General features: G+C 62.3%; 53 protein-coding genes and 2 tRNA genes (1 of these 55 cut by a window edge). 26 read left to right on the top strand and 29 right to left on the bottom strand.

The genetic code is table 11. The features are described 5' to 3' along the window. Both B9A15_RS03735 and B9A15_RS03730 read right to left on the bottom strand, forming a co-directional pair. Positions 1-118, bottom strand: the beginning of a protein-coding gene (locus tag B9A15_RS03735; RefSeq protein WP_084408689.1) for an ABC transporter substrate-binding protein. 923 nt of this gene lie to the left of the window's left edge; only the first 118 of its 1041 coding nucleotides appear in the window; it begins with the start codon at positions 116-118; the stop codon falls past the left edge of the window. Between the two features lie 110 nt (positions 119-228). Further along, on the bottom strand, positions 229-1128 hold the full coding sequence (locus B9A15_RS03730; protein ID WP_244556778.1) for an N-formylglutamate amidohydrolase: 900 nt from the start codon (positions 1126-1128) through the stop codon (positions 229-231). Between the two features lie 340 nt (positions 1129-1468). On the opposite strand from B9A15_RS03730, the gene cpdR reads away from it, so the two are divergent. Both cpdR and B9A15_RS03720 read left to right on the top strand, forming a co-directional pair. Then, complete coding sequence (gene cpdR / locus B9A15_RS03725) at positions 1469-1834, top strand: cell cycle two-component system response regulator CpdR (RefSeq protein WP_084408687.1); 366 nt, start codon at positions 1469-1471, stop codon at positions 1832-1834. Between the two features lie 103 nt (positions 1835-1937). Then, positions 1938-2012: transfer RNA gene (locus B9A15_RS03720), tRNA-Val, on the top strand. A gap of 438 nt (positions 2013-2450) precedes the next feature. Here B9A15_RS03720 and B9A15_RS03715 read toward each other — a convergent pair. From B9A15_RS03715 to B9A15_RS03650, 14 genes are all read right to left on the bottom strand, one after another. Further along, on the bottom strand, positions 2451-4241 hold the full coding sequence (locus B9A15_RS03715) for a DUF4214 domain-containing protein (RefSeq protein WP_084408686.1): 1791 nt from the start codon (positions 4239-4241) through the stop codon (positions 2451-2453). Positions 4242-4532: 291 nt separating this feature from the next. Then, on the bottom strand, positions 4533-5249 hold the full coding sequence (locus tag B9A15_RS03710; protein WP_210190471.1) for a chromosome partitioning protein ParA: 717 nt from the start codon (positions 5247-5249) through the stop codon (positions 4533-4535). Positions 5250-5626: 377 nt separating this feature from the next. After that, positions 5627-6040 carry an arsenate reductase (glutaredoxin) gene (gene arsC / locus B9A15_RS03705; RefSeq protein WP_084408685.1) on the bottom strand — a complete coding sequence of 138 codons (414 nt, stop codon included), beginning with the start codon at positions 6038-6040 and terminating at the stop codon, positions 5627-5629. Positions 6041-6085: 45 nt separating this feature from the next. After that, positions 6086-6811: an aquaporin gene (locus tag B9A15_RS03700; protein ID WP_084408684.1), complete on the bottom strand. Its 726-nt coding sequence runs from the start codon at positions 6809-6811 to the stop codon at positions 6086-6088. 208 nt (positions 6812-7019) lie between these two features. After that, on the bottom strand, positions 7020-7838 hold the full coding sequence (locus tag B9A15_RS03695) for an ion channel (RefSeq protein WP_084408683.1): 819 nt from the start codon (positions 7836-7838) through the stop codon (positions 7020-7022). A 184-nt stretch (positions 7839-8022) separates the two neighbouring features. Continuing rightward, positions 8023-8901, bottom strand: a complete 879-nt coding sequence (locus B9A15_RS03690) for an aldose 1-epimerase family protein (RefSeq protein WP_084408682.1) — start codon at positions 8899-8901, stop codon at positions 8023-8025. Between the two features lie 35 nt (positions 8902-8936). Then, positions 8937-9437, bottom strand: coding sequence for a hypothetical protein (locus tag B9A15_RS03685; RefSeq protein ID WP_139798183.1), 501 nt, complete (start codon positions 9435-9437; stop codon positions 8937-8939). Between the two features lie 263 nt (positions 9438-9700). After that, positions 9701-10321 (bottom strand): LysE/ArgO family amino acid transporter, encoded by a 621-nt coding sequence (locus B9A15_RS03680; RefSeq protein WP_084408680.1) that lies wholly within the window; start codon positions 10319-10321, stop codon positions 9701-9703. Between the two features lie 83 nt (positions 10322-10404). After that, positions 10405-13407, bottom strand: a complete 3003-nt coding sequence (locus B9A15_RS03675; protein WP_084408827.1) for a bifunctional [glutamine synthetase] adenylyltransferase/[glutamine synthetase]-adenylyl-L-tyrosine phosphorylase — start codon at positions 13405-13407, stop codon at positions 10405-10407. Beyond that, positions 13388-14785, bottom strand: coding sequence for a sensor histidine kinase (locus B9A15_RS03670; protein WP_170923169.1), 1398 nt, complete (start codon positions 14783-14785; stop codon positions 13388-13390). Before B9A15_RS03670 ends, B9A15_RS03675 begins: the two co-directional genes overlap by 20 nt. Before the next feature lie 49 nt (positions 14786-14834). Beyond that, positions 14835-15242, bottom strand: coding sequence for a hypothetical protein (locus B9A15_RS03665; protein ID WP_084408678.1), 408 nt, complete (start codon positions 15240-15242; stop codon positions 14835-14837). Positions 15243-15303: 61 nt separating this feature from the next. After that, positions 15304-15594 carry a hypothetical protein gene (locus B9A15_RS03660; RefSeq protein WP_084408677.1) on the bottom strand — a complete coding sequence of 97 codons (291 nt, stop codon included), beginning with the start codon at positions 15592-15594 and terminating at the stop codon, positions 15304-15306. 17 nt (positions 15595-15611) lie between these two features. Next, positions 15612-16289, bottom strand: coding sequence for a response regulator transcription factor (locus tag B9A15_RS03655; RefSeq protein WP_084408676.1), 678 nt, complete (start codon positions 16287-16289; stop codon positions 15612-15614). Between the two features lie 323 nt (positions 16290-16612). After that, positions 16613-18139 (bottom strand): Do family serine endopeptidase, encoded by a 1527-nt coding sequence (locus tag B9A15_RS03650; protein ID WP_084408675.1) that lies wholly within the window; start codon positions 18137-18139, stop codon positions 16613-16615. A 372-nt stretch (positions 18140-18511) separates the two neighbouring features. On the opposite strand from B9A15_RS03650, the gene B9A15_RS03645 reads away from it, so the two are divergent. The 3 genes from B9A15_RS03645 (at position 18512) to B9A15_RS03635 (ending at position 21890) form a co-directional block, all read left to right on the top strand. Further along, a complete protein-coding gene (locus B9A15_RS03645) occupies positions 18512-19294 on the top strand; it encodes a ThuA domain-containing protein (protein ID WP_084408674.1) in 783 nt (260 codons plus the stop codon). Continuing rightward, positions 19291-20397, top strand: a complete 1107-nt coding sequence (locus tag B9A15_RS03640) for a Gfo/Idh/MocA family protein (RefSeq protein WP_084408673.1) — start codon at positions 19291-19293, stop codon at positions 20395-20397. Before B9A15_RS03645 ends, B9A15_RS03640 begins: the two co-directional genes overlap by 4 nt. Positions 20398-20639: 242 nt before the next feature. After that, on the top strand, positions 20640-21890 hold the full coding sequence (locus B9A15_RS03635) for a GGDEF domain-containing protein (RefSeq protein WP_084408672.1): 1251 nt from the start codon (positions 20640-20642) through the stop codon (positions 21888-21890). A gap of 192 nt (positions 21891-22082) precedes the next feature. Here the strand turns inward: B9A15_RS03635 and B9A15_RS03630 are convergent, their stop codons facing one another. After that, entirely contained in the window at positions 22083-23078 is a 996-nt protein-coding gene (locus B9A15_RS03630; protein WP_244556777.1) for a diacylglycerol/lipid kinase family protein, read from the bottom strand. 255 nt (positions 23079-23333) lie between these two features. On the opposite strand from B9A15_RS03630, the gene B9A15_RS03625 reads away from it, so the two are divergent. From B9A15_RS03625 to B9A15_RS03615, 3 genes are all read left to right on the top strand, one after another. Next, positions 23334-23498: a DUF1328 family protein gene (locus B9A15_RS03625; RefSeq protein WP_084408671.1), complete on the top strand. Its 165-nt coding sequence runs from the start codon at positions 23334-23336 to the stop codon at positions 23496-23498. Between the two features lie 386 nt (positions 23499-23884). Continuing rightward, positions 23885-25735, top strand: a complete 1851-nt coding sequence (locus B9A15_RS23310) for a PRC-barrel domain-containing protein (RefSeq protein WP_084408670.1) — start codon at positions 23885-23887, stop codon at positions 25733-25735. A gap of 182 nt (positions 25736-25917) precedes the next feature. Further along, positions 25918-26343: a GlcG/HbpS family heme-binding protein gene (locus B9A15_RS03615; protein ID WP_084408669.1), complete on the top strand. Its 426-nt coding sequence runs from the start codon at positions 25918-25920 to the stop codon at positions 26341-26343. Positions 26344-26681: 338 nt separating this feature from the next. Here B9A15_RS03615 and B9A15_RS03610 read toward each other — a convergent pair whose 3' ends face one another. Next, complete coding sequence (locus B9A15_RS03610) at positions 26682-27527, bottom strand: adenylate/guanylate cyclase domain-containing protein (protein WP_084408668.1); 846 nt, start codon at positions 27525-27527, stop codon at positions 26682-26684. Between the two features lie 462 nt (positions 27528-27989). On the opposite strand from B9A15_RS03610, the gene msrA reads away from it, so the two are divergent. Together msrA and B9A15_RS03600 are read left to right on the top strand one after the other, a co-directional pair. Beyond that, positions 27990-28601 (top strand): peptide-methionine (S)-S-oxide reductase MsrA, encoded by a 612-nt coding sequence (gene msrA / locus B9A15_RS03605; protein WP_084408667.1) that lies wholly within the window; start codon positions 27990-27992, stop codon positions 28599-28601. Positions 28602-28646: 45 nt separating this feature from the next. Beyond that, entirely contained in the window at positions 28647-29144 is a 498-nt protein-coding gene (locus B9A15_RS03600) for a DUF302 domain-containing protein (RefSeq protein WP_084408666.1), read from the top strand. Between the two features lie 37 nt (positions 29145-29181). Here B9A15_RS03600 and B9A15_RS03595 read toward each other — a convergent pair whose 3' ends face one another. Further along, complete coding sequence (locus B9A15_RS03595; protein ID WP_244556776.1) at positions 29182-30378, bottom strand: mechanosensitive ion channel family protein; 1197 nt, start codon at positions 30376-30378, stop codon at positions 29182-29184. A gap of 350 nt (positions 30379-30728) precedes the next feature. On the opposite strand from B9A15_RS03595, the gene B9A15_RS03590 reads away from it, so the two are divergent. The 4 genes from B9A15_RS03590 to B9A15_RS03575 all read left to right on the top strand — a co-directional run bounded on the left by B9A15_RS03590 (position 30729) and on the right by B9A15_RS03575 (position 35660). Continuing rightward, positions 30729-31619, top strand: coding sequence for a PRC-barrel domain-containing protein (locus B9A15_RS03590; RefSeq protein ID WP_084408664.1), 891 nt, complete (start codon positions 30729-30731; stop codon positions 31617-31619). A 131-nt stretch (positions 31620-31750) separates the two neighbouring features. Continuing rightward, on the top strand, positions 31751-34951 hold the full coding sequence (gene uvrB, locus B9A15_RS03585; RefSeq protein ID WP_084408663.1) for an excinuclease ABC subunit UvrB: 3201 nt from the start codon (positions 31751-31753) through the stop codon (positions 34949-34951). Next, positions 34948-35391, top strand: a complete 444-nt coding sequence (locus tag B9A15_RS03580; protein WP_084408662.1) for a hypothetical protein — start codon at positions 34948-34950, stop codon at positions 35389-35391. The genes uvrB and B9A15_RS03580 overlap by 4 nt, the downstream gene beginning before the upstream one ends. A gap of 29 nt (positions 35392-35420) precedes the next feature. After that, positions 35421-35660, top strand: coding sequence for a hypothetical protein (locus B9A15_RS03575; protein WP_084408661.1), 240 nt, complete (start codon positions 35421-35423; stop codon positions 35658-35660). Between the two features lie 157 nt (positions 35661-35817). On the opposite strand, the gene B9A15_RS03570 is transcribed toward B9A15_RS03575, so the two are convergent. Continuing rightward, complete coding sequence (locus B9A15_RS03570) at positions 35818-36096, bottom strand: CopG family antitoxin (protein ID WP_084408825.1); 279 nt, start codon at positions 36094-36096, stop codon at positions 35818-35820. A 2-nt stretch (positions 36097-36098) separates the two neighbouring features. Then, positions 36099-36350: a toxin gene (locus B9A15_RS03565; protein ID WP_244556775.1), complete on the bottom strand. Its 252-nt coding sequence runs from the start codon at positions 36348-36350 to the stop codon at positions 36099-36101. A gap of 227 nt (positions 36351-36577) precedes the next feature. Between B9A15_RS03565 and B9A15_RS03560 the strand changes: the two genes are divergently transcribed. Together B9A15_RS03560 and B9A15_RS03555 are read left to right on the top strand one after the other, a co-directional pair. Further along, positions 36578-38569: a PhoX family protein gene (locus B9A15_RS03560; protein WP_084408659.1), complete on the top strand. Its 1992-nt coding sequence runs from the start codon at positions 36578-36580 to the stop codon at positions 38567-38569. A 180-nt stretch (positions 38570-38749) separates the two neighbouring features. Next, the gene (locus B9A15_RS03555; RefSeq protein ID WP_084408658.1) at positions 38750-40072 is read left to right on the top strand and encodes a hemolysin family protein; all 1323 of its coding nucleotides are present in this window, start codon (positions 38750-38752) and stop codon (positions 40070-40072) included. A gap of 27 nt (positions 40073-40099) precedes the next feature. Here B9A15_RS03555 and B9A15_RS03550 read toward each other — a convergent pair whose 3' ends face one another. After that, the gene (locus tag B9A15_RS03550; protein ID WP_084408657.1) at positions 40100-40603 is read right to left on the bottom strand and encodes a MarR family winged helix-turn-helix transcriptional regulator; all 504 of its coding nucleotides are present in this window, start codon (positions 40601-40603) and stop codon (positions 40100-40102) included. Positions 40604-40982: 379 nt separating this feature from the next. Here B9A15_RS03550 and ectA point away from each other — a divergent pair, with 379 nt between their 5' ends. From ectA to B9A15_RS03525, 5 genes are all read left to right on the top strand, one after another. Beyond that, positions 40983-41588 carry a diaminobutyrate acetyltransferase gene (ectA, locus tag B9A15_RS03545; protein WP_084408656.1) on the top strand — a complete coding sequence of 202 codons (606 nt, stop codon included), beginning with the start codon at positions 40983-40985 and terminating at the stop codon, positions 41586-41588. 96 nt (positions 41589-41684) lie between these two features. Then, on the top strand, positions 41685-42992 hold the full coding sequence (gene ectB, locus B9A15_RS03540; protein ID WP_084408655.1) for a diaminobutyrate--2-oxoglutarate transaminase: 1308 nt from the start codon (positions 41685-41687) through the stop codon (positions 42990-42992). A gap of 73 nt (positions 42993-43065) precedes the next feature. Then, the gene (locus tag B9A15_RS03535; RefSeq protein WP_084408654.1) at positions 43066-43458 is read left to right on the top strand and encodes an ectoine synthase; all 393 of its coding nucleotides are present in this window, start codon (positions 43066-43068) and stop codon (positions 43456-43458) included. 94 nt (positions 43459-43552) lie between these two features. Further along, positions 43553-45073, top strand: coding sequence for an aspartate kinase (locus B9A15_RS03530; RefSeq protein ID WP_084408653.1), 1521 nt, complete (start codon positions 43553-43555; stop codon positions 45071-45073). A gap of 219 nt (positions 45074-45292) precedes the next feature. Then, a tRNA-Leu gene (locus tag B9A15_RS03525) sits at positions 45293-45377 on the top strand. Positions 45378-45698: 321 nt separating this feature from the next. Here B9A15_RS03525 and B9A15_RS03520 read toward each other — a convergent pair. The 4 genes from B9A15_RS03520 to acnA all read right to left on the bottom strand — a co-directional run bounded on the left by B9A15_RS03520 (position 45699) and on the right by acnA (position 50795). Further along, a complete protein-coding gene (locus B9A15_RS03520; RefSeq protein ID WP_084408652.1) occupies positions 45699-45917 on the bottom strand; it encodes a ribosome modulation factor in 219 nt (72 codons plus the stop codon). A 240-nt stretch (positions 45918-46157) separates the two neighbouring features. Beyond that, positions 46158-46529: a DUF2794 domain-containing protein gene (locus tag B9A15_RS03515; RefSeq protein ID WP_084408651.1), complete on the bottom strand. Its 372-nt coding sequence runs from the start codon at positions 46527-46529 to the stop codon at positions 46158-46160. A gap of 197 nt (positions 46530-46726) precedes the next feature. Beyond that, positions 46727-47527 (bottom strand): DUF1223 domain-containing protein, encoded by an 801-nt coding sequence (locus B9A15_RS03510; protein WP_170923158.1) that lies wholly within the window; start codon positions 47525-47527, stop codon positions 46727-46729. Between the two features lie 508 nt (positions 47528-48035). Beyond that, the gene (acnA, locus tag B9A15_RS03505) at positions 48036-50795 is read right to left on the bottom strand and encodes an aconitate hydratase AcnA (protein ID WP_084408649.1); all 2760 of its coding nucleotides are present in this window, start codon (positions 50793-50795) and stop codon (positions 48036-48038) included. A gap of 394 nt (positions 50796-51189) precedes the next feature. Between acnA and B9A15_RS03500 the strand changes: the two genes are divergently transcribed. The 3 genes from B9A15_RS03500 to ccmB are packed head-to-tail and all read left to right on the top strand — an operon-like array spanning position 51190 to position 53191. After that, on the top strand, positions 51190-51804 hold the full coding sequence (locus B9A15_RS03500; RefSeq protein ID WP_084408648.1) for a pyridoxamine 5'-phosphate oxidase family protein: 615 nt from the start codon (positions 51190-51192) through the stop codon (positions 51802-51804). Then, a complete protein-coding gene (ccmA, locus tag B9A15_RS03495) occupies positions 51804-52535 on the top strand; it encodes a heme ABC exporter ATP-binding protein CcmA (protein ID WP_084408647.1) in 732 nt (243 codons plus the stop codon). Before B9A15_RS03500 ends, ccmA begins: the two co-directional genes overlap by 1 nt. Next, positions 52532-53191 carry a heme exporter protein CcmB gene (ccmB, locus tag B9A15_RS03490; protein WP_084408646.1) on the top strand — a complete coding sequence of 220 codons (660 nt, stop codon included), beginning with the start codon at positions 52532-52534 and terminating at the stop codon, positions 53189-53191. The genes ccmA and ccmB overlap by 4 nt, the downstream gene beginning before the upstream one ends. 298 nt (positions 53192-53489) lie before the next feature. On the opposite strand, the gene B9A15_RS03485 is transcribed toward ccmB, so the two are convergent. Then, complete coding sequence (locus tag B9A15_RS03485; protein WP_139798180.1) at positions 53490-53930, bottom strand: hypothetical protein; 441 nt, start codon at positions 53928-53930, stop codon at positions 53490-53492. A 260-nt stretch (positions 53931-54190) separates the two neighbouring features. After that, the gene (locus B9A15_RS03480) at positions 54191-54472 is read right to left on the bottom strand and encodes a DUF6460 domain-containing protein (protein WP_084408644.1); all 282 of its coding nucleotides are present in this window, start codon (positions 54470-54472) and stop codon (positions 54191-54193) included. A 195-nt stretch (positions 54473-54667) separates the two neighbouring features. Here B9A15_RS03480 and B9A15_RS03475 point away from each other — a divergent pair, with 195 nt between their 5' ends. Together B9A15_RS03475 and B9A15_RS03470 are read left to right on the top strand one after the other, a co-directional pair. Then, positions 54668-55333, top strand: coding sequence for a septation protein A (locus tag B9A15_RS03475; RefSeq protein WP_084408643.1), 666 nt, complete (start codon positions 54668-54670; stop codon positions 55331-55333). A 102-nt stretch (positions 55334-55435) separates the two neighbouring features. Beyond that, positions 55436-56212, top strand: coding sequence for a tellurite resistance TerB family protein (locus B9A15_RS03470; protein ID WP_084408642.1), 777 nt, complete (start codon positions 55436-55438; stop codon positions 56210-56212). 319 nt (positions 56213-56531) lie between these two features. On the opposite strand, the gene B9A15_RS03465 is transcribed toward B9A15_RS03470, so the two are convergent. After that, on the bottom strand, positions 56532-57335 hold the full coding sequence (locus B9A15_RS03465) for an FAD binding domain-containing protein (RefSeq protein ID WP_084408641.1): 804 nt from the start codon (positions 57333-57335) through the stop codon (positions 56532-56534). Positions 57336-57378 lie beyond the last annotated feature (43 nt).

The following is a 57378-nucleotide window of genomic DNA, read 5'->3' as shown; positions in this document are numbered from 1 at the left end:
CGCGGCCGCAGTTCTCAATCGTCAAAGGATAGGATGTCGGCTCGGCCTGGACGGAGGTACAAAAGACCGCCGCCAACACGCTGCCAAGCGCCAAGAAGCTTCTGTTCAGTTTGATCATAGCAAGAGCCCCATCACACAGTTGGGCATGGCGTAATTTGCCGCGCCAAAGAAAACAAGAGTGTTTGGGTAGAGATTTACCGTCCCGCGTCGCGCCCGGCGGGCAACGGCCTATTCAGCCGCCAGCGGCCGCAGATATTCGCGCTCCACGTCGAAGGCCATCTGGGTGAAAATCTGACGCAGTTCGGAGCGGACGGTCGCAAAGCCCTGATGGGGTCGCAATTCGGCCTCGTCCGAATAAAGCGAACGTGAAATCTCGATCTGGATCGCATGCTGACCGATCGAGGGCTTACCGTATCGCTCGGTGATGAAGCCTCCGGCATAAGGCTTATTGCGCATCACATCATAGCCAAGGCCGGAAAAACCGGAGGTTGCCATGGCGACGAGCCGGGCCGCGGCGCTGGTTCCATAGCGATCCCCGATCACGACGTCGGGGCGCCGTCCGCTTGGAAGCGCGCGGACGGTGGAGGGCATGGAATGACAGTCGATGAGGATTGCCATGCCGAACGCCGCCTTGGTTCGGGCAATCAACGCGCCCAAGGCCTCGTGAAAGCTGCGATAGAACACTTCGACGCGCTCCAGCCCCTCCTCCACGTCGAGCCGCGCGCGATAGATCTCGGTGTCCTCGGCGACGATCTTCGGGATCGTGCCAAGACCGCCGGCGACCCGCAGAGAGCCGGTATTGGCGTAATCGGGCAGCCGTCCGGTGAACATCGCCTGATCGAGCTCATAGGGCTCGCGATTGACGTCGAGAAAGGCACGGGGAAAATTCGCCGCGATGAGCGGCGCCCCGATTTCGGGCGCAAAGCCGAACAGCTCGTCGACGAAGAGATCTTCCGAACGCCGGATCGTGCGCGCGTCGAGTTTCGAGAGATCGGTCAGGCTTCTCGGATAGTGACGACCGCTATGGGGCGAGCAGAAGACCAGGGGCGTTGTGGGGACCGCCGGCTCGAAAAGCTCGAAAGCGGGCGTCTCTCCATCACCAGTGATGACTGTCGGGACCGTCGCCAACCGAATCTCGTCTCCTTGCGTCGTCTCTTGGCCTGCCTTTGCGAACGCTCGGCCGCCTGCTCCGTGATCGCCCATATAGGCCGCTGCCGATCCGGGTGCTCCTGCGACCCATCACCACGCAACGGCGTTCTGCGTTTCGCTGGACCGGAACCGACCGACCGGCGAAGCGTAAACCATGGCGGAAAGTCCACGCTTGTCGCAAACCTTGAGCGAAGATAGCCGAAGCTCAGCGTGCGTCCATTCTCTTTAGGATTTGTTGGGCCGATCTGCTATAGGACAGAACGCACTTTTTGGAGTCCGGGCTGGGCCTGCCCGGCGGCAGAACGCGGAAAAAACGGGAATGACGAAAATCCTGCTCGCCGAAGACGACAACGATATGCGCCGGTTTCTGGCCAAGGCGCTCGAACGCGCCGGCTATGAGGTCGTCGCCTTCGACAATGGCGGCAGCGCCTATGAGCGCCTGCGCGAGGAGCCCTTCTCTCTGCTCCTGACCGATATCGTGATGCCGGAGATGGACGGTATCGAGCTGGCGCGACGCGCCACCGAGCTCGATCCCGATCTCAAGGTGATGTTCATCACCGGTTTTGCGGCCGTGGCGCTCAATCCGGATTCGAAGGCTCCGAAGGACGCCAAGATCCTGTCGAAGCCGTTCCATCTGCGCGATCTCGTGGACGAGGTGGGCAAGATGCTGGCGGACGCTGCGTAAGCGTTCGATGAGGGTTTCGCGCTTCGATGCCGGCATCGAAAAATTCCTCGCGAAACCCTATTGACGGCGGCGAGGCCCTATGGTCTATCCGCCGACGTCGGTTGGGCGTGTAGCTCAGCGGGAGAGCACTTCGTTGACATCGAAGGGGTCACAGGTTCAATCCCTGTCACGCCCACCATCCGACACCTCCATCTCATTTTGATGACAATGGCGCATCCGGGTCATGACCCGGGTAGTTTCGGCTGCTGATCCGATCAGCCTTGTCGCTCTCCGTGCCGTTCCGAGCGAAACGGCATACGGCGTAAACATCGTCGAGCTCCTCGAAGCGCCTGATACGAAATCCGCTTGATCGCTTCGCGATACGGATTTTTAAAGCTGCTCAAGCGCCACGCGGGCTTTGATACGGAGCCCGATTGAACCCGTCGGACACCTTATGCCTGACCTTGGCGGCACGGGACTGGCCGCCGCCTGCGCACTCTTCGTCAACGGCGTCGAATCGCGCCCCCCTTCACCGTGTCGGTCGTCAGCGTGACACGTGCTTCGTCGAGACGGTCGCAAAAAAGGCCGGCGCATGGTGCACCGGCCTTTGGATCGAATCAGAGAAGCTTAAGACAGATCAGGCGAAGACGTTGTCCGCGACAAGATCGTAGACCACGCCATTTGCGATGGCCGCCGCCGTCCGGTCGAGATTCTCGGAGGCTTCTGCGAAGGTGTAGAGCACCGTTTCCCGGGTCGCGCCCTCAGCGAGTTTGCCTTCCCAGAAGCTGATGCCGGCCTGTTCGCCTGCCCGGCCGAGAATGTTCTCGTAGAGCTTGGAGACATAGGTCTGGTTCGTCGGATCGTTGCCATAAGCCGTTGCGAATTCCGACGAGCGGATGAAGCCCGCCGCCACTTCGGCGAAGGACATCCCCTTGTCGGCCGCATTGATCCAGAAACCGAGGCCCGGTTCGTCGGGCGCGCGGTTATAGGCCGCCTGATAGGTGCGGAAGACGACGCCCGCCACTTCGCCGGCCCCGGTATCGTAGGCAACGCCTTCGTCGGTGAAAATCAATCGCTCCACGGACGCGAATGCGTCGGTGCCGGCAGCCGAGGTGACCGAACCATTGCCGGAACCGTTATAGGTTACCTGAGCGCTCGCCCTTGCAACGGCGATGATGGCCCCGTCGGTCTCGGTCCCGCCACGGAACTCGTCATTGCCGCCGCCGCCGATCATCACGTCCTTGCCGCCGCCGCCGATCAGCGTGTCGTCGCCGTCATTTCCGATCAGGCGATTGGCCGCGCCGTTGCCGATCAGGATGTCGTTGCCCGAGCCGCCGATCGCGTTCTCGATGGTTGCCCCCTTCGCGATCGAAAAGCCGCCCTGGATGCGGGTTCCGGCCTCGTTCAGAAGCGAAGAGAAGAAGCCGCCGGCCTGACCGGTCCCGCTCGCAATCTCGTTCTGGGCTTCAGCGGACAGCGTGGACCAACCCTTCGACGCCTGGACATCGGCAACGAGGGCGTTGACATCGGCGCCTGGTGCCGTGGTCAGCGTTGCCTCCGAGAGCTGGATGAGCGCCCGGCTCGTCCCTGAATATTGGATCGTGTCGTTACCGCCCGTATCCCAGATGCCGTAATAAGCGCGCCCGACAGAGATCGTGTCGCCCGACGTGTCGATAGCCGTCGTGCCGGCATCGGTCAGCGTATAGGTCGAGTTGCCCGCGCGGGTCGTCATGTTCGCGCCGTAGATCTGCTGAAGCGCAGCGATATCCAGCGCCATCGGCGTCAGGGCCCGGCCGAATTCAGACCCCGGACCGTCTTCGCCGAGGACGACATTGGGGGGCGGCGTGTAGGACATGATGGTCTGATGCCACTGATAGGGCGCGACCTGCTGATACTGATCGAGCCCGGTCGAGGTCGATCCCGAATCGGCACCATGCGGATGGTTGAGGTTCAGCGAATGACCGATCTCATGGAGGATCGTCTCGAGCCGGTCGCCACCACCACCGAGCTCAGGCGTCGCAAGGTGGTTCGGGGCATTGATATTCACCGCCCAGAAGCTCTGCGCGCCCGACGGATTGGTCGTCACGCCAAGACTGTTGGCGTTGTTATCCTGGCCCATCAAGTAATCGGCGTTGATGTCGTCGGTCAACGCGATACTGAGATTGATGAATTCCTGGAAAATCGCAATCGAATACTGAATATCGGTGACGAATGACGCCGGAAGATCGGCGTCCATCGGCTTCTGATCGGCATTGTTGGGATCAACGATGAGCGCGTTGAAACGCTCCAGTTCGGCAGCATTGCTGAGCTGAACGATATTGAAGGTGACATGCGGCGCGGCGCCGGAATTGTCCCACTTCATGTTGCCAACGATCGGACGCAGAACGTCAGGCGTCGTCGAAAGATCGTAAGAAAGCGCTTTCCCCATAAATGCCTCTGGAGGGTTCGCGGAGCGGATTCCCGGTCTGCTCCGCGCTTACCGTATCCTCCCCGAAGCGAAAGATTTATCCAAAGGTGTACGTAACGACAAGCTGGAAGCAACAACAATCAGCTTGCCTGAAATTCGCGATTTGCTAATGATTTTCTCCGGCCAACCGAACGTCAGCCAGCGCGTTTGAAGACCAGTATCCAGGCGATCGTTCGCCGACGCCTGGATGTGGCACATCGTTCGCGTACCGCGCGCTGGCACGACGCCTGCTGCCGCTTTTCCCTTAAGATTTTAAGCCGCGAGGGGACGGCGGAGAGGCCTGGCGGGTTCGCTCACCGGGTTGAGATTGACCTTCTTCGGGCCGAGGAGACCGACTTCATAAGCCAGCATCGCCGCTTCGGCGCGAGCGCGGTCAAGGCCGGGCGCTTCGTCGTCGCCCAGTGTGAACAGGCTACCGCCATTGAGGAAAGGCGCCTCGAAGGCCGCCCTTAAGGAAAGGCCGACCGGCAGACGCGGCGTCGGGCTCGCAAGGATCAGATCTTCGACAGCGCGGGCGACGCGGCTTGGGATCGGCGTCACGGCGCTCGCCACAAAGGCGCGGGTGCGGCCCGGACGCCCGTTCGTCTCGTCAGCGGCGAGCAGCCGGTCGGTCGCAACCGCCGCGAAGGCCGAGAGCGGCGAGAAGCGGACCGGAATGAGCGTTTGATCGGCAAGCCGGCTGGAGGACAGCAAAGTCTCGGGATCGGTGCCCGCATCAACGATCGCCGCCTCGCCGCGCCGGCGAGCACCGCGCACCAGACGTTCGATCTCGATCGGGTCACAGGCGCGCACGATCCGGAGGCGAGCGGAGAGTTGGCGCTTCTCGGCCCAGTCGGCAGCGTCGGGATCGCGCGCCGCATCGATGAGCGTCACCGGAATGTCGGCGCCGCAGACCACGGCGGCCAGAGTCATGGCAAGCGTCGTCGCGCCGGAGGCCTTTAGCGACCCAATCGTCAGAACAGGCACCATATCGAGCTCGTTTTCCTTGCGAAATCATTGGCTTGAGACGACGCTCAGCGCCCTCTCGTCAGCCAGCATTTCCGCCCGAGATGGTTAACGAATGGTTAACGCGCGCCCTCCAACGTCAGTCCGCCGCAAGCCTTAAGAAACCGTTACACTTGCTGCCATCTTTCAAATCAGGGCCTTGCGGATACTCCCGTGCTCGCAACCGCGAAAAGGAACATCGGAGGCGCGATGGATGGCGTTGCCGACCGGCAACGCCGGATGAGATGCAGAGCTACAACGGCCGGGCATCCGGCAACCGCACGCCCGAGGCCGAGCTTTGCCGATCCTGAGCGCTTGCCACTCGACAAGCGCATCGCGCGGCGGCTGGTGCGCCGAGAAGCTCAATCCTTCGACGCTGAACCGACGACCTCGCCATCCTCCTTGGTATAAAGGCCGACCGCGCCCTCCGGCAGCAGCGCCATCACGGCCTCGGACGGACGGCAGAGGGCGGCGCCTTTGTCGGTTACGACGATCGGCCGATTGATGAGGATCGGATGCTCCATCATCGCAGAGAGGAGTTCGTCGTCCGAGAGCTTCGGATCGCCGAGACCGAGCTCGTGATAGGGTGTTCCCTTCTCGCGCAGGATTTCGCGCGGCGTGAGACCCATCATGTCGAGAAGCTGCTGCAAGAGGTCCCGGCTCGGCGGGTTCTTCAAATATTCGATAACCTCAGGATCTTCGCCGGCCTGCCGCAGCATGGCGAGGACATTGCGCGAGGTGCCGCAATTCGGGTTGTGATAAATGGTGGTGGGCATGAAATCTCCCTGGGAAACGATAAGGCGTCGCTGGTTCTCAGCCGCTCAATCGACGGCTCGCTCATCGGTTTTCATCATCGCGCCGCGTATGGTGAGCTGCTGGCCCGGATTGAACAGCCATTCGAAAAGGAAGAAGGCGAGAAACGCACCGACGAATTGAGCTGCGACGAACGCCGGTACGTCGAGCGGCCGAATGCCGGAGAACGTATTGGTGAAGGCTCGGGCGATCGCGACCGCCGGATTGGCGAAGCTCGTCGAGGCGGTGAACCAATAGGCGCTCGTAATATAGAGGCCGACCAGCCAGGGGATCGAGCTCGGCGCAAAACGCAAACCGCCGAGAATGAAGCCAACGAGCCCGAACGTCGCGACGATCTCGGCCCACCATTGCGCGGCCCCCGTTCTGGCGTGAGCCGACAGATCGAGGATCGGTAGCTCGAACATGAGGTGAGCTGCGATCGTGCCCAACAGGCCGCCAACGATCTGGGCCGATCCATAGGCAAGCGCCGCGTCGCGGCCAATCGCACCGCGCAGGGCCATGACGAAGGTCACGGCCGGATTGAAATGTGCCCCCGATATCGGACCGAACACCGTTATCAGAACGACGAGGATCGCACCCGTCGGAATGGTGTTGGCCAGAAGCGCAAGTCCTGTATCCGACGTCAAGCGCTCAGCCATGATGCCCGAACCGACCACGGCCGCGACCAGGAAGGCCGTACCAAGACCCTCGGCTATCAGCCGGCGTCGAAGATCGAACGTCACGCTCTGGCCCATTCTGGCGACCTTCCCCCGGAGTCGTTCGCACCAACGGAACGCCATGCTTTCACCATGCGCGTTCGATCATGATGCGATAATACAAATATCCTTGGAAGATTGCAATGCGGTTGTGCCGGCGTCGTTACACCGGCGCCCGTCCCCATTCAAAAGCCGAAGAACAGCCAAAGGCGTGGGAAAGCCGACAGCCCGGAACGAGATCACGTGCCTAGCTGTCGTCGTCGGGAATGTTCAGCTGGTAGCCGCAAGCCTTGCAATGGACCGCGTCGGGATCATGCCGCTGAAGCCCGCATTGGGGGCATTGATGATGGACTTTCGGCGGTTTGAAAATCGCTTGGGCAAGCTGCACGAAGAGCGATATCCCGATGATCATGATCACGATGGAGGTCAGTTTGCCGCCTGGCCCGTCCAGCGTGATGTCGCCATAGCCGGTGGTGGTGACCGAGGCGACGGTGAAATAAAGGGCGTCGAGATAGCCCTCGATGCCCGAGCCTTCGCGAAAGAAGAAGGTGTAGATGAAGCCCGTAGCCAGAAAAAGGAAGGTGACGAGATTGACCACGGCTTTCAGGGCCAGCTCGTATTCGGCCCAATGGGAGCGGCGCAAGGGACGCCAGAGATTGCCGCTTTGCGACAGGGCCCAGAGCCGAACGATACGCAGAAACCCGAAATTGATGAAGGTATAGGGCCAGAGCAGCGTGATCAGAATGAAGATGTCGATGAGGACGAAGGGTTGTCGCAGCCATCTCAGAAACTCGCGCGCCGCAAAGGCGCGAGCCAGGAGATCGATGCTCAATATGGCCGCGACCGTATAGTCGATCGTCAGATAATAGTCCGTGTCGCGGATGACCGGCGTCACTACGAACAGCGCAATGATGGCGAGATCGACGAACAGGACGACGATTTGAAACCGTAAGGCCTTGGGGCGATTGCCATGGTAAAGGCGGCGGAGACGAAAGCTCAATCGCGCGACCGTGGAGCGATGCCGACGCTCTTTCGCCTTCGAATGCCCCTCGTCCTGCGCTGTCATTCGCTCTCTCTCGATCCCTTCGCAACGCACCGTCCTGGGCGCATCGGACGAAAGGAGCTATCGCCCGATCCTTCGACGTCAAAGGTTTGGCATGCGAGGAGGCGAGAACGCTCAAGGCCTCGCGGATTCCCCCCGCCTTCGAAAGGGCCGAGAGCCCTATTCGGCCGGGGCGAGCGAAAGCGGTTCAGAGAGCGACCCGCCAGGTCAACTCGCGGCTGTCCCCTGCATCGAGCACCAATATGCCGGGCTTATCGAAAATGTCGCCGTCGAAATCGACGGGGCTCGCCATCGAATACCAGGGCTCGATACAGACGAAAGGCGCGCCGCCGGGCTTCGACCAAATGCCGAGATCGCCAAAACCCTCCCAGGAAACCGCCAGGGACCGGAGAACATCCCCGGCCTCGGTCAGCGCGTCATAGCTGACGCTACGGCTCGCCACATTCGGCATGACAAGAGCGTCCCGCTCGAACAGCGTCTCGGAAAGCGGCAGAACACGCCCATCGAAGGGCAGCGGCTTGGGCGCGCTGAGAAGGCCTGCCTCGACGCCGAGGGCCGAACCGGTCTCTTGGGTGTCGAAGACAATGCGATGGCGCTCCTTTGCGACCCCGTTGGCGAGCGGCCATCGAAAACCTGGATGCGCGCCAACGCCGCAGGCGAGCTTCGTCTCGCCCGGATTGGTGACGCGGGTTGTCACGGAGAGGCTTGCGCCCGCGACCGCATAGATCAGGTCGAGGATGAAGGGGAACGGATAGACGGCACGGCTTTGCGCATCGTCGCGAAGGCGCATCACGAGCCGATCATCGCCGATCTCCACCGCCTCGAACAAGCGATCGCGGGCGAACCCATGCTGCCCCATCGCATAGCTTTGCCCGTCATGACGGAGGGTATCGCCTGACAGCCGGCCAACGACAGGGAAGAGCACGGGCGCGTGACGCGGCCATTCCGGGCCCGCCTGCCAAAGAAGCTCGTCGCCGCCAGCATCCTTCAGGCTGACGAGTTCCGCCCCTTCAGCCTTGACGACGGCGCTGACGCCCTCGGCTTTCAACGCAAACCGGTCAGTCATCGAACCCCACCCCTCTCGATGCGAGCTATCACAAGTCAGCCGAGGCCGAGGGCCTGACAATGGGAATAAGCCACGAGCCGGTCCGTTCCGCCACCAGCGATCTGCCTCAGGCGTGTCTCGCCGGTGCGCCGGGTCGTCTCGGTTCGGAAGATGCCGTTCCAGCCACTGTCGCCGCCGGGCTTAGTGGCATTGGCAATGCCGCAGGCCATCAACTGGCCGCTTGGGGAAAGACCGGTCTTCAGGCCGAGGACGCGCACTGTCCAGTCTTGGGGAAAGGCGCCCTTCACGGCCAGAGCGATCGCGGCGCGCTCTGCTTCACTGGCCTGCGCCGTCGTCGTGCGCGACAAATCTTCGCCGCCCCCGCCTTCCGTCAAGATCCGAGTCACATTGACCTCGGGCATTTCGAGGCTCGGCATAGCGAGGCCGAAAAGGGACCCCTGCCCTCTGCGCGGTGGGTCGTCGCTCGAATTGTGGCCGCACGCGGCAAGCGGCATCGTCGCGATGGCGGCCAGAATGATCGTTGATCGCATCGGCATGTCTGGCTTCATCCCTTAGACCAGCATTCCTTCGCCTGAACGGCGCCCTCGCCTTTCAAGGCCCCGCATTCGGGTCTCTCTCAAGCCTAGGGCGTTGAGTGAGAAAGTGGAATCCCAGTCAGCCCCGTTCGAGCCTGGAAGGCGAAATAATCGCCCGTTTCGAGGCGATTATACGGTTTCTGATAAGGCCGTGACTTTTCGGGCATCCATGCCGGAGACCGCTCGAAGAGGCGAGGCGCATGCGCGGCCCCTAAAAGGACCCCTCAACCGCTCGTCAGCAGCATCGCTGCGATCACCAGCATGGTGAGGCCAACGACCATATCGAGAACGCGCCAGGCCGCGGGCTTGGCGAAGACCGGGCGCAGCAATGTCGCGCCATAGCCAAGGGAGAAGAAGAACACGAAAGAAGCGGCCACGGCGCCAAGGCCAAAATAGGCCCGATCACCGCCGAACTGGCTGGCGATCGAGCCAACGAGGACCACCGTATCGAGATAGACATGCGGGTTGAGAATGGTGAAGGCGAGGCATGTCAGGATCGCCCGTTTGAGGCTTGCTTGCTCGTTTTCGGCCGGCTTCATGCCCGTCTCGTCGCCCTTGAAGGCGGCCCAGAGGCGGGTCGCCCCGTACCAGACGAGGAAAGCGGCGCCGAACCATTTCAGCCAGACCTCGATCCCTGGCAGGATTTCCGCCACGATCGAGAAGGAGGTGACGCCCAGCGCGATGAGCGCAGCATCCGCGCCGGCGCATGTCAGGCAGATCGCGAAAACATGCTCGCCCCTCAATCCCTGGCGCAACACGAAGGCGTTCTGAGCGCCAATGGCGAGAATCAGGCTGAAGCCGGTCAAGAAACCGGTGAGCAACGCGGTGACGGAGTCGAAAGGCATTAATGACGCGACCAGAAGGTGTGGACCTCTAATCGTGTCTAGCCCTCCACCATAGGCCCGGCAAGGGATTGCCGAGCGTCCTATCAGACCATCGGATCTCCAATCAGCGCCTTGAACCGTTCTCGTACGGCCTCGGTCGTCTCGTCGAGCACCGGGCCGATCGCTTCGGCGTCCTTGCATCCCAGCGCGTTGGCGAGCCGGTCGGCGAGGCGCGGCGGCAGGTCGCCGAGCTGGTTCGAACCCATTGGAGTCAGCCGGCCAAGCTGCATGACGCCGGCAAGACGAGCCATCGAATTGGCGAGAGACAATGGCCCCTCTTCACCCTCTAGAGTGTGATCGAAGGCGGCCAGAACGTCCGCCGTCGGCGTACCGGGCGTGATGCCCTCGACGCGACCGGTCAGTTGCGCCCATTGGGCGATGAATTCGAGATCGATGAGACCGCCTGGCCGCAGCTTGAGATCAAGAGCCCCGCGCGGCGGCTTCTCGCGCTCGATCCGCCCGCGCATGGCGCGAACATCCTCCGTGACGGCGTTGCGCTCTCGCGGCAGAGCCAGAAGCGTCTCCACCGTCTCTTCGACGAGCTTGCCGAGATCGGGATCGCCCGCAACGACCCGCGCCCGCGTCAAGGCCATGCGCTCCCAGGTCCAGGCTTCCGCCTCCTGATAGCGCCGGAAGGTGGCAAGGCGCGTGGCGAGCGGACCAGCGTTGCCGGAGGGACGCAATCGGAAATCGACCTCATAGAGCGCGCCCTCGCGCATCGGGGCCGTCAAGGCTGCGATCAGGCGCTGGGTGAGGCGGGTGAAATAGACCTGAACGGGCAGCGGCTTCTCGCCGTCCGATTCATCCGCCTCCTCGTCGTGATCATAAAGGAGGATGAGATCGACGTCGGAATTGGCCGTGAGTTCGCGGCTACCGAGCCGCCCCATGCCGAGAAGCGCCAGGCGCATAGCCTTCACCTGGCCATGGCGACGCGCGAACTCGCCGACGACCGCTTCGAGAAGCGCGTCCAGCACGACATCGGCAATATTGGAAAAGGCCGGGCCGGCTTCGGCGAGATCGACGACGCCGGAAAGCATGCGCGCGCCGACGAGAAAGCGCTGTTCAGACGCGAAGATGCGTAGACGCGCCAGCACGTCCTCGTAATCGGTGGCGTCCTCGAGAAAGGCGTCGAGGCGCGAGGCCATGAGATCGCGGTCGGGCACCTCGTCGAAGAAGGCGGGATCGAGAAGCGCGTCAAAGACATGAGGACGCTGGGCCATGGTCGCCGATAGGGCCGGCGCGGCCGTGATGATGAGAGCGAGAAGCTCGAGAATGCGCGGATTGGACGCGATCAGGGAAAAGAACTGAATGCCGGAGGGCAGTCCAGCGAGAAAGGTGTCGAAAGCGGCAACCGCGCCGTCGGGATCGGGGGACTGGGACAGGGCGTTCAACAGCGCGGGCAGAACCTCTGTCAGGCGCTCGCGCGCTTTTTCCGTTCGCGTTGCCCGGTAACGGCCATAAGCCCAAGAGCGCAGGATGCGGGCGACATCTTCCGGCCGCGCAAAGCCAAGCGCCGTGATCGCGTCGAGCCCGTCCTTGTCCTCCTCATTGGCAAGGAGCCGGGTAACCGCCGCATTGTCCTTGTCGCCCGCCCCACCTCTTGCGCGGCGCCCCTTGCGCCCATCCTTGAAGAGGCCGGTAAAATGGCGATCGACGAGCGCGAAGGTCTCGGTCAAGGCCTTTTCGAAATCCGGCAAGCTTTCGAAGCCCAAGAGGCCCGCGAGCTCACCCAGCCCTTCTTCATCCGCGGGCAGATCATGGGTTTGCTCGTCGGCGACCATCTGGACGCCATGCTCGACGCGGCGCAGGAACCAATAGGCATCGGTCAGCGCCCTTGCCGTCTGCGCCTCGATCCAGCCGCCGGCCGTCAGAGCTTCCAGAGCATCCTCGGTTCGCCGGCCGCGCAGAGCCGGATTCCGCCCGCCCGCGATCAGCTGCTGAGTCTGGGTGAAGAACTCCACCTCGCGAATCCCACCCCGGCCGAGTTTCACATTATGACCTGGGATCGCAATATCACCGAAGCCGCGATGGTCATCGATGCGGCTCTTCATGTCCTGAATGTCCGCGATCGCGGCGAAATCGAGATATTTGCGCCAGACGAAAGGGGAGAGCTCGTCGAGAAAGGCTTCGCCCGCCGCGATGTCGCCGGCGATCGGCGCCGCCTTGATCATGGCCGCGCGCTCCCAATTGCGCCCAGACCCTTCGTAATAGGTCATCGCCATGTCGGTGGAGATGGCAAGCGGCATCGCGCCGGGATCGGGCCGCAATCTCAGATCGGTGCGGAAGACGTAGCCTTGGGCGGTGCGTTCGGCGAGGATGCGCACCAGCCGGCGGACGATGCGCGAAAAGGTGTCGGTTGCCTCCATCGGGTCGGCGCAGATGCCGGCATCGGGATCGAAGAAGACGATGAGGTCGACATCGCTCGAATAGTTGAGTTCCCGGGCGCCGAGCTTGCCCATGGCGAGAACGAAGAGGCCCGATCCCTCTTCGGGACGATCGGGATCGCGAAGCGTGAGCTTGCCGGACTTGCCCGCTTCGCGAAGGCCCAAACGCAAGGCGGCGCCGATCGCGCCTTCCGCGAGACGCGACAGATCGGAGGCGGTCTTCGAGACGGTCCCGGCGCCGAAGAGATCGCGAAGCGCCAGACACAGGGCAATATCGCGCTTGTCCTCGCGCAGACGCTTCATCAAATCGCCCTCGCCCATCTCAGGCGACGGGAGCGCGGACAAAGCTTCGATACGCTCATCGACGAATGCCGAGACATCCGTGTCGAACAGCATCTCCAGCAAGGCGGGCCGGGCGAGCATCGATCCACGCAGATAAGGCGAGAGCGCCATGATCGCTCCGAGCGCGCGGGCCTCCTCGTCCTCATCACTGCGGACAAGACGGACGAGCCGCTCAGTGCCGGCCTCTTGCGCCGCCTTGGCGAGATCGGCGAGCCAGGTCGCTCCCTTCGACGCAACATCCTTCGAGGCGTCGGTTTCGAGAATGCGTGGACGCAGTGTCCCGCCGATCTTCAACCGGTCCTCACCCCTCGTCTGTGTCATCTCCATCACCGTCCCCCCGCATCTTCGGCAATCTGAGGGACACCCTAAGGCCCGGATGCGAGTCCTCAAGGACCATCGACCCGCCATGCACATTGGCAATGGCCCGAACGAGGGACAGGCCCAGGCCGGAACCGGGCCGCGTGCGGCTTTCGTCAAGGCGATAGAAGCGCTCCACGACCCTTTCGCGCTTGTCTTCCGGGATTCCGGGACCGTCGTCGCAGACGGTCACGATCGCCTGATCGCCATCGTCTTCGACAGCGACCGTCACATGGGCCGGGCTCTCGTCAGAACCGCCATATTTGAGGGCGTTGTCGATGAGATTGAAAAGCGCCTGGGCAACCAGTTCGCGGCTTGCGTCGATATGGATCGGCGGGGAAGCCTGGAGCTCGATCGTTGCACCGGCCTCTTCGGCCAAGGGTTCGTAGAGTTCGGTCACATCTGCCGCGATCGCGGCCAGATCGATGGTCGACTTCAGAACCGGATGCGAACCCGCTTCGACGCGCGAAATCATTAGGAGCGCATCAAAAGTGCGGATCATCTGGTCGGCATCGACGATCATCCCCTCGAGAGCGGCCTTGGTTTCCTCGTTCTCGGCGGTCAGCGCCGCGACCTCCGCCTTCGAGCGCAGCCGCGCCAGAGGCGTCTTCAGATCATGGGCGATATTGTCGGACACTTGGCGCAGACCTTCCTGCAACTGAGCGATCCGAGCCAGAAGCGTGTTGAGATTGTCGGAGAGCCGATCGAACTCATCGCCAGCGCCGACGACGGGAAGACGTTCATCGAGGTCGCCGGCAAGGATCCGCGCGCTCGCCGCCGACATGCGGTCGAGCCGGCGCAAGGCGCGACGCCCGATCAGGAACCAAGCGAGAACGGCGAAGGCCCCCATGGCGGCGAGCGACCAAACCAGCGCCGAGCGCACCACCTCGCGAAACCGGATTGTGTCGGATTGGTCTCGGCCGACGAGGATGCGCATGCCGTTCGGCAGACGATAGACGTCGGCGACGGCCACATGAATCTCGCCGGCATCGTCGCCATAGCGCGTATAGCCAAAGGCGCCGGGCGTGGCGCCCTCTTCGTCGAGGATCCCGGCCTGCAGGCTTTCCACATTGCCAGCGATGATCCGACCTGTCGCGTCGGTGGCAAGATAAAGACCGGCGCCGGGCTGGCGTGCCCGGCGATCGATGGAGCGGACAAGGCCGGCAATGCCGGTGACGCTGTAGACCTGACCCAGTTCGACGATCTCCTCCTCGATCGCCGTGCGGCTCTGCGCCTCGATGATCTCGGTTGCCGTATTCGTCACATAATAGACAAGCCCGACAGAGCCGAGGGCAAAGAGCAGAAGATAGACTGCGGACAGGCGAACCGCCGTCATCTTCATCAGGGATTTCAGGCGTTGCACGGGGTCAGGCTCTCAGCTGTCAGAACGGTCAATCGCGCAAGGGAAACAGCACGAGCGCGACGAAGGCGCGGCGATCGGAAGGGTCCGTCGCCTCGAAATCGGCGATCGCGCTTTCGGCGGCGTCGATCCAGATCTTCGTCGCGGACAGTATCGTGACAAAATGGGGGTCGTAGTCTGCGGCGTGGCGAACGACCTGAAGATTTCGGAAATGTTCCGCAAAGCTTTGAATACCGGAGGGAAAGCGCTCCAGAATCGCTCGATACTTACCGTCCTTCGTATTGCAGACTTGCTTGGCTCTCGCATGATCGACAGAGCGATAGGTCTGCCGCCAAGCGCGACGAGCGTTACGGCCATTCTCTCCAATGACGGTCTCGGCGCAATGAAAAGCAAGACAATGGAAAACGGCGTAGTAGGAGCTGCTGATCGCACGTCGCAAATCGGCTTGGCTCGGAGCACCGTCAGGTGTCCGAACAAGTCTTCGTGCGGTGGCGATCAGGTCACGCGGAAGATGCGGCATGGACATCGGCAAGAGACGCAAAAGAAATGACCGGAAAATCATAAACGTCGATATCTTCAAGAACATCCCTAAGTCGACCGATCGACTTCAAGACGGCCCGCCTGTCAAGGTCCGCCGGCTGTCCGTCGAAGATCACCCGGACCCACAAAATATCCTCGCCGTCCTCGTCCGTGTCGGGCTTCACATCGACCCGAACGATCGGGACATTGGTGAAGTCCTCCTCGATCCGGCTGCGGATGAGGGTTTCGATCCGGTCCATGTCGTCGCGCATGGCGAGGCTCCTCGGGCTCAAGTGCCGTCGCGCATAATATAGCCGGAGCCGCGGACCGTGTGGAGGAGTGCGCTGTCGAAGTCGCGCTCAATCTTGGAGCGCAACCGCGAGATATGGACGTCGATCACATTGGTCTGTGGGTCGAAATGATAGTCCCAGACATTTTCCAGAAGCATCGTCCTTGTGACGACCTGACCGGCATGTTTCATCAGATATTCGAGGAGACGGAATTCGCGTGGCTGCAGGACGATCGGTTTGCCGGCCCGGCGCACCTCATGGGAGAGGCGATCGAGTTCGAGATCGCCGACCTTGTATCCGGTCTCGACTTCGCCGGTCTGACGGCGGCGGCCGAGCACCTCGGCCCGCGCGATCAGCTCCGACATGGCGAAGGGTTTGGTCAGATAGTCGTCGCCGCCCGCTTTAAGCCCCTCGACCCGATCATCGACCTGGCCAAGCGCCGAGAGGATCAGCGCCGGCGTTTGGCGTCCAGCTTTGCGCATTTCCGCGATGACCGACAGGCCGTCGCGCTTGGGCAGCATACGATCGATGATCATCATATCGTAGTCGCGCGTCGTCGCCAGATGCAGCCCGTCTTCGCCATCGGCCGCATGGGTGGCGATATGACCGGCCTCCGAGAGCGCCTTGGTCAGATAGGAGGCGGCCTCACGGTCGTCTTCGATGATCAGAATGCGCATGGCGTCTGGTTCGGCCTTATCTCGGGACTTGTCGGTGTTCGGTTTATCTGGTGATGGCGTGGATCAGGCTTGGGCGCTTGTGAGACGACTATGTCGCCGGCTTGGAAGCTTCTGCAAGTTTAGGAAGTTTGCCTGGTCGACAGCCTGATATGAATGGGTAGCGCCCCGCTTCGAGAAAAAACACGAACACCGCCGCGACCTGGATGCCATCGAGCCTCCGAGGGTCGAGGCCGCTCCGTCTGGAGCGGGTGGTCCGCAATTCTCGAACGATCACGGGCCGCGCTGGGATAACCCCGGCTCGGCCCGTCTTCATCATGAAATCATCAGCTCTTTTCGATCGGCAGAGCGACGAAGCGGTTCTGTCCATCGCCGTTCCGGAGCTGGAAAAGAGCGGCGCGGCGGCCGTTCTTCGAGGCATTTTCGATCGCTGCGGAAACGTCCTGCTGGTCTGCGACTTCCGAACCGTTCACCGCGACGATGGTGTCGCCGGCCTGGAAGCCCTTCTCAGCCGCCGAGGAGTCCGGATCGACGTCGGTGACGACGACACCCTTGCCGTCCTCGGAAGGGGTCAGCGTAATGCCATAGCCCGAGAGAGAAGACGGATTGACCGGCGAGCCGTTCGAGCGGGGCGCGTCGATCGAGGCGGCTTCATCGAGCTGAGACAGATCGCCCAGCGTCACATCAACAGTCTTCGACGCATTGTCGCGCCAAACGGTGATTTCCACCGTAGACCCCGGACGATAATTGGCGATCTTGCGCGCCAATTCGCGCGGCCCCGTGACCGTCTCGCCGTCGACAGCGGTAATCACGTCGCCAGTCTGGATGCCGGCTTTTGATGCCGGCGTCTCGTTATCCGGCATGGTCACGATGGCGCCTTCCGCCTCGGACAGACCAACGGCCTCGGCAATGTCCTCGGTCACCTGACCGATCTGCACACCGAGCCAGCCGCGCTCGACCGTGCCGTCCTGGCGCAGCGACGCGACCACATCCTTGGCGACCGAGGCGGGAATCGCGAAGGCGATGCCCACATTGCCGCCGGAGGGCGAGAAGATCGCGGTGTTGACGCCGATGACCTTGCCATCGAGGCCGAAGGCCGGACCACCGGAATTGCCGCGATTGACGGCCGCGTCGATCTGCAGGAAGTCATCATAGGGGCCCGCGCCGATGTCGCGGCCACGAGCTGAGATGATGCCAGCCGTCACCGAACCGCCGAGACCGAACGGATTTCCGACCGCGACGACCCAGTCGCCGACGCGGGCTGCATTGTCGTCGCCGAATTCGACATAGGTGAATTTGGTGTTGGGCGCGTCTACCTTCAGAAGCGCAAGATCGGTGCGCTCGTCGGTGCCGATCAGCTTGGCATCGTACTCCGTGCCGTCATCCATGACGATCGTGAAGGTCGAACCATTCTCGACGACATGGTTGTTGGTGACGACATAGCCGTCATCGGAGATGAAGAAGCCCGATCCCTGGCCGATTGCCTGGCGGTTGCCGCGATGGGGCGCCATGCCTGGAGGTGTCTGGCCCTGGCCGGGAATATCGAAGAACCGGCGCAGCGGGTGATCTTCGGGAAGATTGTCGAACGGGCTCGCAAACCCGCCCCGGCCCATATCCGCGGTCGGCTTCACATCCTGGGTCACACGAACCGAGACGACGGCCGGAGAGACCTTCGAGACGACGTCGGCAAAGCCGAAATTCTGCTGGGGAGTATCGACTGTCACCGGGGCGGCGAGTACGGCCGGGGTGTTGGAAACGACGCCGGCCGAGAGGGCCGCGCCGGCAACGCCGGCGGCAAGAATGCCGGCGATGAATTTGTTGCGCTTTTTCGGATTGGATGCCGAGTTCCGCATCTAATTCCCTCATCCTTCTGTGAATCTCGTGACGGAAGCACTTTTGAGCGCTTCATCCGTTCGACAAGAGACAACATAGGAAGCGGCGACTTACGGTGCATTTGCCGGCAGGTGAAATCTTCGTAAGGTCTTACCTCTCGTTTGCTCTCGGTAGCCCTGCATTCCGGGAGTGCGAGGGCTTGGCGCAATTTCGCACGCCCTTTCCTGGCCAAACAAACCGACCATAGGCACTTCCCACCGCCAGGCTTCGTTCCAATTTGCAACCCGTGCGTCTGCGAAAAGGGCGCAATCGCCGGGCAGATCCGGCAAAGCGATGGGCCTTCGCGGCGGGCCAGGTGACGTCCCTCGCAAGGCCGGACAAGGGAGGTTGCCGTGACGATCCGAGCCGTCGTCTGGAACGAATTCATACATGAACAGAACAACGACACCGTCAAGGATATCTATCCCGACGGGATTCATTCGGAAATCGCCCGCGCGATCGCCGACGACGAGATCAGCGTCGAAACCGCAACGCTTCAGGAGGACGAACACGGTCTTCCCCAATCGCGCCTCGACGAGACGGACGTTCTCCTCTGGTGGGGGCACAAGGCCCATGGCGACGTCTCGGACCATGTGGTCGACCGGATCCAGCAGCGTGTCGCCGAAGGGATGGGTCTGATCATCCTCCATTCCGGCCATTTCTCGAAGATCTTCAAGCGGATGATGGGAACGCCCTGCTCCTTGCGCTGGCGCGAGGCGGGCGAGCGCGAACGGCTTTGGGTGATCAATCCGTCCCACCCGATCACACAAGGGCTCGGCAAGACGATCGAACTGCCCCATTCGGAAATGTATGGCGAGCCTTTCCTCGTGCCCGAACCGATGGAGACCTTGTTCGTCTCCTGGTACGAGGGCGGCGAGGTCTTTCGCTCCGGCCTCACCTATCAGCGCGGCGCAGGCAGGATCTTCTACTTCTCGCCCGGTCACGAGACCTATCCGATCTACAAGGACCCCGCCATCCAGACCGTACTCAGGAATGCCGTGCGCTGGGCCTATAATCCGGCCAAGCCCTGGAAAGACGTCTCCGAGGCGCCGAACGTGCCCTATGACAAGGCGCCCGAACCGCTCGAGCCCAAAGGCGCATCGCTGCACAAGCGCGGCGAGGCTGGCTACAGATGAGCCAAAAGCATCGTTTGATCATACTCGGCACAGGCGGGATCGCCGCCCGTCACGCGGAAAAGTTCGGCGAATTGGAGACGATCGAGATCGTCGCCGCCGTGGACAGCAATCTGGAGCGCGCGAAAACCTTCGCCGAAGCGCATGGCATCGCGAAGGCCTTCGGCAGCCTCGACGAGGCGATCGGCTGGGGCGCGTTCGATGCGGCCGTCAATTCGACGCCCGACAACGTCCACAAGCCGACGACGCTGCAGCTGATTGCGGCAGACAAACACGTCTTCTGCGAGAAGCCGCTCGCGGTGAACTACGAGGACGCGATGGCGATGGTGGAGGCGGCGGAGGCCGCCGGCATCGTCAATATGGTCAATCTCACCTATCGCAATGCCCATGCGATCCAGCGGGCGCGCGAGATGGTCGATGCGGGCGAGATCGGGCCGATCCGGCATGTGGACGCCAACTATCTTCAGAGCTGGCTGACCGGCAAGCATTGGGGCGACTGGCGCACCGAAGAGCGTTGGCTGTGGCGCCTGTCGGCCTCCCATGGCTCCAAGGGCGTTCTCGGCGATATCGGCATCCACATCATCGACTTCGTAACCTTCGGCACCGGCCTCGACATTTCCGAGCTGCAGGCCCGGATGAAGACCTTCGACAAGGCCGAAGGTGGCGCGATCGGCCCCTATCGCTTCGACGTCAACGACTCCGTCGCCATGACGGTGGAGCTTGCCAATGGTGCCCTCGGCGTCATCCATATGTCGCGCTATGCGACCGGCAATCTGAACGATCTCCATCTCACCATCTATGGCGAGAAAGGCGCCCTGCGGATCTGGGCGAACCAGTTCGATTCGAGCCTGCATGTTTGCACGGGGCCGAATATCGAGACCGCTACCTGGGAATTGACGCCATGCGCGGCGACGCCCCGCAACGAGCGCCGATTCGCCGAGGCCCTTAGTGCCGGGGTGACCGGTGATCCGTCGTTCCGCCGCGCCGCCGAGGTCCAGAAGACGCTCGATCTGTGCTTCGTCTCCGATGCCGAAAAGCGTATGTTGCCGACCGGCCTTGGCACTACCGTGCCCATGGAAGCGCAAGATATCGACCAGACTGCTTAATCAGAAGAGCCAAGGCGGCGGCCGCCTTGGCTCGACACCGAATCGCCGCCTGAGATATCTCGCATTTAAATCGAGATATGCATCAATATTAATGGTATTTATACTACCTTAAATCCGCTCCCCTTCCAAGAGAGCGGAGTTTTAATGAATCTGCTTGAGTATTTTCGGCGCAAGGAATGCCGGTAGTCTCAAAGATCAGCCGATCATGCCGGAGCCGATCACGTGAAAGCAGATAGCGACAGGTGAAACAGAACACACATCAGGCCGGGCTTGAGCCCGCGGCGACGATCGAGGAGATCGAAGGCGCTCTCGCAATGAGGACGAAGGACGTCGTCCTGCCGCCCTCGGTCGCGCCGCTTTATGCCGCTTATCTCAAGCGCAATCGCATTAAGCGCGCTTGGGCGACTCTGCTGGCGACCGTGATCATCTACAATGCCTTCCTGATCGTCGACTATCTCCTGATGCCGCAGAGTTTCTGGATTGCCGTGGCGCTCCACATGTTCATCACACCCGCGATCCTGATTTCGCCCTTCGCCATCGCCCGGTGCACCACAAGCGCTCTGCGCGACCTCGTTGCCGCCATTGTGCCGATCGCCATGGTCGCTCAGATCATGACGATCTATGTCCTGAGCGACACGCCAGCAGCGGATCACTACCAATATCTGACGATCATGACCTTCATCTTCATGACGGTCATCTGCCGCCTCGAATATCGACATACGCTCGTGGCCAGCGCCGTTATCGGAGCAATCTATCTCGGCGTTTTGGCCGCGCGTCATGACGATGTCGACGCGCTCATCATTGGCGCGACGGTGTTTACCGCCGCGGCGTTTCTGACTCTAAAGGCACATCGGCAGATGGAGCGCGACCATCGCCGCGTCTTTCTCGCCCGTCAGAAGGACGACATGCGCCGGCGCGAGGCGGAGAACGAAGCGCAACGTGATCCGCTGACCGGGCTTTTCAATCGGCGTGGGCTTTCGACTCATTGCGAGAGCCTCTGGTCGCGCGGAGACCCGGCGGCCTCCCCGCTAGCCGTCATCCTTCTCGACATCGACCACTTCAAGAGCTTCAACGATCGCTACGGCCATCTCGGCGGTGACATGTGCCTGCAGCGCATTTCGGAGGTCATTCGGGACATCAGTGGCGACTGCGAAGGGCTACCCACGCGCTTTGGAGGCGAAGAGTTCGTCTGGGTTCTGTCCCGCATCTCGATCTATGACGCGATCGGGCGCGCAGAGGCCCTGCGCCGTCGGATCGAGGCCCTGGCGATCCCGCATGACGGGCCGCAAGCGGGGCCCATCGTGACCGTTAGCATCGGCGTCGCATGTGGACCGGTTTCCGCTTATGGGCTGGACGACCTGATCCGTGCCGCCGACAATGCGCTCTATGCGGCAAAAAAGGCGGGCCGGAACCAGGTCTGGCCGCCGCTTCCCCAGGCCGCGCTCGATCGCCATGCGGTGGAATTCGAACCCGTATTGAGGAAGCAGGCCTAATCGCGCTTTGGAGGCGGCCGGTCCTCCTGAGACCAGCGATCCAAGATGCTGGCGCATCGGGCCGCTGAAACGTACTAACGCCAAACGGGCTTATACAAACGACAGCTGATCTAGACTGGAGACCGCTCTATAACCCCTGGCTTTGCCGCAGCATCGTGCCGGAATAGTCGTGCGGCGTTTCCGCATTTCACTTTAGCCGACGGACACCGTGATCGGCTCGCTGCGGGTCGAGTTGCTTTCGGTGAGATAGGTCGCTTCGGCGGGCGCGAGGATTTGCAGGCCCTTAGCGACGACCTCGATCACCGTGTCGCGCTCCAGCGTGACGAGTTCGCCGTCCTGTACGGCGCGATTCTTGTGATGGCGACCTTCATAGATGAGGCGGACCCGCTTGGCGCGAAAGCTCTCCAGATCGGCGTTCTGCCGCCAAGTTCCCCGCATGATGTCGAGAATGAGCTTCGACATCGGGCCGAATTTCTTGGCGCGGCAGACATAGACACCGAGGGCTCCACCTTTCGGATCGTCGGCGAAGGGCAGATGGCCGTCGCCATAGAAATTGTTGGAGAACGCCACGGCTGGCGAGCGAATCTCTTCGCGGCGCTCACCATCCACATCGATCTCCAGCTTGATCGAAGGAAGGCTGCGCACGGCCATCCATCCCGCCCGCCAGGTGGCGAGCACCTTGCCGAAGCGCGACCCATAGGAAATCTTCTTGCGCATCCGAACCATGCGGGCATGCAGGCCGACCGCGAATTGATGGACGAAGACGCGGCCATTGACCTTGCCCACGTCGACGGCGGTCACCGAGCCAGCCGCGAGGGCCGCAACCGCCTGTTCGAGACCGAGCGGGATTTGCAGCGTTCGGGCAAAAAGGTTCATCGTCCCGGCCGGCAGAATGCCGAGGGCGGTCTGCGTGCCCGCACAGGCGGCGGCGGCGGCCGACACCGTTCCGTCCCCACCACCGACCAGCAGGATATCGAGATCGGGGCGATCGACCCCCTTGCGAATGGATTCGACGATCGCATCGCCCGAGCAGACCGAGACCTCGATCTCATGGCCATGCATCTTGAATTCATCCTCGATCAGCGCGCGCAGCCAATCGAGATCGGTCGTCTTCAAGGTGCCACCGTCCCGGTTGAGTAACGCCAGAACCTTCATCACGCCCATCCTTGCCGGCCGAGCATCGCGCATCGCCCGCTTCCTCTTTCATCGACCGGCCAGACATAGGGTATGTCGCGGGTTCGGTTAGAGCACTTTCCGCGCTATCGGCTATCACGCGCCGTGGCGACCGGCTGCGATCGAACGACGGGGGGCAGATCGAAGCCGCCTCGTGGTTCCCTCATCGGTTACATTCGGAACCATCAGAAGGTCCAGCCCATTCTTCTAGCCGAACGTGAAAACGCGCCAATTGACTCTCTACCTCGATCTTACCGACAGGACGCACCCATGCTCGAAGCCATCATCATCCTCCTTATCATCGCAGCGATCGCCAGCCTTCTTGGGTTCCGAGGCGTCGCGGGCGCAGCCGGTGGCATCGCGAAGGTTCTCATCTTCATCGTCCTGATCGGTATCCTCCTCCTCCTCTTCTTCGGAATTCTCGTCGTCGCCTGACCCGTCAGGGCGCCGAGAGGCAGTTTTTCAAGCGCTTGCGTTGTTTGCATCCCGAAAGGTCCGGAAGATTTGCAGCGCTGGAAAAGCCGCTCGTTCCCTGACATGACCACCATCCAGCGCCCGGCCTTTCGAAAAAGAGCCGGGCGCTTTTCGTTTTCGGGGTCGCCGGATGCGGCACGGAAGGGCTGCCATGTGATGGCTTCGATGGATCCGCCATGCTGCCCATCGCGATCGGTGCGGCGCAACGACGAAATTATCTGCGACAAATGGAACTTCGTGGCTGACCAAGCCATTTCATCCTCATCAACGCCGCGCTGAAACATAATCGTTCTTTGTGCTTCCGGCTGCGGCGCTGTCTATGGAAACAAATAGACAAGGATTCCGACATGCTTCGCAAACTACTCGTTTCGACGGCGCTTGCCGGCGTACTCGCGACTGGTGCTTATGCCCAGGACGCGAACCAGACCCAGACTCAGACCCCAGCGGCGACCGACACCCAGTCCCAGACGGGTGAGATGCAGACCCAGGCCGGCGATCAGCAGGCTTCGGCTCAGATGCAGGGCGAGTTTCTTCAGAACCTCTCCTCCGACCAGTATCTGGCGTCCAATCTGACCGGCCAGTCGATCTATGCGAGCGACGCTCAGGACGCTGAAGCGGTCGCCACGATCGACAACTGGCTGGTGGATAGCGACGGCATGGTGGTCGCCGCCATCGTCAGCACGTCCCAGACCGATCAGGAGCGCACGGTCGCCGTTCCCTTCGATCAGATTTCCTGGTCGATGAACGAGAATGGCGAGCCGCGCGCGACCATGTCGTCGCCTGATCAGCTGGCCTCGCTGCCGGCCTTCACGACGCCTGAGCAGCAGCAGATGGCGAATTCCGGCTCCAATATGACGTCGTCCGGCATGACCTCGTCCGGCACAGCGACCGGCGATATGGCGGCGACGGGCGGCGCAGCCACCCAGACTGATCCGGCAGCGGGTGGTACGGGGATGGCGGCGTCCAACGACACGGCCGCGTCCAGCTCAAGCAACGAGCAGATGGCGTCCGCCGACAGTGCCTCGTCCTCCGACACTCCGACCATGGTCGGCGAAGGTCAGTATCTGACGCAGAATCTCATCGGCGCCGATGTAAAGGCTGGGCCGGGCGAGGATGCGGAAAGCATAGGTTCGATCAACGATCTCGTCGTCTCGTCTTCGGGCAATGTTGATGCCGTGGTGATCGGTGTCGGCGGCTTCCTCGGCATCGGTGAGAAGGACGTCGCGACACCGTTCGACATGGTCCAGCTCACACGCGGCGAGGGCTCCGAACCGCAGGCCGTGTTCGCGTCGAACCGCGAAGCACTTGAGCAGGCCCCGTCCTTCTCGGGTGAGCGTCCGGAAAACGGCCAGATGGCGTCCGATCAGTCCGGTACGACAACCCAGACCGGCAATTCGGGTGACACATCCAGCGAGATGGCTGCCGCCGGTGCTGCGGCGGGCGCTGCCGCGGGCAATGCTATGGAGAACACCGAGCAGGCCGCCAACAATGCGGCTCAGGACGTCGAGCAGACGGCCGACAACGCCGAGCAGAACATCGAACAGGCGGCGAACGAGGCTGGCCAGAAGATCGATCAGGCTGCGAACGAGGCCGGTCAGGAGATGGAGCAGGCCGGCAATCAGGCCGAGCAGTCCATGGCGAATGCTGCGAATGAAACCGATCAGGCCATGACCGGCGACTCGCAGCAGATGGCCCAGTCTGACAATGCTGCAGCGACGGGGGCTGCAACTGGCGCGGCCACCGGTATGGCGGCTGGTGACCCGACCACCACGGCCTCGACGGGCGGCGACATGCAGTCCGATCTGCAGCCGGTCCAGAATGCGGGTGAGCTGACCGCCGACGATCTGATCGGCACGTCGGTCTACGGTCCGAACAACGACACGGTCGGCGACATCGGCGACATCGCCCTGACGCCGGAAGGTTCGGTTGATGCCGTGATCATCGATGTCGGCGGCTTCCTCGGCATCGGCGAAAAGCCGGTCGCGGTCGCGATGGACAATCTAAACTTCATGCGCGACGGCAACGGCACGCTGTATCTCTACACGCAGTTCACCGAGGACCAGCTCGAAAACGCGCCGGAATACAACTCCGACACCTATGCCGAGAACCGCGACACCATGCGGATCGAGAACCAGGGTCAGACGAGCGGCGGTCAGTCCGGCGGCGTCCAGGGCACGGCACAGCCCTCCAACAACTAATCCACGATTAGGATCTGCATCTGTCATCAGATGCATGGCATGCGGGCTCGCCATTGGCGGGCCCGTCTTCGTTTGCGCCGCCCGGAGACGCGACGCTGATCCCCGGCTTATCGCCCACAAGCCTCGAAGCCCTATGTCTGGGCCTTGAGGAACAACCGACTAAGCAAAGGATAAATGCCTCGATGCTCACGCTTCATCATGCCCGGATCATCATCGCCGAAGCTCTAAAGAAAGGCGCCAATGAAGGCCTCAAGCCGCTGACGGTCTGCGTACTCGATCCGGGCGGCGCGCTCATCGCGCTGGAGCGGTCGGACGGATCGTCAAAAATGCGTCCCGACATTGCCATAGGCAAAGCGAATGGTGCTCTATCCCTTGGAATGGGTTCGCGGGCGATCCATAAGCGCGCCGAGGAGCAGCCCTATTTCATCCAGGCGATGAATGCCCTGGCGAAGGGTGCGCTCGTTCCCGTTCCCGGCGGCGTCCTCGTCAAGGGCGAAGGCGGTGCCATTCTGGGTGCGGTCGGCATCACCGGCGACACGTCCGACAATGACGAGATCGCCGCGATCGCCGGCATCGAAGCGGCCGGATTTGCGGCAGATGGTGGCTGACTGATCGGAGCGGCGGCCTCCTCAGTCCAAGATAGAAGATCGGGAATGGGTCGAAGCGGCCGAAATCCCACGTCATCCTCGGCCCGCCAAGGGCCGAGGGGCTTCATGTTTCAGCACGTCCCCATTCAACTGGGCGGGGCGGCCAGGTCCCCGCTTGTTCCGGCCCCGAACGCCGCCTCATTCCTGCACGACTGATATGCAGGTTTTGTGAGCGCCGGAATCGCCGAGGGTCGGAAGACAGGCCCTGCCTTCGGCATCCGCAAGGACGGCGATCTCTCGAGCGATGATCTTGAAGGTCTTCGAGGAAAGCCCCGGGCCTTCCTCGCAGCGGCAGTCGATCAGCGCTTGGCTTGGCCTCCCTGAAACGCGGATCGATGCTTGCGTGAGCGTCCGCCCAAGAGGGTCCAGAGGATCGGCAAAAGAAAGGGTAGAGAGGGCCAGTAGAACCAGAGATTCGACAGGCCGGACGTTACGAGATTCAGAAAGAAGAAAAAGCCGACCATCATCAGACAGGCTCGAAGGCGGCGCGGCTGCCGGCGCAAGAAGGCCTGTGCCTGCTCCGCCAGGCTCTGATGCGCCTGCTCGGCTTCTGTCTGCGGGGAAGGCAAAGCCCGCCGGGCCTTGTCCGAAAGCACCGCGCCCGACATCGCCTCCAGATTGGAGCCCGGCGGGCGAATAGCGAAAACGTCGACAGGCTCGCCGATATTGCGAAGTTTCACCGGCCCAACAGGCAGAATGGCAAGACCGACGAGATGACGGACCTGATCATGGACCGTGCTCGACACAAGGATACCGCCGATCGGAGCGACCTCCTGCAAGCGGGCGGCGACATTGACCCCTTCGCCGTAAATGTCATCACCTTCGATCAGCATGTCGCCGAGATTGATGCCGATCCGGAAATCCATGCGACGGTCGCTCGGCAGATCTACATTCCGTGCGGCAATCGCCTTCTGGATTTCCACGGCGCAGCGGACCGCTTCCGTAATACTGGTGAATTCGAAGATGACCGCATCGCCCCAGCTGTTGATGAAGCGCCCGTCATGGCTCTCCACCAATTCGATCATCAGCTCGCGGCAGGCCTTGAGTTGCGCGAGGGTGCCCTCATCGTCTGCTTCCATCAACGTCGAGTAATGCGCGACGTCGGCACACATGACCGCGGTCAGACGGCGCTTCATCCGTTTCATGCTGGATTCCCAGTCGAGAGGCTTCCCGGTAGAGAGTGGGTTGCCACCGTCCCATTTGCAACGGCATCCGTGCTTTGCAAAGCCGAATCTGTCGCATCCATCGGCGGCACCCTCGATCTTGCCTCCGACCTGCAGCGCACCACGTCTCGTCGCATCGGTTCTATCGATCCGTGACAGCGGACTTGAACACCGCGCAAACACCGCCCGAACTGCAATAGAATGCCCGTTTGAATCAGCCGGACAGTTTGTCGGTGTCCGACACGCACCAAGCCGCCGAGGGCGCGATCACGAGCCGATCACGCCGATGTTGATCGCGCATGCTCGAAACCAGAGTCATGTCTTCAACGAAACATGAGAATGGGCGCCGCCGCATGGTCCGGCGATCCGTGTTCATCGACGATCGTAAGGACGAGCCAGCCCATTCATCAGGGTCATGGCTCGCATGAAATGGGAGTTTCAACAATGATACGTCCGGCAGCGCTCATGGCCGCCCTTGCAGCCACCGCATCCAGCTTCGCCATCACCCCCAGCTTTGCCCAGGATACGCAAACCGCGATCTTCGCCGGCGGCTGTTTCTGGTGTGTCGAATCCGATTTTGACCATGTGGATGGCGTAACATCCACGGTGTCCGGCTATATCGGCGGCTCCAGCGAAAACCCGACCTATCAGAACCATTCGGGCCATGTGGAGGCGGTGCGCGTCACCTACGATCCGTCCAAGGTCTCCTATGACGAGCTGTTGACCGTCTTCTGGCACTCGATCGATCCAACCGATGGCGGCGGCCAGTTCTGCGATCGGGGCCACTCCTACACGACGGCAATTTTCGCGACCGATCAGGAACAACTCCAAAAAGCGAAAGCGACGAAGGCCGATGTCGAGAAGCAGCTCGGCAGCGTCGCGACCGAGGTCGCCATGGCGCCGACCTTCTGGGAAGCCGAGGGCTATCATCAGGACTACTATCTCAAGAACCCGGTGAAGTATAAATTCTATCGGACAGGCTGCGGGCGCAACAAGACCGTCGAGCGGGTCTGGGGCGACGACGCCTTCAAGGGCATCAAGGACGCGATCGGCTGATTGCGCGGCTGCTCGGACGAGCGGACGGAGCAAGGAGCACCGTTGATGAGACGTAACGCAAGACGCTTTGCCAGGGGCTGCGCTTTGAAACCGATCCGACCCCTTCTTCTTGCGGCGGGCGCCACGATCCTTGCCTCCGCTGCCTCGGCCGGCGAAAGCGACTGGGTTACCAAGGTGAGCGCCCATTCCGTCCCGGACACGGTCTCTGCTCTCACCGCCGCGATCGAGGGGGCCGGCGCCACGATCATGGCCACTGTCGACCATGCGGAAAACGCATCCTTCGTCAGGCTCGAATTGCCGCCGACGACCGTCGTCATTTTCGGCAATCCGAAGATCGGCACCCCGCTCATGCAGGAGCAGCGGTCCATCGCGATCGACCTGCCCCAAAAGATCCTCGTCTGGGAAGAAGGCGGGCAAACCCTGGTGGGCTATGTGGCGCCGACCGAACTTGCCGAACGCCATGGCATCGCCAAGGATGCCGAGCCGATCCTGATGATGGAAAAGGCCCTGGACAGGCTGAGCAGCGTTGCTGCTCAGCCATAGGCTCTGATCCAATCGCCCCTTCGGCCCTGCCCTCTCATCATTCGGCGGCCATGGGCCGTTCGGTCTCCCTGACCCTGACTGTCGCCATGGGCTGATCGTGAGAGGTCGTGAATTCGACCCGTTGGCGTGGCAGGCAATCGGCATAATCGCTCTGCAGCCAGGCGATCAGCTTCTCCCGCATCTCGCATCTCAGATCCCATGCCCGCGGCGACGTCGACGCCGAGACCAGGACACGGATTTCCAACGTCTCGGACAGTGCCTCGGTTACCTGCACATTGATGACCCGGCGATCCCATAAGGCCGATTCCGCCGCAAAGGCTGCGGCCTTCTCGCGGATCGCGGCGATCGGCGCCGTATAATCCAGACGCAGCATCACGGTGCCGATGATCGCGCCATTCTCCCGCGTCCAGTTCTGGAACGGCTTTTCGATGAAATAGCGGATCGGCAGGACGAGACGGCGCCAGTCCCAGAGGCGAACCACGGCATAGGTCATGGTGATCTCCTCCACCCAGCCCCACTCGCCTTCGACGACGACGGCATCTTCCAGGCGGACCGGCTGCGTGATGGCGATCTGGATTCCGGCGAGGAGGTTCGACAGGACTGGCTGAGCGGCGAGGCCGACGACGATGCCCGCCGCGCCGCCCGCCGCCAGAAGCGATACGCCGTATTGGCGCACGCTCTCGAAGGTCATCATCACCGCGGCCGCCGTGATCAGCACGATTAGAACGGTGGCCGCGCGCATCAGGATTCGGATTTGCGTGACATGCTTTCGGGCGAGGAGATTGTCCTCCTCATCGAGGCGAAAACGCCGAAGATGCAGCTCGGAAAAAATCTGCAGGACGCGAATGAGCGTCCAGCCGACGAGGCAGATGAAGGCGACGCCGAGAATCTGGGTCAGGATCGCCGTATCGGTAGCCTTGAACGGGGCGGCGCGCACGGCCGCCGACGCCAGAAGAATGATGACGGCAAGCCGTGTCGGCCCTTTGGTGCGCAGGACCACGCTTCGCCAATAGGTCTGCCGCCCCCGAAGCGCGCGGGTGACGAGGCGCAGCGCGAACATATGAATACCGATCGCAAGGCTTGCTGCGAGGGCGAGCAGGATGAGGCCCACGATCTCGCTCGGCAGCCATGCAAGCGCGGCGACGATCTGACTGAAAATGCGGTCGAGGCTCTCCATTGGCGGGCTCCTCAGATCGAATTCGACATAGAAGGCGGCGCCGCAACGTCCGGTCACGCACCGAATTGTCCGGCTGCCTTGAGTCACGAGCCTAGCCGTGCGCGCAGCCCCGGAAAGGCACTTTGAGACAGAGATAATAGGCTATGCTGCGGCGCAATAAAGACCGTTAGGCGATGTTTTCATGGCCGGCGTTACATGGCGATGGCCTTATTCCTCGGGCCGGCGCCTCGCCATGTCGAGCCAGCTAATCCTTTGATAGGTATCGATTTTATCCGAAACTTTCGTCGCTGCGTCGCCATTGCCCCCTCCAAAGGCGCCATCCTATGGCCGAGCCGGTCAAAGCGAAGAGCGCCTGGGAGAGCCCATTTTAGAGGCTCCGCCATCCAACCGAATGACGGAGGAGTACCATGAATCTTCATCGCACATCCCTCATCGCCATCATCGCCGCGACATCGGCGTTTGCTGCCCCCGCTTTTGCCCAGAACACCGGCGAGGCGGCCTCCAGCGGCAATCGCCCGGAGACGATGGGCACGTCCGATACGGGAAGCATGAACGCCAATGACAGCGACATGCAGACCGGCAATTCGGCCAGCGTCCAGGGCCAGACCCAGAGCGGGCGCAATGTCGTCTCCCTGCCCGATTGGCATCCCGACATCACCTCCGACGCCACGGTCAGCACCGAAGAGCTGATGGACGCCGACCTTTACGGGCCGGATGGCGAGGAAATCGGCGAAGTCGAGAATGTCCTCTTCGGCACCAATGACGAGGCGGTCGCGATCCTGGCAGAGGTCGGCGGGCTCTGGGACATCGGCGACACCCATGTCACCATTCCCTGGGACGAGGTCGACTACGCGCCGGGCACTGAAAACGTCAGCGTTCCAGTGACCGAGGACAATATCGAGGACTATGACGGCTTCGATCGGGAATATATCACTGCAGAGCAGGTCAATGATCAGGTGGTGAATGTCGAAGGCGGTTGGTTCCAGGAGGTCGATACCGGCCCACGCCTGTGGCGCGCCGGCGAATTGATCGACGATTATGTCCGCTATCAGGGCAGCGACAACAGCTGGACCAATTACGGCTATGTCGACGACATCCTGATTTCCGACGGTAAGATCCAGGCCGTGGTCGTTCAGCCAGGCTCCGGTACCGGCTTCACCAACGGCCGCTACGCCTATCCCTTCTACGGCTACGGCTATGGCTGGAATCCAGGCTTGACCAATTACGACATGCCCTATGGCGAGCAGGATCTTCGCGATCGCCAGCCCATGAGCGGGCAGCAATCCGCGTCCAACTGACGATCAACGACTGAGCCGCCAATCACGAGCCGGCTCTCATCACCTGGCTTGTCGATGATCTTGGCGGAAAACCGCTTTTCGAGCCGCCCCGGCGCTTCCATACGCTCGGGGCGGTCTCTATATGTTCCGCTATGGCTTCCCGACCCCGCAAGACCCCGGCCCGCAAGGCCCCCCAGAGCGACGCGCCCTTCGACGAGGGCGACAGTTTCGACCCGACCGCGCTGGCGAGGCGCGGGCCGCTGACGGATTTTGCGCAGGCCTCCGAACGGGCCGACAGCGCCGGTGGCTTCGGCGAAGCGCCCCAGGCCGAATTCGACGCCTCGGAAGCCTTGTCCGGCCCGATCGGCTCCTGGGCCGAGGCCATCGAGCGCGCCTCCGAGACCAAGGCCGAGCGCACGGCCGATGGTGACGGCGATCCCGCCGCAGCTGACAGCGCCTCCCCCGCCGAGACGCGCAAGAGCCGCAAACCCGCGCCGGCCAAGGGCAAGACCGGCAAGGCCGACGCCCCCAAGCCGATGAAGACGGCGCGCGGCACCTCCATGGGCGGCACCAGCGATCCGAAACAGCGGGCGGCCGCCGGGCTCAACCCCGTCGCCGGCATGAGCATATCCCTGGAAGACGCCAAATCCCTGCCCGAAGGCGGCGTCACGGCGACCGTCCAGGCCTTGCAGGACCTTATCTCCTCAGGCAATCCGCTGCACAAGAATGGCGAGCTCTGGATCCCTCATCGCCCGGCCCGGCCCGATAAGTCGGAGGGCGGCGTCGCCTTCGAGATCGCCTCGGACTATACGCCCATGGGCGACCAGCCGACGGCGATCAAGGATCTCGTCGCGGGGATCAGCGACCACGACAAGACCCAGGTCCTGCTCGGCGTCACCGGCTCGGGCAAGACCTTCACCGTCGCCAATGTCATCGAGCGCACCCAGCGCCCGGCCCTGATCCTGGCGCCCAACAAGACGCTGGCGGCGCAGCTCTATGGCGAGTTCAAGAGCTTCTTCCCGAACAACGCCGTCGAATATTTCGTCTCCTATTACGATTACTATCAGCCCGAAGCCTATGTGCCGCGCTCGGACACCTATATCGAGAAGGAATCTTCGATCAACGAGCAGATCGACCGGATGCGCCATGCGGCGACCCGCGCGCTGCTCGAACGTGACGACGTGATCATCGTCGCCTCCGTGTCCTGCATCTACGGTATCGGCTCGGTCGAGACCTACACGGCGATGACCTTCCAGATGGCGGTGGGCGATCGGCTGGACCAGCGCCAGCTTCTGGCCGATCTCGTCGCCCAGCAATACAAGCGCCGGGACATGGACTTTCAGCGCGGCTCGTTTCGCGTGCGCGGCGATACGATCGAGATCTTCCCCGCCCATCTGGAAGACCGCGCCTGGCGCATCTCGCTCTTCGGCGACGAGATCGAGACGATCCAGGAATTCGATCCGCTGACCGGCAGGAAGACCGACGAATTGAAGTCGGTGAAGATCTACGCGAACTCCCACTATGTGACGCCGCGCCCGACGCTCAATCAGGCGGTCAAGAGCATCAAGGAAGAGCTGAAGCACCGGCTCGTGGAGCTCGAAAAGGCCGGCCGCCTGCTCGAGGCCCAGCGCCTCGAACAGCGCACGCGCTTCGACATCGAGATGATCGAGGCGACCGGCTCCTGCCAGGGCATCGAGAACTATTCGCGCTATCTCACCGGGCGCCAGCCCGGCCATCCGCCGCCGACCCTCTTCGAATATCTGCCCGACAACGCGCTGGTCTTCATCGACGAGAGCCATGTGACCGTGCCGCAGATCGGCGCCATGTATCGGGGCGACTTTCGGCGCAAGGCGACGCTCGCCGAATATGGCTTCCGTCTGCCCTCCTGCATGGACAACCGGCCGCTTCGCTTCGAGGAATGGGACGCGATGCGGCCCCAGACCGTCGCGGTCTCGGCGACCCCCGGCTCCTGGGAGCTGGAGGAATCGGGCGGCGTCTTCGCCGAACAGGTCATCCGCCCGACCGGCCTCACCGATCCCCCCGTCGAAATCCGCCCGGCCCGCACCCAGGTCGACGATCTTCTCGGCGAGATTCGCGAGACGGTGGACAAGGGCTATCGCGTCCTCTGCACCGTCTTGACCAAGCGCATGGCGGAAGACCTCACCGAATATCTCCATGAGCAAGGCATTCGGGTGCGCTACATGCATTCGGATATCGACACGCTGGAGCGCATCGAGATCATTCGGGATCTCCGCCTCGGCACCTTCGACGTGCTGGTCGGCATCAACCTGCTGCGCGAGGGTCTCGACATTCCCGAATGCGGCCTCGTCGCCATTCTCGACGCCGACAAGGAAGGGTTCTTGCGCTCGGAAACCTCGCTCATCCAGACCATTGGCCGCGCGGCGCGCAATGTGGACGGCAAGGTGATCCTCTATGCCGACAACGAGACCGGCTCCATGCAGCGCGCCATCGCCGAGACCAACCGGCGGCGCGAGAAGCAGGAGGCCTATAATGCCGAGCACGGCATCACCCCGGCGAGCGTGAAGGCCAAGATCGCCGACATTCTCGACAGCTATTACGAGAAGGATCATGTCCGGGTCGATGTCGGCCCCGCCGCCAAGGAGGGCGAGCTCGTCGGCAACAATCTGCGCGCCCATATCGAGCATCTGGAAAAGCAGATGCGCGAGGCGGCGAGCGATCTCGACTTCGAGCTTGCCGCGCGCCTGCGCGACGAGATCAAGAAACTCAACGCGAAAGAGCTGGAATTCGGCGGAGCCTCAGGCTCCGGGCGCGGCAAGGGCGGCGGGAAGAACGCCGTCGAGGAAGCCGACCCGCTGGCCGCCGCCGTCGAATTGGAGGAGTCCGTCATGGGCCCCTCCACCGGCCGCACCAAGCACGGCAAGAAAGCCAAGCGCGACCGCGCCCCCCAGGGCGACGAACGCTTCGGCCCGCGCGGCGAAGTCCTCAAGGCCCCCGGCTCCGGCAATGTCGCCGCCCCCGCCTCCCTGTTCCGCAAGCCGTCCCTCGACGACATGGGCCCCGGTACCGACACCGCCGTTCCGGCTAGCGTCGCCTCCTATTTCCGCAAGAACACCCTCGACGAAATGACCGTCGGCCGCACCGAAAAGCCGACCGGCAAGACCCCGCCGAAGAAGCCGGCCCCGCAGAAGGCCTCATCCGAGCCCTCCGCCCAGTCCGACGCGCGAGACGCGAAGGACGAAGCCACACCACGCCCCAGCGACGACTCGCCCGCCCCGATCAGGCGGGAACGCGTCGGGCGTGGGTCTTACGAGGATGCGGGGGATCAGAAGCGGAAGAGGCGGCCGACGAAGACGGGGCGGCCGGGGCGGTGAGGAAGGACGCGGTCGAAAAGAACACCCCGAGCCGACAACGCCATCCCGGCGGACGTCTGTCCTGGTGGATCGGCGGCGTTGTCGCGGTCTTGCTGCTCCTCGCTGTCGCTTCAGGCATCTATGCCGAGATCATGACCGTCCAGTTCGAAGATCGCGTTCCCGGCTCCTGCTACTGGACCGATGCCTTAGTAAGTGTCGTCGTTTGCGAGGGCTTTCCGGGTGCCAAGTTCGAAAGCTTCATCCGCAACTTCGGGATGATAGTCTTTCAGTTCGGCATACCGGCCCCGGTTTGGGTGATTCTGGGAATCAGCGTTGGGGAGTTCCGCCCCCTGCTGGCGCTCGTCACGGCAATAGGAGCGATCGTCTTCATCGCGTGGATGCTGCGCGCGGTTTGGGTGCTGGTGAGAAGATTGCGGAATGAAAACCCGAATCCCCGTTAAAAACAGATGAGGAGGGAAAGACGATCGCCATGGCGAAATCAAAGAAGCGTCGTGCCGTGCCAGACGAGTTCCACCGCCACGAAGCGCTCCACATGGCCTCCGTGATCATGACGCTGGTCGAGAGCGAACTGGTCGAGGCCGAAGCCATCAAGGTCAATTCCGACTGGTCCCGCCGCGCAAGCGAAATACACCAAAGCTTGTTTGATCTTTACCAGGCGATTGGGGAGGTGCATCTTGATGATGAAAGGGACGATGCGTCAATGCCTTAATGACTGCTCACGTGGTTGGCACTTTCGCGACACGTGCGAAAATCATCAAAATCGTGCTCCTTAGGAATCAATGCGTTATCGTCGCACGAGTTTTCGGTCAGAGCAGAATTTTGCCAGCTTCTGCCAACCACGTGAGCAGTTACCCGGCTGGGCCGCCCTACCGCTCCACATACTCATGCAGGATCGAGTTGATCAGCGTCTGGTAGGGCATGCCCTTTTCAGCAGCCTTCGTCTTCAGGCGCAGGAGATCGCGTTCGGGAATCGCGATGGAGATGCGGCGGCGCGGCAGGCCGGCGAGATGGCGACGCGCGGCGGCCTGAAGGTCGGCGTTCCGGCTTCCCGCGTCGTCGACTTCGACCCAATCGCCGCTTTCGCTGAGATCATAGTCCTCGCGTTCGTCGTCGCTGAGAATGGGTTCAGGCTCTTTGCCAGTCATCATCATTGCCCCATGAACTCGCGCGTGGCGCGGCGGCTTGGAAACATCGTCTTGAGGAAAATTCCCCCATCGGTCTCGATATACGGGACCACCCAGGCATAGCCGTCGATCTCGATGACCATCTGCCGCTGATCGGGGTATCTGTCCCTGTTCGGATGCTGACGATTGAACAGGAGCTTTCTCTCGTCGAGAGCCGCCACGACGGTCCCGAAGCCGAGACCGTAGCGCTCTTTCAGCACCTCCTTCTTGCCCAAGCTCCATGAAATCTCGGCGCATTACTATGGATCGCGTCCATATCCGGTGCAAGCGGATCGTCCACGATGTCCGCCCACAGGCATGTGTCGGTGCAGCCGATCGCTTCACGCCCACCCTGTCATCGAACCGTTATTTAGAATGATTATCAACTCCCTCTCAGGCCACCCCATCGGCGCCTTCGTGGCGGCCGTGATTTGGTCTGATCCTTTTTGAACGAGGTGAGACGATGAACGACCAGACGCCGCTACGCGCCCATTTTAAGACCAGTCTTCTGGAGGAAGCCGACGGCGAAGGCCTCAATCCGACCTCGAACCCGACCATGGGCGAGATCATCGCCCGTCGCTTCTCGCGCCGTGGGTTTCTGCAGGGCTCGCTGGCCGCGACGGCAATCGCCGCCACCGTGTCGCCGATGGCGCTGCTCGCCGCCGACGAGGCCCATGCCGAGACCGGCGCAAAGCGCTTCGACTTCAAGGAAGTGACCGCCGGCGTCGATGCCGACCATCATGTGGCCGAGGGCTACGACGCCGACGTGCTGCTGCGCTGGGGCGACGGGCTCTTCCCCGATTCCCCGGATTTCGACCCGACGAACCAGACGCCGGAATCCCAGGCGCGCCAGTTCGGCTACAACAACGACTTCGTCGGCTTCATTCCGATCGACGGCTCGTCCGAGCATGGCCTGCTGGTCGTTAATCACGAATACACCAACGAACATCTGATGTTCCCGGGCATCGTCAAGGTCGAGGGCGAGGAGCTGGTCGTCGCGCCGGCCGACCAGAAGCGCGTCGACATCGAGATGGCCGCCCATGGCGGCACGATCGTCGAAATCCGCAAGGTGGACGGCAAGTGGCAGGTGGTGCGCGACGGCGCCAAGAACCGCCGCATCATGTCAACCACCGAGATGCAGCTTTCCGGCCCGGCCGCCGGCCATGACCGCCTCAAGACCTCGACTGACGCGACCGGCACCAAGGTGTTCGGCACGCTGAACAACTGCGCCGGCGGCGTCACGCCCTGGGGCACCTATGTCATGGCGGAGGAGAATTTCCACGGCTACTTCATGGGCGAGCTGCCCGGGGGCCACAGGGAAGCCGCCAATTACGAGCGCTACGGCGTGCCGGAAGGCTCCTATGAATGGGGCAAGTTCCACGACCGTTTCGACCTTTCCAAGGAGCCGAACGAACCGAACCGCTTCGGCTGGGTCGTCGAGGTGGATGTGGAGGATCCGAATTCGGTGCCGAAGAAGCGCACCGCCCTCGGCCGCTTCAAGCATGAAGGCGCCGAGTCGATCGTCGCTCCCGATGGCCGGGTCGTCTTCTATCTCGGCGACGACGAGCGCTTCGACTATGTCTACAAATTCGTGACAGCCGGAAAATACAATCCGGACGACCGCGCCGCGAATATGGACCTTCTCGACGACGGAACGCTTCATGTGGCGAAGTTCGACGAGGACGGCACCGTCACCTGGATGCCGCTGACCTTCGGCGAAGGTCCGCTGACCGCCGAGAACGGCTTCGAAAGCCAGGCCGACGTTCTCATCGAGACGCGCCGCGCCGCCGACCTTCTCGGCGCGACCCCGATGGACCGGCCGGAGGACATCGAGCCGAACGGTTCGAACGGCCGCGTCTATGTCATGCTGACCAACAACACCAAGCGCAAGGAAGCCAACGCCGCCAATCCGCGCCTCGACAACGCCTTCGGCCATATCGTCGAGATCGCCGAGGACGGCGGCGACTTCGCCGCGACCTCGGGCCGTTGGGAAATCCTGGTGAAATGCGGCGATCCGTCGGTGGCCGATGTGGGCGCCACCTTCTCCACCGCCACCACCGAGAATGGCTGGTTTGGAATGCCGGACAATTGCGCGGTCGACAGCGACGGTCGCCTCTGGATCTCCACCGACGGCAATTCGCCGAAGGCCACCGGCCGCACCGACGGCCTTTGGGCCATGGAGACCGAAGGCGAAGGCCGCGGCACCTCGAAACTCTTCTACCGCGTGCCGGTCGGCGCCGAAATGTGCGGCCCCCGCCCGACGCCGGATCTCGCCACCTTCTTCGTCGCGGTCCAGCATCCGGGCGATGGCGGCGAGGATTGGGAAGGTTTTGGCCGTCCGTCCTATTACGAAGATCCGTCGACCCGCTGGCCGGACTTCAAGGACGACATGCCGGTTCGCCCCTCGGTCGTCGCGATCACCAAGCAGGGCGGCGGAAAGATCGCCTCGTCCTGATCGGCTCGCGTCTAAGCGATCCATGATACGCCCCGTCCGCCGACAAGGCGGGCGGGGTTTTCTTCGTGATCTGTCGCCCCGCTCTTCACCCTCATTGAAGGCAAGGCCTCGAAGCCCCTCGCAAGGCGCAGGCGCCATCCTATCTAGCAGGCGACCATTACTATTGCCGCCCGGTGCCCCTTGCTTCTCGTCAATGCCGCGATCGTCTTCGCCCTCGTTCTCCTCAACGGCTTCTTCGCCATGTCGGAGCTTGCCGTTGTCTCGGCGCGCAAGAGCCGGCTCGAACAGATGGCCAAGCAACGCAAGCGCGGCGCTCAATCGGCCTTGAAGCTCGCGGAAAACCCGACAACCTTTCTCTCCACCGTCCAGATCGGCATCACGCTGGTCGGCATCTTCGCCGGCGCCTATGGCGGCTCGGTCTTCGCCGCGCCGCTGGCCGAGGTGATCGCCGACTGGCCGGTGATCGGCCCCTATGCCCAGGACGTCGCCTTCGTCGCGGTGGTCGTCGTCATCACCTATGTCTCGCTGGTGATCGGCGAACTCGTGCCGAAGCGCTTCGCCCTGTCGCGGCCCGAGGCGATCGCCTGTCTGGTCGCGCCGATCATGCGCCTCGTCTCGCGCGTCGGCGCACCGCTCGTCTGGGTTCTCGAAATTTCCACCAAGGCCCTCTCCCGGCTCTTCGGCCTCAAGGACAACGAGACCGACAGCGTCACCGAGGACGATGTGCGCGCCATGATCGCCGAGGGCACGCAATCGGGCGTCTTCAAGCCCAAGGAGCGCGAAATGCTGGAGGGGGTCATCAAGATCGCCGACCGCAATGTGCGCTCGATCATGGTGCCGCGCCCGGGTGTGGACTGGCTCGATCTGGCCGAAGACCCCAACGCGGCAATTGCCGAAATTCTCAAAGCCGGCCATTCGCGTTTCCCCGTCCTTGATCTCGACGAGGACGAGGTGGTCGGCATCGTCCAGACTAAGGACCTTCTCGAACAGCAGACGAAGACGGGCACGATCGACCTCAAGACGGCCATGCGCGATCCGCTCTATGTCAATGAGGCGATGCCGATCCTGAAGCTCCTCGAACGCTTCCGCGAGGCCGGCATTCATATGGCGATCGTCCTCGACGAATATGGCTCCTTCGAAGGCATCGCGACGCCTCAGGACATTCTGGTCGCCATCGCCGGCACGCTGCCGGAAGGCTCGGCCGACGTGCCGAGCCTGATGCGGCGCAAGGACGGCTCCTATCTCGTCGACGGTGCCTTGCCCATCGACCGGCTCGTCCAGACATTCCCCGATCTGGAGCTGCCGGAAGAGCGCGATTACGAGACGGTGGCGGGCCTCGTTCTGGAGCGTATGGGACATATCCCCGATGTGGGCGAAATCCTGCGCCTGCCGAGCGTCGATATCGAGATCATGGACCTCGACGGACGCCGCATCGACAAGCTCCTCTTCACGCCGGTGGCCGGCTCTGACGTCGAAGAGGCTCCGACAGAAGACGAAGCCTGAAACAGGGCGGCAGGCCGCCGGCTGGCCCTATTCGCGCTCGGACGGGGATAGATCGCCGAATTCGAGAACCGGCCCGGCCTCGAGCTGTCCGGCATTCAGCATGCCGACGAGGCGCTCCAGCGTCGCGACCATCATGGCCTGCTCCCAGGAGGCGAGCTTGGCGAATTCGGTGTGAAAGGTCGCCTGCAGATCAGAGGGCATGGAGGCAAGCAGCGCTTGGCCCTCTTCGGTCAGATCGATCCAGACCCGCCTCCGGTCGCTCTCGCCGCGCCGCCTTATGACGAGGCCGCGCGCCGCCAGTCGGTCGATCAGAGCGGTGACCGTCGCCTGGGTGAGGCCGATCCCGGCCGAAATGGCGCCGGGCGTCGTCTCACCATCGGCGAGCAGTCGTAAGACCGTCAACTGTGAACTGGTCAGACCGGTTTCCCGGGCAAGCCGCCGACCGCCGATCTCGGTTGCGCGCAGGATGCGCCGCAAGGCGATCAGCGCGTCGCGGCCCCGTTCCGTTCGTTCCACAGCTCCGCCCGCCATGCCGGCCGCCCTCGCCCATCGCCTCGTTCGCCATGCCGGACGGGTCGCGTCGGCGAGGATCGTCCATGCCGATGCTCCTAGCGAAAGGTCTTTCGACAATCAAATCATTCCGGGAATCGGGCCGAGACCCCCTAAATTTCGGGATGGACGTGCCTTGAAAAATCCTTCGATTGACGAAGGGGCCCGTCCATTCCCGACTGCACAAAAAAATTTCACATTGCATCCACATTCTGCAGAGCCCTCGTGAATTCAAAGGCTTTCAGGGGATTCCACCGCATAATGGTCTCATGGAACCTGACCTTTCGCAGTGCAGCGCCCTTGACTATTCCTTCGATGATTGAAATTTCTCTGACAGCGAAACAGACCATGAGGCGCATAGATGTTGCAGCAATCGGCGAACGACTCCCGAAGTCCGGCACGTGGGACGCAGGATCGTCTGCGGTTCCGTCACCCGAAGCGGGAAGACGGGCAGGCCGTGCATGATCTGATCGCATCCTGTGAGGCGCTGGACGGGAATTCGCTCTACTGTAACTTCCTTCAGTGCACCCATTTCTCCGAGACCTGCATGCTGGCGGAAGAAAACGGCAAGATCCTCGGATGGGTCTCGGCCTATATTCCGCCGAAGGATCCTGGCACGCTCTTCGTCTGGCAGGTCGCCGTCGATGAAGCCGCGCGCGGTCGCAAGCTCGCCCGTCGCCTCATCGCCAAGCTCCTCGACAGCGAAGGCTGCGAGGATATCGAGCGCATCAAGACGACGATCACGCCGGACAATCGCTCGTCCTGGCGCATGTTCGAGGGCCTCGCCGATCAGTTCGGCGCCGAGGTCTCGGACACGGTCTGGCTTTGCGAAAAGAAGCATTTCGCCGGCCAGCACGACAGCGAGCATATGCTCACCATTGCCCCGATCGGCTCTTCCGAGGACGAGGCCCGTCCCGCCGAGACCATGGGCCAGCGCATGAACCAGGCCGAGGCCGCCGCCGCCTGACGGCGAAGATTGGCCCACAGGCAACGTGCTCTCGTTGATGAGAGCACGTCATGCCGTCTCGTTCATTCCGCGACAAGAATTCCAAGGACATTCATCATGACCAAGCTCACCACCACGCCGGCCAAGCCGGGCGTCGCCACCTTTTCGCGTCTCGAATCCAAGGTCCGCAGCTATTGCCGCTCCTTCCCGACCGTCTTCAAGACGGCCCGGAACGCGGTTCTGACCGACCAAGACGGCCGCGACTATATCGACTTCCTGGCCGGCTGCGCCTCCCTGAATTACGGCCATAACGACCCGGATATGAAGGCGGCCCTCGTCGAATACATCGCCTCGGATGGCGTCACGCATGGCCTCGACATGTTCACCGAGGCCAAGGAAACCTTCCTGCGCACCTTCGACGAGGTCATCCTGAAGCCGCGCGGCCTCGATTATCGCATGATGTTCCAGGGCCCGACCGGCGCCAATGCGGTGGAAGCGGCTTTGAAGCTCGCCCGCAAGAAGACCGGCCGCGACAATGTCATCGCCTTCACCAACGGCTATCACGGGGTCACCGTCGGCGCCTTGTCAGCGACAGGCAATGGCGGCCAGCGCGCCGCCGCGCGCAGCCAGCTCTCCTCGGTCTCGCGCATGCCCTATGACGGCTTCCATGGCGACGGCGTCGACAGCGCCCAGATGCTCGACGACATGCTGAGAGACACGTCCAGCGGCATCGACGCGCCGGCGGCGATCCTTCTCGAATGCATCCAGGGCGAAGGCGGGCTGAACGTCGCCTCCAAGCCCTTCCTTCAGAAGCTCGAGGAGATCGCCAGGAAGCACGACGCCCTGCTCATTATCGACGACATCCAGGCCGGCTGCGGTCGCTCGGGCGATTTCTTCGCCTTCGAATTTGCCGGCATCAAGCCGGATATCGTGACCATGGCGAAGTCGCTGTCGGGCTACGGCTTGCCTTTCTCCATGATCCTGATGAAGCCCGAGCACGATGTCTTCGGCCCGGCCGAGCACAATGGCACCTTCCGAGGCAACAACCATGCCTTCGTGACGGCGACGGCGGCACTCGAGAAGTTCTGGCGGACCGACGTCTTCCAGAAGAGCGTCGAAGAGCGCGTCGCTTATCTCACCGAGCGCCTGAGCGGCATCGCCGCCAAGGCCGGCGAGGATTTCCGCCTCAAGGGGCGCGGCATGATGCAGGGCATCGACACCGGCTCGGGCGAGCTCGCCTCGGCCATCTGCGAGGCCGGTTTCGAGCGCGGCCTCATCATCGAGACCTCCGGATCGAGCAACGAGATCGTCAAGGTTCTCGCGCCGCTGACCATTGAGATGGAGACCTTCGAAAAGGGACTCGACATCCTGGCCGAGAGCTTCGAGGCGGTGCTGCGCGCGCCCCAGGCGATCGCGGCCGAGTAAGGCTTTTGAAAGCGCGGCCTTCGCCGCGCCTTAAGCCTCACCCTTCAAGACAGATTTTCGAAAGAGACACGACATGATCATTCGCGACCTTGCAGAAGCCCGAGAGACCCGCCGTTTCGTCAAGTCGGAGGGCTGGGATTCCACCCGCCTCCTCCTCAAGGGCGACAATTGCGGATTCTCCTTCCACATCACGACGCTCTATGCGGGCGGCGAGAACCACTTTCATTACAAGAACCATTTCGAGTCCGTCTATGTGATCTCAGGCGAGGGCACGATCGAGGACAAGGAGACCGGCGAGATCCACGAGCTTTTCCCCGGCAAGATGTATGTCCTCGACAAGCATGACCGCCACATCGTGCGCCCGCGCACCGAGATGCAGGTCGCCTGCGTCTTCAATCCGCCGCTGAATGGGCGTGAGGTCCATGACGAGACCGGCGCCTATTCGCTGGAAGCCGAAGCTGTCTGATCGCCCGTCTTCGCAAACAAGACGAGACAGACGAAGGGTCGCAGCGCGGCCCTTCGATCCCTCAAAGGGCCGGCAGATAGCGAAAGGGGACATCATGACGGGACATACAGGACATACAGTGGAAAAGATCGGCGGCACCTCCATGCTTCGGCATGAGGAGCTGATCGACAACGTTCTCATTGGCACGCGCAAGGCGGCCGATCTTTATGGCCGCGTCTTCGTGGTCTCCGCCTATGGCGGCATTACGGATAAGCTTCTCGAACACAAGAAGACCGGCGAGCCGGGCGTCTATGCGCTCTTTGCCTCCTCCGACAGCGATTGGGCCTGGGGCGACGCCTTGAGCGAGGTCGGCCGCGCCATGCAAGCGATCAATGCCGACGTCCTGAAGGACGCGGGCGATGCGAAGGCCGCCGACGACTTCGTGCGCGAGCGTGTCGAGGGCGTGCGCTCCTGCCTCATCGATCTCAGCCGCCTGTGCTCCTTCGGCCAGTTTCGTCTCGAAGAGCACCTCCTCACCGTGCGCGAGATGCTGTCATCGCTTGGCGAGGCCCATTCGGCCTTCGCGACGACGCTTCTCCTTCGCCGCCACGGCGTCAATGCGCGCTTCGTCGATCTCTCCGGCTGGCGCGACGACAGCCAGCCGAGCCTCGACGAGCGAATCGAGACGGCGTTCCGCGATGTCGACATCGCCCATGAGATGCCGATCGTCACGGGCTATGCTCAGTGCCGCGAGGCGCTGATGAAGACCTTCGATCGCGGCTATACGGAAGTGACCTTCTCCCGCCTGGCCGTTCTGACGGGTGCCTCCGAGGCGATCATCCACAAGGAATATCACCTCTGCAGCGCTGACCCGAAGACGGTGGGCCTCGACAAGGTGCGCGTCATCGGCCGCACCAATTACGACGTCGCCGACCAGCTTTCCAATATGGGCATGGAGGCGATCCATCCCCGCGCGGCCAAGGGTCTGCGCCAGGCCGAAATCCCTCTGCGGGTGCGCAATGCCTTCCGTCCGGATGAGCCGGGCACGCTGATCCTTTCCGATCGCGGCGCGCCGGAGCCGCGTGTCGACATGATCGCCGGGCTGAAAGGTGTCTTCTCGCTCCAGTTCTTCGAGCAGGACATGGTCGGCGTGAAAGGCCACGATCAGGCGATCCTGGAAGTGCTTCAGCAGCACAATATCCGCATCGTCACCAAGACCTGCAACGCCAACACGATCACCCACTATCTCGATTGTTCGATGAATGCGCTGCGCAAGGTGGAGCGCCAGCTGTCGGAACGCTTCCCGGCGGCAGAGGTCGAGATCCAGCGTGTCTCGATGATCTCGGTCATCGGCCGCAAGCTGCCGGGCTCGGCCTTCACCTTCAAGGCGCTCGCGGCGCTCAACGAAGCCGGCATCACGCCACTCGGCATGCATGATCTGGCGCGTCGGATCGATCTGCAATTCGTCATCGACGACAAGGACTATGAGACGGCCCTTCGCGCGCTGCATGCGGCGCTGGTCGAAGAGGACGGTGCATTTAGGGACACGGCCGACAATGACAGCCAGGCGGGCAAGTCGCCTGAAACGGATAAGTCGGACGCCACGAAAGCCCCTGCCCTCGCCGACGCCGCCTGAGCGCCGACGCGAAACCTCTGAACGGCCGATCTCCGGCAGGAAGCCGGCCGACCCGAATCGAAGCCCGTCTTTCTTGCAAGAGAAAGACGGGTTTTTCGTTTGAGAAGCGATTTCCCAGCCAAAAAAGCCCTTACAACGCAGGGCTTTCAGATCCTTTTTGCCGGCGTCGCAGAAACGTCGTTGACAGGCTGCCAACCGCCCTCTAAACGTCCGCTCCGAGCCCAGGTGGCGGAATTGGTAGACGCGCACGGTTCAGGTCCGTGTGCCGCGAGGCGTGGAGGTTCGAGTCCTCTCCTGGGCACCAAATCCCTGTTTTGAGCGGTCAGATGAGACCCGAAACAGACGCCAAGACTATCTTCTAATAACGATGAATGAAGCCGGCGACGGCCGGATCGTTGCGCTTCGCCCTGCTGGCCCGCGTTCGTTAAGGTCGCTGCTGACGATTTGCCGGGCGTGCGATGCCTCGTCCATTCATCGGGCTGGCATTCGCACGCGTAAGCGCCTAGCGAAAAAATGGTTGCCGGCTTTTCAACGACCCAGCGCGTTATCAAAGATTGAGAGAGCGCCGAGCAATCCTAATTGATCATCCGGCGCATGAGGCGCGCTCCGCTTTTGTGCCCGCCCCTCAGCGGTCCCAAGCCAGGCTTCGGTCCTTCGCCATCTCTTGAGCGTTTTGATAGCCGCTTTGCCACAGACTGGCTTGCGCGGAATTGGCCATATAGGGGTTCGACGCGTTCAGACCGGCCGAGCGATAGGCATTCTGGCCTTCTCTCCAAATGGCCGTTTCGTTCGCGGCGTCTGCAATTCGCTTCGCCAGCTCGGTGTTTTCGTCATTCTCGCTCATGTCTGGAAACTGTCCAAACTGTGAATGAATGGCGAGCCCGATTTGCTTAGCTTACTATATTGAAACCACCTGATCCCCTACGCACCAAGGGTAAAGGGGCCATCGCAGCGGCAATGACGGAGCCTCTTGGAGCATTCCGGCAACACAAATTGCGGGGTTCTCCAGGACAGCAAATATCAGGAATGGCACCCGCTTCGTCCGTTCATGGAAGCCATCCTAAAGCGTCAACCGAGACCGAACTTAGTCCGCATCGACGCTCTTCAGTTGTTTGTCGAAGACCTTCAGAACGGTGGCGAGGTCGTGACCGCGTTTCATGACGAGGCCACCGGCCGCGACCACCTGATAGGCGCCTTGTTTGCGGGCGAGTTTTGGGATTTTTTCGACCCGGTAGAGCGGCATCTCGCTGGTGCGGCGGAACACTGAGAAGACCGCTCGCTCTTTCAGCATGTCGATCGCATAGTCGCGCCATTCGCCGGCCGCCACCATGCGCCCATAAAGTTTGAGAATTTCAGACAATTCACGCCGGTCGAAGACGACCTGACCGCTCTCCTTTCGCCGATCCGGGAATGCGACAAGATTGCTGGCGTCCTCGGAGGCAATGGAAAAGCTCATAAGGTCGGTCCCTCCTGATCTGGCGCGGCATCACGATCGGCTCGTCCCGCAAGGCCCTTGCGACGATGAGCCCTCGACCGGCAATGTCGCCTTCATGACGGCATGGTGACACGGAAACGGGCGAGCGGCAAAAGCGTTTCGCGAGCCTCGGGAAAGCAAAGCAGGTGAAGGCGCTCAGCCTTAAACCGGCCTTGCGATCAATGATCGGGAAGCGCCAATCGCGCCGCGGCGAGGATGGGCCCGGGCGAGCCATCCGGGCTCATGGCCTGAATCAGGGCCGCGCAGCCATTCGCCCCCCGCGCATCCTCAACCAAGGTGGCGAGCGGCAGTTCGATCTTCAATGGCTCGCCCGACCACATGCCGAGAATGCGCCAATCGCGCACGGGATGGGTCTGATGAAGCGTGCTGCCAGCATTTTCACCGCGCGTGATGACCGTCTCGCTTTCCTCGTCGAAGGTGACGAGGATCAGGACCGGCATCGGGCCAGCGGCCATGGGATCGCTCAGGCCGGCGCGGATCTTCACCTGTTCGCCGACCCTTTCCAACTTGACCCAGGCCTTCTGCTCGGTCGCAAGCGAGGGAACTTGCGCAACGGTCTCCGCGACAGGCTGGTCGGGCGTCGCCACCAATTGCGCTCGTCCGTTGACGACGAGTTGCGGGGTATAGAGGCTCGGAAGCGAGAAGCTCTGCTGATAGGCGCGCTGGCGATTGGTGTTGTCCGTGGAGCCATAGAGATCCTGCCAGCCAATATAGTCCCAATAGTCCACGTGATAGGCGAGAACGAGGAGGCTGGGATCGGCGTCGAGATCGGCCAGAACCTTATCGGCGGTCGGGCAGGAGCGGCAGCCCTGGCTCGTGAAGAGCTCGACGACGTGGGAAATGGGGGCGCCCGCAATCTCGTCGCTCGCTTCAGACCGGCCTGCGAGAGCGAGGAAGCAGACAATCGTCGCAAGAATTAGGCTAAGCGCCGACGCGACCATAACCCTCGCCCGTCCCATGCCACGCGGCGTCTGAGGCGGCGGAGAAGGCTCCGGCTCATACAGCTCCGCGCGCCATTGCGGCGCTCGGGCACCGCACACCGCGGCAGGCGACAAGAGGTTGGTCGTCGGGATCGAAATCTGCATGGGCAAGACCCTAGTGAGGCGCCAACCCACGCTCCAGTCAATTGCGGGTGAGGCAATGCGCGAGGACGCCCTTGACCGCGCCCAAGCCGAACGAGCGCAATCCGATGGTCGTCCATGGGGCCGCGCACCGGTCACCCAGCACAGTTGACGGTCATGGCCGAATGTCAGGACACCGGGACCTTAAAAGCGGAGCATTGCCCTGGCCTGTCCGCCGTCGCCATCATGCCTTCGGCCAAGCGCTTTTTGGAGATTTCGAAACCGCGCCAACCGACCGTGCAGGAAACGGGCTCTTTCGGACGAAAAACGCCGCCGACCCGTTTGGATCGGCGGCGTCTCTTTCAACAGACAAGTCTAAAGTTGTCTAAACTTTCGGCATCATGCTCTAAGCGGCAAGACGGCGCAGCACGTAATGAAGAATGCCGCCGTTCTTGTAGTATTCCAGCTCGTCCAGCGTATCGATGCGGGCCTTGAGCTTGACGGTCTGCTTCGATCCGTCGGCGCTCTCGATCACGGCTTCGAGCTCCTGGCGCGGCTGGATCTCGGTGAGACCATCGATCGTCACCTTCTCGTCGCCCTTCAGGCCGAGCGATTGCCAGCTCGTGCCTTCCTCGGCGAAGACGAAGGGAACGACGCCCATGCCGACGAGATTGGAGCGGTGGATACGCTCGAAGCTCTCGGCGATGACCGCCTTGACGCCGAGAAGAACGGTGCCTTTGGCCGCCCAGTCGCGGGACGAGCCGGTGCCGTATTCCTTGCCGGCGAAGACCACGAGCGGGACGTCGTCCTGCTTGTACTTCATCGCCGCGTCATAGATCGGCATCTGCTCGCCGGACGGATGGTGGACCGTCACGCCGCCTTCGACGCCCGGCACCATCTGGTTCTTGATGCGGATATTGGCGAAGGTGCCGCGCATCATGACCTGATGGTTGCCACGACGGGCGCCATAGGAGTTGAAGTCCACAGGGCGCACCTGATGGTTAACGAGATATTCGCCGGCCGGGCCATCCTTCTTGATCGAACCGGCCGGGGAGATGTGGTCGGTCGTGATGGAGTCGGCGAAAAGGCCGAGGATGCGAGCACCCTCGATATTCGTCACCGGCTTCGGCTCGGGTGCCATACCCTCGAAGTAAGGCGGGTTCTGGACATAGGTCGAGCGATCGTCCCAGTCATAGGTCAGGCCGCCGGAAACATCGATCTTCTGCCAATGCTCGTCGCCCTTGAAGACGTCGGCATAGCGGGTCTCGAACATGTCGCGGGTGACCGTCTCGCGGACGATCTCGGCGATCTCCTGCGTGGTCGGCCAGATATCCTTCAGGAAGACGTCGTTGCCGTCCTTGTCCTGTCCAAGCGGCTCGGACGTGATGTCGGTGAACATCGAGCCGGCGATCGCATAGGCGACGACGAGAGGGGGCGAGGCGAGATAGTTCGCCCGCACATCCGGATTGACCCGGCCCTCGAAGTTGCGGTTGCCCGACAGGACCGAGACGGCGACGAGGTCGTTCTGGTTGATCGCCTCGGAGATCGGCTCGGGAAGCGGACCGGAATTGCCGATGCAGGTCGTGCAGCCATAGCCGACGAGATTGAAGCCCATCTTGTCGAGATCGGTCTGGAGCCCGGACTTCTCCAGATACTCCGTCACCACCTGAGAGCCCGGCGCGAGCGAGGTCTTCACCCAGGGCTTGACCTTCAAGCCCTTCTCGAAGGCCTTGCGGGCGACGAGACCGGCAGCCACCAGGACGTTCGGGTTCGAGGTGTTGGTGCAGGAGGTGATCGCCGCGATCACGACGTCGCCTTCGGCCAAGCCATGCTCGGCGCCCTCGACCTTGTGGCGCACTTGGCCCGGCGTGTCGTTCACGCCGGTCGCGCCTTCGTCCATGAAGCGCGAATCGCCGGTGGATTCAGGCTCTTCGTTCTTCTTGCGGCCGCCCTTGATCTCGGCCAGCGCCTCGACGAACTTCTTCGAAGCCTCCGTCAGGGCCACGCGGTCCTGCGGCCGCTTCGGGCCGGCGAGCGAGGGAACGACGGTCGAAAGATCGAGTGAGAGTGTGTCGGTGAAGACCGGGTCCTCGGTGCCATCGACACGGAACATGCCCTGCGCATGGGCATAGGCCTCGACCAGCGCGATACGGTCCTTGGCGCGGCCAGTCGCCTCCAGATAGGCGATGGTGTCCTTGTCGATCGGGAAGAAGCCGCAGGTCGCGCCATATTCCGGCGCCATATTGGCGATGGTCGCCTGGTCTTCCAGCGTCAGATTCGACAGGCCCGGCCCGTAGAACTCGACGAACTTGCCGACGACCTTCTTCTTGCGAAGCATCTCGGTGACGGTGAGGACGAGGTCCGTCGCCGTCGTGCCCTCGGGCAGCTTACCGTCGAGCCGGAAGCCGATGACCTCGGGGATCAGCATGGAGATCGGCTGGCCGAGCATGGCCGCTTCCGCCTCGATGCCGCCGACGCCCCAGCCGAGAACCGAGAGGCCGTTGACCATGGTCGTGTGGGAATCGGTGCCGACCAGCGTGTCGGGATAGGCGACCGTCTCGCCATCCACGTCGCGCGTCCAGACGGTCTGGGCGAGATATTCGAGGTTGACCTGGTGGCAGATGCCGGTGCCGGGAGGCACGACGCGAAAATTCTCGAAGGCGCTCTGGCCCCAGCGCAGGAACTGGTAGCGTTCCCGGTTGCGCTCGTATTCGACGTCGACATTCTTCGAAAACGCGTCGGGGCTCGCGAAATAATCGACCATGACCGAGTGGTCGATGACGAGATCGACGGGCACGAGCGGGTTCACCTTCTTGGGATCCGCGCCGAGATTGTTCGTCGCATCGCGCATGGCGGCCAGATCGACGACGGCCGGAACGCCGGTGAAATCCTGCATCAGGACGCGGGCCGGGCGATAGGCGATCTCGTAGCCGGCCGAGCCCTTGTCGTCGATCCATTTGGCGACGGCCTGGATGTCGTCCTTGGTGACGGTGCGCCCGTCTTCGTTGCGCAGAAGGTTCTCGAGCAGAACCTTCATGGAGAAGGGCAAGCGCGAGACGCCCGAAAGGCCGTTCTTCTCGGCCTCCTTCAGGTCGAAATACACATAGGGCTTACCGCCGACATCGAGGGTCTTGCGGCAGTTGAAACTATCGGGATGTTTGGACACGAGGCTTTACGTTCCTTCTCGAACCGAAAGGGAGTCCGAAGGGCGAACAGCCTTGAACGCGGCGGAAAACGCGCTCGAAGATGCGGGTGCGACCATTTCCGCTTGTCCGCCCCGGCCGCCCCTCATCAAAAGGGCAGCCGCGAGATCGGCACTGGTGACGATCCACGCCGGCCGCTGGTGTGGTTGAGCTGTCATGTAGCGGAGTTTCGAACGGCTATAAAGACCGCACTCCGTCTAAGGCTCGATTTTGTGCTGCAGAGCAGCGAATTTTGCGGCTATCCCGAACCCCTGAAGCCCCGTCATGGAAGGGCATGGCTCTATCGTCTTGCGGCCGCATCGAATTTCGCCGAAACCCTCTTCAACGTGTTGAGCAAATGCCCGAGGAGATCCTTTCATGAGTCGGATCGACACCCTGGAGGCGCTGAGAGCGCTTTACGGCCATCCGAGCGGACGGGCCGTCGAAAAGGAATTCGATCGGCTCGATCGGCATTTCAGAGGCTTCATCGAAAAGAGCCCCTTCGTCCTTCTCTCGACAGCCGCGCCGGGAGGCCTGCCCGATGTGAGCCCGAAGGGCGATCAGGCGGGCTTTGTCTTGGCGCTCGACGACAAACGCCTCGCGATCCCGGACCGTCCTGGCAATCGGCGCATGGATTCCTTTCAGAACATCGTCGAGAATCCCGTCGTCGGCCTGCTCTTTCTCATTCCCGGCATGGACGAGACGTTGCGGGTCAATGGACGGGCGGAGATTCGCGTCGACGAAGACCTTTTGGATCGCTTCGTCCATGAGGGGAAACGGCCAATCAGCGTTCTCGTCGTCACGATCGAGGAAATCTACTTTCACTGCGCCAAGGCGTTCATGCGCTCTTCGCTTTGGAGGCCAGAAAGCTGGCCGGATCGCTCCAGCCTGCCGACGCTCGGGGCCATCATGAGGGACCAGCTCGGCATGGCCAAGACCGCCCGCGAGGTCGACGATGATCTCGCCGAGGCCTATCGGACGACGCTCTATTGATGGACGCTGCTGCGAGTCGAGCCGGCTCGGCGGCCGTCGTCGCGGCGTCCGGGCTGCTCGTCGGGCGCGGCCGCGCGGCCGTCGCCGGCCCGTTCGACTTTCGCCTGGCGGCCGGCGAAGCGCTGCTCGTCACCGGGCCGAACGGCGCTGGCAAGTCGACCTTTCTGCGAACGCTCGCCGGCTTCTTGCCGCCGCTCGCCGGAGAGGTGACAGTCGACGGCTTGATCGCGCCGGACGGTGAGCCAGCCGCCCGCCTCGGCGAAGTCGCTCATCATGTGGGTCATCGCAACGCCATGAAACCCGGCCTCACCGTCGGCGAGAATCTCGCTTTTTGGGCGCGTTACGGCCAGGCTCCGAAGCCTTCGACCCGAGAGATCGCCGACGCCCTCGACGCTGTTGGCCTGCCCGATCTGTCGCGCCTGCCCTTCGGCTATCTGTCGGCCGGCCAACAACGCCGGGCGAGCCTTGCCAGACTGATCCTCGTCGAGCGGCCAGCCTGGATCCTCGACGAGCCGACCGCCGCCCTCGACACCGCCTCCCAGGCAGGATTTGCGACCCTGATGGCCGCACACCGCAAGAGGGGCGGGATGATCGTTGCGGCGACCCATCAGCCGCTTGGCTTGCACGACGCGAAGGACCTCGTTATCCGCCCGCCGGCCGCAACGATCCGCGACGACGACAGCGTGATCGTCGACGATGCCGAGCTCGCGGCGGCGGAGGGCTGGCTGTGAGAGCGCTTTTGCTACGCGATCTGAAGCTCGCTCTGTCGGGCGGCGGCGGGGCGGCCACCGGCGTCATCTTCTTCCTCGCGGTGATCGCCACCGTTCCCTTCGGCATAGGCCCCGACCTCAATCTCCTGTCGCGGATCGGGCCGGCGATTCTCTGGATCGGCGCGCTTCTGGCGACGCTTCTCACCCTCGACCGGCTGTTCCAGGCCGATCGCGAGGATGGCACGCTCGACGCTCTGCTTCTGGGCGGGCGCTCCCCGATGCTGATCGTCTTCGTCAAATGTATCGCACTGTGGCTTGCCAGTGGTTTGCCGCTAGTCCTCGCCTCGCCGATGCTCGGCCTGTTTCTGGCGCTTTCGCCGACGGCGATCGGGGCAACCATGGCGACGCTTTTCGTCGGGACCCCGGCGATCACCTTCATCGGCGCGGTCGGCGCCGCCGTTGCCGTCGCCCTGCCCCGCGGCGGGCTTCTCGTCTCAGTCCTCGTCCTGCCGCTGGCGATCCCCGTCCTGATCTTCGGCGTCTCGGCAACCTATGGCGCGGTTAACGATCCCGACCCGTTCCTGCCGCCTTTCCTGATCCTCTGCGCCCTGACCCTCTTCTTCGGCGCCCTCGGCCCGATCGCGGCGGGGGCGGCGCTCAAGGCGAATGCCGATTGAGGATGGGCGTTCGAATGGGAAGGTTCACTGTGCGACAATCAGATAAAGCGGACGGCCGGTCAAAATTGGTTGAGACACAACCCTTCGGCCACCCATCATGCGGCGGCTCCTGCGCCGACCGCGAAGACAGGCATGCGGCCCATTGGGCGATTCGATCCGGCGACAACGGTCAGGGAGTCTGGCCTCAACGACCCCATCAAGGAAGGATTGACATTTCCGGTTCAGTCGGCGTCGATCAGGCTCGTGAATATCAGACTTATAAGCTTTCTAGGGATGGTCTGATCTACGCCTCTCGATTCTACGTTTCCTGATACGCTTTCGCGACCATCGTTCGCAGTGCGCCTATAGAAAGCTGTCTTGAATCGTTTTCGGTGGTTTCCGGTTCGTTCAGTCGTGACATGTCGGGTGTCTTTCGTTGAGCGAATGGACTCTCCGCCAATGACTCATTTTCAGCTGTATCGGCGTCAGCGAGTGTGGTCGTCGTCTTAGTCTGCTGTGTCTTCTCCGCTTTTGCGGCGGCTTCCGCCTTGGCAATGGCCGCTGTCAGCCTATCGATCGACGATTGGGCTTCCGTGGCGGCTTCCGTATCGTTCGTCGCCTCAGCCTCGCTGAGCGAACGTTCCGCATCTGCCTTCTGCGCTTTGAGACTAGCGAGCTCAGCCGCGCTGGCATCCGACGATGTTGATGTGGAACTGGCGCTCGAAAGAGAGGTCGTCGCTGCAGAGATCGTCACATTCATGAGATGCATCCGAGTTTCAGGTTGAATGGATACGCTTTTCGCGACCGTTAGGGCGCTTTCCAACGCGAACATGCTCCGCTGGCGTTATCGAATCCTTGCCCAAATCGGTGCAGCAATCATTTGTAATAAAACTCGTCAAACATGGTCGCTTGAAGCAAGGTCAGCGTATTCCGGTTCAAACGACAATCACGCTCGCCCATCCGGAGGGCATTTACTCCCGCCCGATCTATGCCGGCCCCCGCCGCCTTGGTCCATGCAACTCAATATCGATCGTCGCGACGCCCCACTTTCAAAACCCGCGAAATCAAGAAGATCGGCACGACGATCGCGGCGCCGAGGAGGAAATACTGTATCACATTGTCGATCGAGCCGAAGACCGTGTCGATGATCCGCATCACGGCATCGATCGTCCCGTCGATCAGCCGGCGGGGGCTCAAATCGAACCAGGAGAGAAGCAGGCCGACGGCGATCGACATCAGGACGAGATTGATGCCCACCCGGATGGGCGAGCCCCCGAGAAACCGTTCCACGCGTCCTGACATGCCGTCCTGCTCCTTTGGTGAGGCTCGTCTCGATTGCGCCGCCGATATAGGGATGGAAAAAGGCGAAGATCAGCCCCTTTGCGTGCCGTTACCGCTCGAGTCTCACACAATCGCGCCTTGCGGCCGGGCGACGATCTGTGAAAAGCCGTCTTTCGGACCGATATGCCGACCAGCAGACGATAAGCCGAGACAGCCATGACCGACGAGCATCGCATCATCGAACCCGGCCCCCAGCCGAGCGCCAAGCGGGCGGAGATGAATCCGCTTCTCAAATTCGCGCTGGAGCTTGGGCCGCTTCTCGTCTTCTTCTTCGCCAATTCGCGCGGCGAGCAGCTGGCCGACACCTTCCCGGTTCTCCATGAGCTCGGCGGGCCGCTCTTCATCGCCACGGGCCTTTTCATGGCCGCGCTCGCGATCTCGCTCGCCGTCTCCTGGGCGATCATGCGCACCCTGCCCTTGATGCCGCTGGTCTCGGGCGCCGTCGTTCTCGTCTTCGGCACGCTGACGCTTTGGCTTCAGGACGAGACCTTCATCAAGATGAAGCCGACCATCGTGAACGGCCTGTTCGCCGCCGTGCTTCTGGGCGGTCTTTGCTTCGGCAAGTCTCTGCTCGGCTATGTCTTCGATCAAGCGTTCAAGCTCGATTCTGAAGGCTGGCGAAAGCTGACCCTGAATTGGGGGCTGTTCTTCATCTTCCTCGCCGTCCTCAACGAGGTCGTCTGGCGCAATTTCTCGACGGATTTCTGGGTTGGCTTCAAGGTCTGGGCGACCATGCCCATCACGATCATCTTCATGATGACGCAATATCCGCTGATCAAGCGCCATTCCCTGGAGCCTTTGGGCAAAGAAGCCGGGGAATAATCTGGCCGCGTGACGGCGATCTATCGCGCCCGATCCATTGCGAAAACGGGGCGGCATCTCGATATCGGCGAAAGAGCATTGTATCGAAGGAGCCTCACCCGCATGGACATTCAGCGTCTTCTCTCCGATTTTTTGGGCGCGCCAAACCAGGGACGGTCCGGCCGGACGCCCCATCATCCCGGGGATGGACGGCGCGGAAGCGCTTCGGGCGGCGGACTGATGGATCAGGTCGGCGATCTGATGAAGTCCCCCGCCGGTTCGGCGATCGGCGGCGCGCTCGCCACCGGGCTTGCTTCCCAGCTCTTCAAGGGGAAGGGTTTCAAGGCCAAGAAGCTGGGCGGAACGGCGGTGAAGCTCGGGGGCGCGGCGCTCGTCGCTGGCCTCGCCTATAAGGCCTATCAGAATTATCAGACGCGCTCGGGCACGACCGCACTGCCGGGGGCCGAGCCGATCCGCGCGCTACCCTCGACGCAAGGACCGGACGAGATGCCGGAGCCACAGGGCACCGCGTTTCTGCCCGGCGGCGAAGAGGATGAGCGCGCCCGGCTGATGCTGTCGGCGATGATCTCCGCCGCCAAGGCCGATGGCTATATCGACGCCGAGGAAGAGCGAGCGATCTTTTCCAAGATCGATGAGATGGATCTCGAAGCCGACGAGAAAGGGCTCGTCATGGACGAGCTGCGCCGACCGAGATCGGTGGATGATCTAGCGCGGGCGGCGCGCACGCCCGAAATCGCCATGGAAATCTACACGGCCTCCGTTCTGGCGATCGATGCCGACCATCCGGCCGAACGGGCCTATCTCGATCTCCTCGCCGCCCGCCTCGCCCTGCCGGCCGACCTCGCCGCCGAAATTCGGCGAACGGCGGAGGAGGGCTGAGCGCGGCGGACCACAATCCGACAATCGGGCAATGTCGATCCATCGCCCGATCCCGCGCAACCACACGGTTCTCAAACCCTTCCGCAGAGCGAGATCTATTTTTACCGGCGAGGCTTTGAAAGCATCGCTTTCGAAAGCCCGTCGGCAGCCCGAGAGGCGTTCGAGACTCTCGCCGGACAATTGACCCTTAGAGCGCCGGGCGAAAAAAAGTGCATACCGGCTTTTCAAAAACCCGGCGCGTTATCAAAGAGTTATAGAGCGCCGGGCGATCCTGATTCATCGCCCGACGCTCTAGGGTCATTTCATTCGTCCATCGGTATCACTTAGCCTTGGCAAGAGCCCGCTTGGCGACGACCTTGGTCAGATTGGCGCGATAGGCCGAGGTTCCGTGGATGTCCGACATCATCGCGCCCTCGTCGACCGTCAGGCCGTCCAGTGCGGAGCCGTCGAAACTCCCGGAAAGCGCGCTTTCGGCTTCCGTCCAGCGGAAGGCGCCGTTATTGCCGGCGCCCGTCACGCCGACGCCGACGGAACCATCGGTGCGCTTGGCGACGAAGACCGCGCACATGGCATAGCGCGACGCCGGATTGCGGAACTTCTCCCAGCCGCCGGCCTGAGGCGCCTCGAAGGAAACGGCCGTGACGATTTCGTTCTCCTCCAAAGCGGTCTCGAACATGCCGAGAAAGAACTCGTCGGCCGACAGCTCGCGGGTGTTGGTGTGGATCGTCGCGCCAATCGCCAGAAGCGCGGCCGGATAGTCAGCCGCCGGATCGAAATTGGCGACCGAACCGCCGATCGTGCCCATATGACGTACGGCCGGATCGCCGATCAGGCCTGCCAGATAGGCAAAGGATGGCGCTGCCGCCTTGATGCCATCATGGCGCGCGATCTCCGCATGGGTCGTCGCGCCGCCGATGCGGATCTTCGATCCGTCGACGGAGATGCCCTTCAGATCGGAAATATGCCGAAGATCGATCAAGACCGAAGGCATGGCGAGACGCTGCTTCATGGTCGGAATGAGCGTCATTCCGCCTGACAGAAGCTTGGCCTCGCCTTCCCCGTCACCCAGAAGCTTGATGGCTTCATCGATGCTCGACGGACGCTGATAGCTGGTTTCATACATGGGTTTTGGTCCTCCCTCGCTGGAGCTTGAAGCTCAGCGCATC

The sequence above is a fragment of the Fulvimarina manganoxydans genome, assembly GCF_900176465.1.
GTDB lineage: Bacteria > Pseudomonadota > Alphaproteobacteria > Rhizobiales > Rhizobiaceae > Fulvimarina > Fulvimarina manganoxydans.
Note: the sequence above shows the minus strand (reverse complement) of the source record. Positions and strands in the feature narration are given on the sequence as shown.

Coding starts and splice junctions, on each gene's coding strand:
- ectB (WP_084408655.1), top strand. CDS start 41,685: ATGACCAAGCTCACCACCACGCCGGCCAAGCCGGGCGTCGCCACCTTT.
- B9A15_RS03700 (WP_084408684.1), bottom strand. CDS start 6,811: ATGGGCCAGAGCGTGACGTTCGATCTTCGACGCCGGCTGATAGCCGAG.
- msrA (WP_084408667.1), top strand. CDS start 27,990: ATGATACGTCCGGCAGCGCTCATGGCCGCCCTTGCAGCCACCGCATCC.
- B9A15_RS03685 (WP_139798183.1), bottom strand. CDS start 9,437: ATGCCGATGCGATCAACGATCATTCTGGCCGCCATCGCGACGATGCCG.
- B9A15_RS03710 (WP_210190471.1), bottom strand. CDS start 5,249: ATGGTGCCTGTTCTGACGATTGGGTCGCTAAAGGCCTCCGGCGCGACG.
- B9A15_RS03610 (WP_084408668.1), bottom strand. CDS start 27,527: ATGAAACGGATGAAGCGCCGTCTGACCGCGGTCATGTGTGCCGACGTC.
- B9A15_RS03515 (WP_084408651.1), bottom strand. CDS start 46,529: ATGAGCTTTTCCATTGCCTCCGAGGACGCCAGCAATCTTGTCGCATTC.
- B9A15_RS03650 (WP_084408675.1), bottom strand. CDS start 18,139: ATGCGGAACTCGGCATCCAATCCGAAAAAGCGCAACAAATTCATCGCC.
- B9A15_RS03510 (WP_170923158.1), bottom strand. CDS start 47,527: ATGGGACGGGCGAGGGTTATGGTCGCGTCGGCGCTTAGCCTAATTCTT.
- B9A15_RS23310 (WP_084408670.1), top strand. CDS start 23,885: ATGCTTCGCAAACTACTCGTTTCGACGGCGCTTGCCGGCGTACTCGCG.
- B9A15_RS03485 (WP_139798180.1), bottom strand. CDS start 53,930: ATGAATGTGACGATCTCTGCAGCGACGACCTCTCTTTCGAGCGCCAGT.
- B9A15_RS03675 (WP_084408827.1), bottom strand. CDS start 13,407: ATGACACAGACGAGGGGTGAGGACCGGTTGAAGATCGGCGGGACACTG.
- B9A15_RS03695 (WP_084408683.1), bottom strand. CDS start 7,838: ATGACAGCGCAGGACGAGGGGCATTCGAAGGCGAAAGAGCGTCGGCAT.
- B9A15_RS03480 (WP_084408644.1), bottom strand. CDS start 54,472: ATGTCAGGACGCGTGGAACGGTTTCTCGGGGGCTCGCCCATCCGGGTG.
- B9A15_RS03535 (WP_084408654.1), top strand. CDS start 43,066: ATGATCATTCGCGACCTTGCAGAAGCCCGAGAGACCCGCCGTTTCGTC.
- B9A15_RS03690 (WP_084408682.1), bottom strand. CDS start 8,901: ATGACTGACCGGTTTGCGTTGAAAGCCGAGGGCGTCAGCGCCGTCGTC.
- B9A15_RS03630 (WP_244556777.1), bottom strand. CDS start 23,078: ATGCGCGATGCTCGGCCGGCAAGGATGGGCGTGATGAAGGTTCTGGCG.
- B9A15_RS03520 (WP_084408652.1), bottom strand. CDS start 45,917: ATGAGCGAGAATGACGAAAACACCGAGCTGGCGAAGCGAATTGCAGAC.
- B9A15_RS03640 (WP_084408673.1), top strand. CDS start 19,291: ATGAGCCAAAAGCATCGTTTGATCATACTCGGCACAGGCGGGATCGCC.
- B9A15_RS03670 (WP_170923169.1), bottom strand. CDS start 14,785: ATGAAGATGACGGCGGTTCGCCTGTCCGCAGTCTATCTTCTGCTCTTT.
- B9A15_RS03465 (WP_084408641.1), bottom strand. CDS start 57,335: ATGTATGAAACCAGCTATCAGCGTCCGTCGAGCATCGATGAAGCCATC.
- B9A15_RS03715 (WP_084408686.1), bottom strand. CDS start 4,241: ATGGGGAAAGCGCTTTCTTACGATCTTTCGACGACGCCTGACGTTCTG.
- B9A15_RS03470 (WP_084408642.1), top strand. CDS start 55,436: ATGGACATTCAGCGTCTTCTCTCCGATTTTTTGGGCGCGCCAAACCAG.
- uvrB (WP_084408663.1), top strand. CDS start 31,751: ATGGCTTCCCGACCCCGCAAGACCCCGGCCCGCAAGGCCCCCCAGAGC.
- ectA (WP_084408656.1), top strand. CDS start 40,983: ATGTTGCAGCAATCGGCGAACGACTCCCGAAGTCCGGCACGTGGGACG.
- B9A15_RS03615 (WP_084408669.1), top strand. CDS start 25,918: ATGCTCACGCTTCATCATGCCCGGATCATCATCGCCGAAGCTCTAAAG.
- B9A15_RS03660 (WP_084408677.1), bottom strand. CDS start 15,594: ATGCGCGACGACATGGACCGGATCGAAACCCTCATCCGCAGCCGGATC.
- B9A15_RS03680 (WP_084408680.1), bottom strand. CDS start 10,321: ATGCCTTTCGACTCCGTCACCGCGTTGCTCACCGGTTTCTTGACCGGC.
- arsC (WP_084408685.1), bottom strand. CDS start 6,040: ATGCCCACCACCATTTATCACAACCCGAATTGCGGCACCTCGCGCAAT.
- B9A15_RS03590 (WP_084408664.1), top strand. CDS start 30,729: ATGAATCTTCATCGCACATCCCTCATCGCCATCATCGCCGCGACATCG.
- B9A15_RS03550 (WP_084408657.1), bottom strand. CDS start 40,603: ATGGCGGGCGGAGCTGTGGAACGAACGGAACGGGGCCGCGACGCGCTG.
- B9A15_RS03655 (WP_084408676.1), bottom strand. CDS start 16,289: ATGCGCATTCTGATCATCGAAGACGACCGTGAGGCCGCCTCCTATCTG.
- B9A15_RS03600 (WP_084408666.1), top strand. CDS start 28,647: ATGAGACGTAACGCAAGACGCTTTGCCAGGGGCTGCGCTTTGAAACCG.
- cpdR (WP_084408687.1), top strand. CDS start 1,469: ATGACGAAAATCCTGCTCGCCGAAGACGACAACGATATGCGCCGGTTT.
- B9A15_RS03625 (WP_084408671.1), top strand. CDS start 23,334: ATGCTCGAAGCCATCATCATCCTCCTTATCATCGCAGCGATCGCCAGC.
- B9A15_RS03530 (WP_084408653.1), top strand. CDS start 43,553: ATGACGGGACATACAGGACATACAGTGGAAAAGATCGGCGGCACCTCC.
- B9A15_RS03560 (WP_084408659.1), top strand. CDS start 36,578: ATGAACGACCAGACGCCGCTACGCGCCCATTTTAAGACCAGTCTTCTG.
- B9A15_RS03570 (WP_084408825.1), bottom strand. CDS start 36,096: ATGACTGGCAAAGAGCCTGAACCCATTCTCAGCGACGACGAACGCGAG.
- B9A15_RS03500 (WP_084408648.1), top strand. CDS start 51,190: ATGAGTCGGATCGACACCCTGGAGGCGCTGAGAGCGCTTTACGGCCAT.
- ccmA (WP_084408647.1), top strand. CDS start 51,804: ATGGACGCTGCTGCGAGTCGAGCCGGCTCGGCGGCCGTCGTCGCGGCG.
- B9A15_RS03575 (WP_084408661.1), top strand. CDS start 35,421: ATGGCGAAATCAAAGAAGCGTCGTGCCGTGCCAGACGAGTTCCACCGC.
- B9A15_RS03475 (WP_084408643.1), top strand. CDS start 54,668: ATGACCGACGAGCATCGCATCATCGAACCCGGCCCCCAGCCGAGCGCC.